Origin of the sequence: Lacrimispora algidixylanolytica, from assembly GCF_003609635.1 — a bacterium.
GTDB classification, from domain to species: Bacteria; Bacillota; Clostridia; order Lachnospirales; family Lachnospiraceae; genus Lacrimispora; species Lacrimispora algidixylanolytica.
Genome location: NZ_MCIA01000001.1, coordinates 519044 through 576714, shown reverse-complemented (window position 1 = coordinate 576714; position 57671 = coordinate 519044). Strand labels below are relative to the sequence as shown.

At 38.7% G+C, this 57671-nt stretch carries 54 protein-coding genes and 1 riboswitch (2 of these 55 running past the window's edge); of the genes, 43 read left to right on the top strand and 11 right to left on the bottom strand.

The genetic code is table 11. The features are described from left to right. Positions 1–379, top strand: partial view of a CDP-glycerol glycerophosphotransferase family protein gene (locus BET01_RS02755; RefSeq protein ID WP_120195209.1) — the final stretch only. The gene continues 818 nt to the left of window position 1, outside the view; only the last 379 of its 1197 coding nucleotides appear in the window; its start codon lies beyond the left edge, outside the window; its stop codon occupies positions 377–379. Positions 380–608: 229 nt separating this feature from the next. On the opposite strand, the gene BET01_RS21960 is transcribed toward BET01_RS02755, so the two are convergent. Then, positions 609–986 (bottom strand): transposase, encoded by a 378-nt coding sequence (locus BET01_RS21960; RefSeq protein ID WP_243117098.1) that lies wholly within the window; start codon positions 984–986, stop codon positions 609–611. 547 nt (positions 987–1533) lie between these two features. Then, positions 1534–1782 (bottom strand): IS110 family transposase, encoded by a 249-nt coding sequence (locus BET01_RS22375; RefSeq protein ID WP_243117097.1) that lies wholly within the window; start codon positions 1780–1782, stop codon positions 1534–1536. A 229-nt stretch (positions 1783–2011) separates the two neighbouring features. Here BET01_RS22375 and BET01_RS02745 point away from each other — a divergent pair, with 229 nt between their 5' ends. The 13 genes from BET01_RS02745 to BET01_RS02685 all read left to right on the top strand — a co-directional run bounded on the left by BET01_RS02745 (position 2012) and on the right by BET01_RS02685 (position 20290). After that, complete coding sequence (locus tag BET01_RS02745) at positions 2012–3145, top strand: glycosyltransferase (RefSeq protein ID WP_120195208.1); 1134 nt, start codon at positions 2012–2014, stop codon at positions 3143–3145. A 20-nt stretch (positions 3146–3165) separates the two neighbouring features. Beyond that, positions 3166–4272: a 6-hydroxymethylpterin diphosphokinase MptE-like protein gene (locus tag BET01_RS02740; protein ID WP_120195207.1), complete on the top strand. Its 1107-nt coding sequence runs from the start codon at positions 3166–3168 to the stop codon at positions 4270–4272. Positions 4273–4288: 16 nt separating this feature from the next. Beyond that, positions 4289–5890 carry a cytidylyltransferase domain-containing protein gene (locus BET01_RS02735; RefSeq protein ID WP_120195206.1) on the top strand — a complete coding sequence of 534 codons (1602 nt, stop codon included), beginning with the start codon at positions 4289–4291 and terminating at the stop codon, positions 5888–5890. A 2-nt stretch (positions 5891–5892) separates the two neighbouring features. Next, on the top strand, positions 5893–6963 hold the full coding sequence (locus BET01_RS02730) for an N-acetylneuraminate synthase family protein (protein WP_120195205.1): 1071 nt from the start codon (positions 5893–5895) through the stop codon (positions 6961–6963). A gap of 23 nt (positions 6964–6986) precedes the next feature. Continuing rightward, positions 6987–8195 (top strand): glycosyltransferase, encoded by a 1209-nt coding sequence (locus BET01_RS02725; RefSeq protein ID WP_120195204.1) that lies wholly within the window; start codon positions 6987–6989, stop codon positions 8193–8195. Positions 8196–8371: 176 nt separating this feature from the next. Next, positions 8372–9481: a glycosyltransferase family 32 protein gene (locus tag BET01_RS02720; RefSeq protein WP_120195203.1), complete on the top strand. Its 1110-nt coding sequence runs from the start codon at positions 8372–8374 to the stop codon at positions 9479–9481. Positions 9482–9520: 39 nt separating this feature from the next. After that, on the top strand, positions 9521–10897 hold the full coding sequence (locus BET01_RS02715) for a glycosyltransferase family 2 protein (RefSeq protein WP_120195202.1): 1377 nt from the start codon (positions 9521–9523) through the stop codon (positions 10895–10897). A 1-nt stretch (position 10898) separates the two neighbouring features. Next, the gene (locus tag BET01_RS02710; protein WP_120195201.1) at positions 10899–12248 is read left to right on the top strand and encodes a glycosyltransferase family 2 protein; all 1350 of its coding nucleotides are present in this window, start codon (positions 10899–10901) and stop codon (positions 12246–12248) included. A 460-nt stretch (positions 12249–12708) separates the two neighbouring features. Continuing rightward, positions 12709–15252, top strand: a complete 2544-nt coding sequence (locus BET01_RS02705) for an NHL repeat-containing protein (protein WP_120195200.1) — start codon at positions 12709–12711, stop codon at positions 15250–15252. 31 nt (positions 15253–15283) lie between these two features. Beyond that, the gene (locus BET01_RS21950) at positions 15284–17521 is read left to right on the top strand and encodes an adenylyltransferase/cytidyltransferase family protein (RefSeq protein ID WP_243117096.1); all 2238 of its coding nucleotides are present in this window, start codon (positions 15284–15286) and stop codon (positions 17519–17521) included. Between the two features lie 29 nt (positions 17522–17550). Further along, a complete protein-coding gene (locus tag BET01_RS02695) occupies positions 17551–18813 on the top strand; it encodes a sugar phosphate isomerase/epimerase family protein (RefSeq protein WP_120195199.1) in 1263 nt (420 codons plus the stop codon). Further along, complete coding sequence (locus BET01_RS02690; RefSeq protein WP_120195198.1) at positions 18813–19751, top strand: sugar phosphate isomerase/epimerase family protein; 939 nt, start codon at positions 18813–18815, stop codon at positions 19749–19751. Before BET01_RS02695 ends, BET01_RS02690 begins: the two co-directional genes overlap by 1 nt. 158 nt (positions 19752–19909) lie before the next feature. Further along, a complete protein-coding gene (locus BET01_RS02685; RefSeq protein ID WP_120195197.1) occupies positions 19910–20290 on the top strand; it encodes a zinc ribbon domain-containing protein in 381 nt (126 codons plus the stop codon). A gap of 149 nt (positions 20291–20439) precedes the next feature. Here BET01_RS02685 and BET01_RS02680 read toward each other — a convergent pair whose 3' ends face one another. Further along, positions 20440–21009: a nitroreductase family protein gene (locus tag BET01_RS02680; protein WP_120195196.1), complete on the bottom strand. Its 570-nt coding sequence runs from the start codon at positions 21007–21009 to the stop codon at positions 20440–20442. A gap of 880 nt (positions 21010–21889) precedes the next feature. Here BET01_RS02680 and BET01_RS02675 point away from each other — a divergent pair. From BET01_RS02675 to BET01_RS02635, 9 genes are all read left to right on the top strand, one after another. Then, positions 21890–22171 carry a hypothetical protein gene (locus BET01_RS02675; RefSeq protein ID WP_120195195.1) on the top strand — a complete coding sequence of 94 codons (282 nt, stop codon included), beginning with the start codon at positions 21890–21892 and terminating at the stop codon, positions 22169–22171. 147 nt (positions 22172–22318) lie between these two features. Further along, the gene (locus BET01_RS02670; protein WP_120195194.1) at positions 22319–23065 is read left to right on the top strand and encodes an MBL fold metallo-hydrolase; all 747 of its coding nucleotides are present in this window, start codon (positions 22319–22321) and stop codon (positions 23063–23065) included. A gap of 136 nt (positions 23066–23201) precedes the next feature. Beyond that, the gene (locus BET01_RS02665) at positions 23202–23945 is read left to right on the top strand and encodes a threonine/serine exporter family protein (RefSeq protein WP_243117108.1); all 744 of its coding nucleotides are present in this window, start codon (positions 23202–23204) and stop codon (positions 23943–23945) included. Then, positions 23942–24427 carry a threonine/serine exporter family protein gene (locus tag BET01_RS02660; RefSeq protein WP_120195192.1) on the top strand — a complete coding sequence of 162 codons (486 nt, stop codon included), beginning with the start codon at positions 23942–23944 and terminating at the stop codon, positions 24425–24427. Before BET01_RS02665 ends, BET01_RS02660 begins: the two co-directional genes overlap by 4 nt. Beyond that, complete coding sequence (locus tag BET01_RS02655) at positions 24414–25694, top strand: dihydroorotase (RefSeq protein WP_120195191.1); 1281 nt, start codon at positions 24414–24416, stop codon at positions 25692–25694. The genes BET01_RS02660 and BET01_RS02655 overlap by 14 nt, the downstream gene beginning before the upstream one ends. A gap of 34 nt (positions 25695–25728) precedes the next feature. After that, on the top strand, positions 25729–27357 hold the full coding sequence (locus BET01_RS02650; protein WP_120195190.1) for a hypothetical protein: 1629 nt from the start codon (positions 25729–25731) through the stop codon (positions 27355–27357). A gap of 89 nt (positions 27358–27446) precedes the next feature. Continuing rightward, positions 27447–28319 (top strand): amino acid ABC transporter substrate-binding protein, encoded by an 873-nt coding sequence (locus BET01_RS02645; RefSeq protein WP_120195189.1) that lies wholly within the window; start codon positions 27447–27449, stop codon positions 28317–28319. A 24-nt stretch (positions 28320–28343) separates the two neighbouring features. Beyond that, entirely contained in the window at positions 28344–28994 is a 651-nt protein-coding gene (locus BET01_RS02640; protein WP_120195188.1) for an amino acid ABC transporter permease, read from the top strand. Positions 28995–29004: 10 nt separating this feature from the next. Then, on the top strand, positions 29005–29769 hold the full coding sequence (locus BET01_RS02635) for an amino acid ABC transporter ATP-binding protein (RefSeq protein WP_120195187.1): 765 nt from the start codon (positions 29005–29007) through the stop codon (positions 29767–29769). Between the two features lie 79 nt (positions 29770–29848). Here BET01_RS02635 and BET01_RS02630 read toward each other — a convergent pair whose 3' ends face one another. Beyond that, entirely contained in the window at positions 29849–30508 is a 660-nt protein-coding gene (locus BET01_RS02630) for a DUF4397 domain-containing protein (RefSeq protein WP_243117095.1), read from the bottom strand. Positions 30509–30795: 287 nt separating this feature from the next. Here BET01_RS02630 and BET01_RS02625 point away from each other — a divergent pair, with 287 nt between their 5' ends. From BET01_RS02625 to BET01_RS02590, 8 genes are all read left to right on the top strand, one after another. Then, entirely contained in the window at positions 30796–31434 is a 639-nt protein-coding gene (locus tag BET01_RS02625; RefSeq protein WP_120195186.1) for a hypothetical protein, read from the top strand. Between the two features lie 163 nt (positions 31435–31597). Next, positions 31598–33238 (top strand): ABC-F family ATP-binding cassette domain-containing protein, encoded by a 1641-nt coding sequence (locus BET01_RS02620; protein ID WP_120195339.1) that lies wholly within the window; start codon positions 31598–31600, stop codon positions 33236–33238. 167 nt (positions 33239–33405) lie between these two features. Beyond that, positions 33406–34176, top strand: coding sequence for a cobalt ECF transporter T component CbiQ (gene cbiQ / locus BET01_RS02615; protein WP_207667550.1), 771 nt, complete (start codon positions 33406–33408; stop codon positions 34174–34176). A 12-nt stretch (positions 34177–34188) separates the two neighbouring features. After that, positions 34189–35052: an energy-coupling factor ABC transporter ATP-binding protein gene (locus BET01_RS02610; protein WP_330512344.1), complete on the top strand. Its 864-nt coding sequence runs from the start codon at positions 34189–34191 to the stop codon at positions 35050–35052. Between the two features lie 19 nt (positions 35053–35071). After that, a riboswitch (cobalamin riboswitch) is annotated at positions 35072–35257 on the top strand. A gap of 129 nt (positions 35258–35386) precedes the next feature. Next, positions 35387–36136, top strand: a complete 750-nt coding sequence (locus BET01_RS02605) for an energy-coupling factor ABC transporter permease (protein ID WP_120195185.1) — start codon at positions 35387–35389, stop codon at positions 36134–36136. Position 36137: 1 nt separating this feature from the next. Continuing rightward, the gene (locus BET01_RS02600) at positions 36138–36449 is read left to right on the top strand and encodes an energy-coupling factor ABC transporter substrate-binding protein (protein WP_120195184.1); all 312 of its coding nucleotides are present in this window, start codon (positions 36138–36140) and stop codon (positions 36447–36449) included. Between the two features lie 407 nt (positions 36450–36856). Then, on the top strand, positions 36857–38278 hold the full coding sequence (gene arcD, locus BET01_RS02595) for an arginine-ornithine antiporter (RefSeq protein ID WP_120195183.1): 1422 nt from the start codon (positions 36857–36859) through the stop codon (positions 38276–38278). Positions 38279–38410: 132 nt separating this feature from the next. Continuing rightward, on the top strand, positions 38411–39382 hold the full coding sequence (locus BET01_RS02590; protein WP_120195182.1) for a helix-turn-helix transcriptional regulator: 972 nt from the start codon (positions 38411–38413) through the stop codon (positions 39380–39382). On the opposite strand, the gene BET01_RS02585 is transcribed toward BET01_RS02590, so the two are convergent. Beyond that, the gene (locus BET01_RS02585) at positions 39361–40218 is read right to left on the bottom strand and encodes a helix-turn-helix transcriptional regulator (RefSeq protein WP_158584972.1); all 858 of its coding nucleotides are present in this window, start codon (positions 40216–40218) and stop codon (positions 39361–39363) included. The genes BET01_RS02590 and BET01_RS02585 overlap by 22 nt on opposite strands. 403 nt (positions 40219–40621) lie before the next feature. On the opposite strand from BET01_RS02585, the gene arcA reads away from it, so the two are divergent. From arcA to BET01_RS02525, 12 genes are all read left to right on the top strand, one after another. Next, positions 40622–41860, top strand: coding sequence for an arginine deiminase (arcA, locus tag BET01_RS02580; protein ID WP_120195180.1), 1239 nt, complete (start codon positions 40622–40624; stop codon positions 41858–41860). Positions 41861–41879: 19 nt separating this feature from the next. After that, positions 41880–42872: an ornithine carbamoyltransferase gene (argF, locus tag BET01_RS02575; RefSeq protein ID WP_120195179.1), complete on the top strand. Its 993-nt coding sequence runs from the start codon at positions 41880–41882 to the stop codon at positions 42870–42872. Positions 42873–42886: 14 nt separating this feature from the next. Further along, on the top strand, positions 42887–43825 hold the full coding sequence (gene arcC / locus BET01_RS02570; RefSeq protein ID WP_120195178.1) for a carbamate kinase: 939 nt from the start codon (positions 42887–42889) through the stop codon (positions 43823–43825). A gap of 147 nt (positions 43826–43972) precedes the next feature. Continuing rightward, on the top strand, positions 43973–45217 hold the full coding sequence (locus BET01_RS02565) for an AraC family transcriptional regulator (protein WP_120195177.1): 1245 nt from the start codon (positions 43973–43975) through the stop codon (positions 45215–45217). Between the two features lie 22 nt (positions 45218–45239). Then, complete coding sequence (locus BET01_RS02560) at positions 45240–45584, top strand: hypothetical protein (protein WP_158584971.1); 345 nt, start codon at positions 45240–45242, stop codon at positions 45582–45584. 27 nt (positions 45585–45611) lie between these two features. Continuing rightward, the gene (locus BET01_RS02555) at positions 45612–46076 is read left to right on the top strand and encodes an arginine repressor (protein WP_120195175.1); all 465 of its coding nucleotides are present in this window, start codon (positions 45612–45614) and stop codon (positions 46074–46076) included. A 93-nt stretch (positions 46077–46169) separates the two neighbouring features. Further along, the gene (gene xth / locus BET01_RS02550; protein WP_120195174.1) at positions 46170–46925 is read left to right on the top strand and encodes an exodeoxyribonuclease III; all 756 of its coding nucleotides are present in this window, start codon (positions 46170–46172) and stop codon (positions 46923–46925) included. Positions 46926–46952: 27 nt separating this feature from the next. Further along, positions 46953–48764 (top strand): ABC-F family ATP-binding cassette domain-containing protein, encoded by a 1812-nt coding sequence (locus tag BET01_RS02545; protein WP_120195173.1) that lies wholly within the window; start codon positions 46953–46955, stop codon positions 48762–48764. Between the two features lie 30 nt (positions 48765–48794). Further along, on the top strand, positions 48795–50627 hold the full coding sequence (locus BET01_RS02540) for an alpha amylase C-terminal domain-containing protein (RefSeq protein WP_120195172.1): 1833 nt from the start codon (positions 48795–48797) through the stop codon (positions 50625–50627). A 62-nt stretch (positions 50628–50689) separates the two neighbouring features. Beyond that, a complete protein-coding gene (locus BET01_RS02535; protein ID WP_120195171.1) occupies positions 50690–51157 on the top strand; it encodes a cupin domain-containing protein in 468 nt (155 codons plus the stop codon). A gap of 64 nt (positions 51158–51221) precedes the next feature. Beyond that, on the top strand, positions 51222–51971 hold the full coding sequence (locus BET01_RS02530; protein ID WP_158584970.1) for a class I SAM-dependent methyltransferase: 750 nt from the start codon (positions 51222–51224) through the stop codon (positions 51969–51971). Between the two features lie 45 nt (positions 51972–52016). Beyond that, the gene (locus tag BET01_RS02525; protein WP_120195169.1) at positions 52017–52634 is read left to right on the top strand and encodes a GNAT family N-acetyltransferase; all 618 of its coding nucleotides are present in this window, start codon (positions 52017–52019) and stop codon (positions 52632–52634) included. A 282-nt stretch (positions 52635–52916) separates the two neighbouring features. Here BET01_RS02525 and BET01_RS02520 read toward each other — a convergent pair whose 3' ends face one another. The 6 genes in view from BET01_RS02520 to BET01_RS02495 are tightly spaced (at most 22 nt apart) and all read right to left on the bottom strand, a layout consistent with a single transcriptional unit that may run on beyond the window. Next, complete coding sequence (locus BET01_RS02520; protein ID WP_120195168.1) at positions 52917–53636, bottom strand: acylneuraminate cytidylyltransferase family protein; 720 nt, start codon at positions 53634–53636, stop codon at positions 52917–52919. Then, the gene (gene neuC, locus BET01_RS02515; RefSeq protein WP_120195167.1) at positions 53636–54799 is read right to left on the bottom strand and encodes a UDP-N-acetylglucosamine 2-epimerase; all 1164 of its coding nucleotides are present in this window, start codon (positions 54797–54799) and stop codon (positions 53636–53638) included. Before neuC ends, BET01_RS02520 begins: the two co-directional genes overlap by 1 nt. Beyond that, the gene (gene neuB / locus BET01_RS02510) at positions 54796–55791 is read right to left on the bottom strand and encodes an N-acetylneuraminate synthase (RefSeq protein WP_120195166.1); all 996 of its coding nucleotides are present in this window, start codon (positions 55789–55791) and stop codon (positions 54796–54798) included. Before neuB ends, neuC begins: the two co-directional genes overlap by 4 nt. Continuing rightward, a complete protein-coding gene (locus BET01_RS02505) occupies positions 55748–56428 on the bottom strand; it encodes an acetyltransferase (protein WP_120195165.1) in 681 nt (226 codons plus the stop codon). Before BET01_RS02505 ends, neuB begins: the two co-directional genes overlap by 44 nt. Next, entirely contained in the window at positions 56425–57471 is a 1047-nt protein-coding gene (locus BET01_RS02500) for a nucleotidyltransferase family protein (RefSeq protein ID WP_120195164.1), read from the bottom strand. Before BET01_RS02500 ends, BET01_RS02505 begins: the two co-directional genes overlap by 4 nt. Positions 57472–57493: 22 nt before the next feature. Beyond that, a protein-coding gene (locus BET01_RS02495) for a LegC family aminotransferase (RefSeq protein WP_120195163.1) crosses the window boundary here: on the bottom strand, positions 57494–57671 show its final stretch. Its footprint extends 971 nt past the window's final position; only the last 178 of its 1149 coding nucleotides appear in the window; its start codon lies beyond the right edge, outside the window; its stop codon occupies positions 57494–57496.

Genomic DNA, 57671 nt, shown 5'->3' with positions numbered 1-57671 from the left:
GAAAAATGGGATTTCAAACATGATTGATGTGAGCCAAGCTGACGACATGAATGAGTTAGCAGCGGCCTCAGATGCGCTAATAACCGATTACTCCAGTTCAGTATTTGATGTTATTAATATGTATATACCTGTTTTTATATATGCAGATGATTTGGAAGAGTATATAAAGGAACGTGGGGGGCTAATGTGGGATATATATTCTTTGCCGTTTTCTGTGGCTAGGGATAATAATGAATTGATCGAAAATGTTGAAAATTTTGATGCTAAACAGTATAAAGAGAAAATTGATGAATTTTTAAGTGAAAATGAGGTGTTAGAAGATGGTTGTGCAAGTGGTAGAGTTGTAAATTTAATTGAACATGTTATAAGGGAATTATAGTATATTAATAGTTTGATTAATGAGTAACCATTTATCTTTGTGTATTAGTGAGCAGTAGCGATACAAGATTAAGAATAAAATGATTTTACTATTTTGTATGAGACAAGCTATGAAAAGTCAATCATAAATTAGCTATAATTTTTTTCGATCAATAATAAAGAGGGGTAACATAAATAAAGCTCCCTAAGGTGCATTTTCAAAATTTTATTGATATTGGTAAACAGACCTCTTAATTGAGGTTAATTTCTAATTCGTTAGTGAGCATATTCCAGATGAATCTGACAAGTTTACCAGCATAGTGCCCTAGGGCATTAGGGTGTATCCGGCTCTCTGCCATTTTAGCATCATAATAGGCATTGAAGGTGGCACTGTTTTTTACAACATTGTGAGCTGCATTCATAAGTGCATATTGAAGGACTCTTAATCCCCGTTTAGATATTCGGGTGCGCTTGGTACAAAAGTTACCTAGTTGGTAAACATGAGAATCTAAGCCTGCAAATACAAGAGATTTACAAGGTCTAGAGAAACGGTGAATATCACCGGTTTCACCGAGGATCATTCCACTGTTTATGTATCCGATACCTGGAATGGTCATGATATCTGCCATCTCAAATTCCTCCCTATTCAATTGGCTAATAATTCAATCTGCGCAATGGAGTGGGTTATCTGAATGGATAGAGTACTGTCGTTAGCACCGACAGACTTCTGTTTAAGAGCTTTTATTTCTTTTGCTTCTTTGTTGCTGAAGTGACCATGGGGGAAAGTAAAAGCAGGTAAGAAAGATGATCGTATGCATGAAAGCAATGTCTTTTGGTGTTAGAGCCTCACCTAAAAGGGCATAGTCAGATTTTTTATGTAGTCCGGATTAAAAAAGTATTGCAGTTCTAGAATCACTTGATCCGCATAAGAAGTTAGATGGATTTTTAATAATGTCCGCTGCTTAATGGTCTTTTGATGGAAACAACCAAGTGCCTTTAAATCCATCAGATTCAAATCATAATAGGAAACAAATCTGACGGAGTCCTGCATCATTAAAGTTTTAGCGATATGTAAGTGTCGGCCTTGTCGATCTTGGTTTTGCAAATGTTGTTCTTACGCTTAGTAGACGTCTTAATGGGATTCAACACATACATTGAGGAATTGGCAACAAGGTATCAAGCAAGGTTGTCGCCATAATGTGCTGTGGGTTCAAGACCGATGATGTTATCAGACTGGAAATTATAGAATCTGGATATCAACAATTGGAATCTTTCAGCGTTATTAGTAAATTTAAACGGCTCGATGAGTATTTCACCATCAGAAGATATGGCTGAGGCAAAGTGATTGAGTTTAGCAATATCAATGCAAACGTAAATTATGAGGTCGTCCCTCCTTTTATAAAGATATGATACGGTGGTATCCACCAACGATTATCATCGTAGACTTGATTGAAATAGGTACTTGGGAGATCGCCCCTGGCACATCCAGCTAATAAAGCATTCATATAAAGGTAGTGCCAATACACTTCTGTTGAGTAGTCAAAGATACAGGTGAAAATTAAAAGTCCACAGTATCTGAATGTATTATAACTACAATACAAAAAAGAAAGGAAGTTATGGTGTTTTGCTTATGTAATCATCATACAAGGGAAAAATGGAAAGTAAGAAAATTAAAGTATTACATTTCTCTATCGCTAATAGCGGTGGAGGAATTACAAAGTATGCTTTGAGAATATGGAATGCAATAGATAAGGATCGCTTTCAATTTGATTTTGCAACAATGAGTAAGAGTCTTGATTTTGCACAAGAATTAGAAGAGCAGGGGTGTAAAATTCATTATATTTCCATTTATAGTGAACAAGATATATTGAAATTTGAGGAAGAAATTAATAAGGTTTTTGATGATGGTTATGATATAGTACATTTACATACTAGTTGGTGGAGAGGATTTGCAGTTGAAAAAATTGCAAAAAAAAGGGGAGTTTCTAAAGTGATTGTACATGCGCATAATACAGATGTCCATATTCCCATTGGAATGACGCGGGAGGAAGCCAGAATCTTGCATAATAGTTGGCAAAAAAAAGTAACGCCTTATATTGCGACGGATTTTTGGGCTTGTGCTGGAAATGCTGCAGAATGGTTATATGGAGAAAACATCCCTGAGGAACAAATTAAAATCATTCCGAATGCCATTGAATTAGAAAAATTCTACTTTAATCAAAGCGTTCGTATAAGATATCGAAATAAAATGAATTTACAAAAACAGTTTGTTGTAGGAATGATAGCCAGATTTCAGTACCAAAAAAACCATGAATTTGCGATAGAATTTTTTGAAAAGTATCATAGTAAGGTTCCTAATAGTATTCTGTTATTAATTGGAATTGGAGAACTAAAAAATGAGATTGAAATTTTAGTCCGAAAATATCATTTGGAATCAAAAGTTAGATTTTTAGGCTTAAGAGATGATGTTCAAAACTTGTTACAAGCCATGGACTTGTTTATATTACCATCAAGATTTGAAGCATTGGCTCAGACGTTTGTAGAAGCACAAGCATCAGGGTTAAAATGCATTACTAGCGAGTTTGCTCCGGAAGAATCAAAAATAACAAATAATTTAGTAAGACTTCCATTGGAGATAGATTTATGGCTAGAGGAAGCATTAAAATGGGAAGCAGGATATGTAAGAGAAAATACAAAAAAAATCATGAGAGACAAAGGTTATGATATAAAGTATCAAATCAAAGAAATTGAAAAATTGTATGCTGATAATTTGGAAGTTATAAATTGAAAATTGGAGCGGATTGACATATGACTGAAATAGAAACATGTAGCTTGTTTGAATTTGTAAATTTTATAAAAAAAAATTCAGAGAGCAAGAAAACATATATTTATGGAGCAGGAACCTATGGAAAAATTATTGGGTCTTTTTTAAAAAAACACCAAATTAATTATGAGGGATTTATAGATTCAAATAAAAAGTTAATGGGTAGTTTTTTATTAGAAAAACAGATTTTTGGATTAAGTGATATTTCTGAGTACAGTAATTGTGTTGTAATTCTATCTCTATCAAGGCAAGTGTATGGGCAAGAATTTGATGATTTATATTTAATGTTAAGTAGTAAGGGAGTCAATAAGGAAAATATTGTCTATTTTGCAGATGATTTTGATTTAATGGATAGTATAATTAGTTCAGTGAAAGATACGAGTCATATATTACAGCGAAACTTAAAGTTGAAAAATATTTTTAGTGGAAGACGCTGTTTTATAATCGGGAATGGTCCAAGCCTGCTAATAGAAGATATTAATAGATTAAAAACGGAAATATCTATGGGGTGTAATGGAATTTACCAGTTATTTGAAAAGAGTGTTTGGAGACCAACATGTTTTTTTGCAGAGGATAATGTTTTCCTGAATGAACATATACAAACTGATAAAGATTTAAATTATTTACTTTGTAACTGTGAATATCTATTTACCACATTATGGAGTGAACTATATGATCGGTATTTTGATGATTATGATAAACTGTTTTATTTGCATACTTGCAAGACAAAAATTGAAGATATTATGTTTTCTCCAGATTTAACACAAAAGATTTATTCTGCTCTAACAACACTATATACAATGCTTCAGGTTGCAGTATATATGGGAATAAATGAAATCTATTTACTAGGAATCGATTTTTCGTTCAGGAGAGAGATCGATAAAAATGGATATATGCTAGTCAGTGAAGATATAAAGAATCATGCAGAAATAATGGAAGAGACTGATGGAATATATCATACAGATATAATTTTAAAAGGTTATATGGTGGCAAAAGAATACGCAGATTTACATGGGATAAAAATTTATAATGCCACCCGTGGCGGAAAACTGGAAGTGTTTGAAAGAATAAATTTTGATAATTTGTTTTAGGAAAGAATGAAATATTATGAAAATTTTAGCTGTAATCCCGGCAAGAGCCGGATCAAAGGGGATACCAAATAAGAACATAAGAATAGTAAATGGAAAACCATTGATTTCATACTGTATAGAAAATGCGCTTAATTCTAAATATATAACGGATGTAATAATTACAACAGATTCTCCGGAAATTGAACTGCTGGCAGGATATTATGGTGTTAGATATATACATAGAAAAAAAGAACTGTGTGTAGATTCGGTGGCATTAGATGCGGTCGTATATGATGCCTGTAAAGAATTTGATGCAGATTATATAATCACGTTGCAACCGACATCTCCAACTTTGCAGTGTAGTACTCTAGATGGGGCAATTGAGTATGTAATAGCTAAGAATTTGGACACAGTCATTTCGGTAGTTAACAAACCTCATTTGGCATGGGTAGAACTAGATGGTCAAGTTATTCCTGATTACGAGAAGAGATTAAATCGCCAGTATCTGCCAAAAAGGTTTTTGGAAGCAGGTGCTTTTGTTATCTCAAAAGCGGGTGTGGTATTTGAAAACTCAAGAATTGGAAAAACTGTTGATGTTTATGAAATTTCTGAAACAGAAGCAATAGATATTGATAACTTTCAAGATCTAATTAGTGCAGAGAATATTCTTAGAGAACGAAAGACAGCTATTATTGTTAATGGCAATAATCTGATAGGTATGGGTCACATTTGCAGGATGCTTGAACTTTCAGATTTATTTTATCATAAGCCAGATATATATTACGACAGTACTATTACTGACAAAAGCTCATTCGGTAACACCATGTATAAACTTACGGGATATGATAGTCTCAATGATTTGCTCGATTATTTAAGAAAAGAAAATTATCAGACAATTATAAACGATATATTGGATACTGAGTCGGCATACATTAAAACATTAAAGCAGATTCCAACAAAACCTTACATTGTTAATTTTGAAGATTTGGGTGATGGAAGATTGTATGCAGACCTGGTTATTAATGCCTTGTATAAAGAAGAACAGTCGATACAGAATATTTATTTTGGAGAGCGATATTATCTCATTCCAAAGTTGTTTCTATTATACAAGCCGATAGAGATTAAAGAAAAAGTGTCAAATATATTTATATGCTTTGGTGGAGCAGATCCAGCCAAATATACCGAAAAAATATTATCGATTATTTGCCAGAGTGAATATTCAGGTTTGAACTTTACGGTCGTATTGGGAAGAGCAAAAACTAATCATGTAGAATTGCAGAAAAATATAAGTTATACCAATATTAGAATTTTATATGATGTAAAAAATATGCCGGAGTTGATGTCGCAAAATGATATTGGAATTACCTCAAGGGGAAGGACGTGTTATGAACTGGCGTCATTGGGAATTCCTACTATTGCAATGTCTCAAAACGAACGAGAAGAAAGACATCAATTTGCAAGTAATGAAAATGGATTCATGTACTTAGGTAGAGAAGTAACTGAGAATATTATAAAAAAAGAGTTAGACAAATTGATTTTAGCAAATGTAATTAAAAGAAAAAGCATGCAACAGCTTATGTTAAAGCACGATTTAAAAAAGGGCAGGGAAAGGATTAAGAATCTTATTGATTCGCTGTAAATATGAAGAAGATAATTGAAAATAGAATTAAGGATAATAAATTTGTTTTAATTGCAGAGATTGGTGTTAATTACTATGATATTGCAATGAAAGAGCATATCTCTCCCATAGAGGCAGCTAAATTAATGATAAGAGAGGCTGCTCTTTCAGGGGTTCATGCCGTTAAATTTCAATCTTATAAAGCTGAGACTTTGGCGGCTAAGGATTCGCCTTATTATTGGGACATTAAGGAAGAACCTACAGAATCTCAGTATAAACTTTTTAAAAAGTTTGATTCTTTTGGAAATAAGGAATATGCAGAATTAGCTGAGTATTCAAATGAAATGGGAGTTGAATTTCTTTCAACTGCATTTGATATTGAATCAGCAGATTACCTAGAACCAATGATGAATATCTATAAAGTTTCTTCGTCAGATTTGAACAACCTTCCTTTTGTTGAATATCAGGCGAAGAAGAATAAACCGATTATTTTATCTGTAGGTGCATCTTCTGAAGATGAGATCGTGCGTACAGTGGAGCTAATCAAAAAATATAATGACAAATTTTTGGTCTTGATGCACTGTGTATTAGAGTATCCCACACCATACGAACATGCAAGTTTAAATAAGATTGTCAGTTTATCAAAGAAGTTTCCTGGTTTGGTTATAGGGTATTCTGATCATACAAAACCTGATGAAGGGTTTGAGGTTATAAAAACAGCATATAATCTTGGAGCAGTGGTTATCGAGAAACATTTCACATTAGATAAAACCTTAAAGGGTAACGATCATTACCATGCTATGGATCCTAATGATGTGAGAGGTATTATTAAAGCAATCGACTATGCGGACTATATCAGGGGGGATGGAACCTTATGTTGCTTGGTATCAGAAAAAACAGCTAGAGAAAATGCGAGAAGATCACTTGTAGCATCAAAAGACATTCCTGCTGGAACAGTTATTTTAGAAGATATGCTGACATGGAAGAGGCCGGGAACGGGGATACCGGTGAATTGTTTTAACAAAACATTAGGAAAAAAAGCTTCCGTATTTATAGCGCAAGGTATGATTATTACTTATGAAATGCTTCAATGATGTATTAAAATGAGGATGAAAAAATGGAAAAACAAAATATTTTAGTGTCGATAATAATTCCAATATACAATGTTAAAGATTACCTTGAAAAATGTATTTCTTCCTGTCTAAATCAATCATTGAAAGATATAGAAATTATTTTAGTAGATGATGGATCGACGGATGGCAGTGAAAGAATTTGCGACTGTTATAAAAAATCTAATCCAACAAAGATAGAGGTAATACATCAAGCAAATCAGGGATTAACAGTATCCAGAAAAGCAGGGATACACGCTTCAAAAGGTAAATTTGTTGGTTTTGTAGATGGTGATGATTGGATTGATTCAAAAATGTATGAAACATTGTATGAATTAGCACTAAAAAATGAGGCTCAAATTGTTACGTCAGGTGGGAGTAGAGAATATCCAGATGGCAGAGGAAGAATAAACCTGATTGATGGTGTTCCGGAAGGACTATATGAAATGAAAGATAAGAGTAATTTAGTTATTAATAATATTTTTTCATCTTCCATTTCAAACCAGTATTATGTTAATGGTTCTGCCTGTTTTAAAATATTTGATAGAGAATTAATTACTGAAATTATAGACCAATTGGATGAATCAATCCACGGATATGCAGATGATAATGCAATTGTGGTACCTTGTATATTAAATGCCTCAAAAGTATATATATCGAAGGAAGTGTTATATCATCATGTTGAAAGGAGTGATTCTGCGACATATTCCAGACTTCCAAATGTATATGAGCAATTTAGCAAGGTGTATAGTAACATAAAGAAATTTGTTGATGTTCATAGATGCAGTGATATACTGAAAAGACAATTAGATGAGTATGCCGTTTGCAGAATAATTGATGGATTGCCGTATTTACTTGGAAATAATTATAAGCAACCTACTTTTTTCTTTGATTTCTCAATGTTTCCAAGTAATAGTAGAATTGTTATTTATGGTGCAGGCAATGTAGGAAAGTCATATTGTGCATGGCTTAAAAGGTTGAGAAATATTGAGTTAGTTGGTTGGGTAGATAGTGATCCAATAAAGTGTGATGGTAAACTAGTGCAATCAATAGATAACTTAACGAAAATGAAATATGACTATATTCTTATAGCAATCAATAATGACATAGCTGCAAAAAAAATAGTTGAAAATCTCGCTTGTACTTTAGATAGAGAAAAGATTGTTTGGGAAAAACCACAACGAGTTTTGTTTATGGAAGAAGAAAAGTTTTACTAAAAAAAGAGTGATAGAGACATGTAATATAAAGGTCTAGGTTTTCTGTTTACTTTACTTTTTCTGCATCCACTCCATGAAATATAACCAGTGAATGTTTATATCAATTATTAACATGGTTATTTATCTCAAAAGTTATAATACGTTGCTAAAAATGATCAGAAAGGATTTTTGCAAAAATGAAGATAAAATACAATTTGGATGCGTTTATAAATAATCTAGACAAAAATCGTAGAATTATCTGTATCGGCATAGGAAAATATTTTGATAATTTTCTATTTGAAATGAAAGAACTTGGTATAGAAAATAGAATTAAGATGATTGTTGATAATGACAGTGCTAAATGGGGGATGGTAAAAAAGTGTAACTTACTGAATTTAGAGATCATGGCTCCCCAAAAGATGCTGCAAGAAATAAGTTCAGAGGATGTAATATTGATTACCACCGCCTATTATAGTGATATTATAAATCAGTTAGATACCTTACCTGAGTTAATGAAACAAGAATGCTATGTTTCATATTTTTTAATCGCGGAAAAGAAAGATCGTTATAGATCTGGAATCTCTGTTCCAGAGAAATTTAAAATTACAAAATCGAAGCTAATTTCTTCAAAAATTCATTACTGCTGGTTCGGTGGCAAAGAAATACCTGATAGAAACAAAGCGTGGATGGAAAGCTGGAAAAGGCATTGTCCGGAGTTTGATATTATACAGTGGAATGAAAATAATTATGATATAGCAAAGTCAATCTATATGAAGCAGGCATATATAAAAAAAGAATGGGCGTTTGTGTCGGATTATGCGAGATTGGATATTATTTATAATGAAGGTGGAATATATCTGGATACGGATGTGGAATTATTAAAACCTTTGGACTCTTTTCTATACCAAGATGCCTTTTGTGGATTTGAAAATCAAAACTTTGTTAATTTTGGACTTGGTTATGGCGCTATCAGAAAGAATAAAATTATTGGAGAGATTCTTGCTCTATATGACCAAATAGAATTTGTGCAATCTGATGGAACTTACAACAAGACAACATGTCCGGTTTATCAAACGAAAATTTTGCAAAAATTTGGGTTGCAATGTAATGGAGAATATCAGATAGCAGGAGGTATGGTAGTCTATCCAGAAAAGGTCTTTTGCGGATTAAGCCCACATAGTTTTAGACTTATTAAAGATATTAGCCAGACATACTCCATTCACCATTTTGCAGCTTCTTGGCTGGAAGAAGATGCACTAAAAAGAAAAGAGAATGTCATTGATTTCTTACAAAAAGGTATTAATTAGAGATTAAGGAATCAAGATGATGAATGGGGAGAAAGCTGGATGCAGAAGTTCAAAGTCAGCATTATTATTCCGGTATATAACACAGAGATATACTTAAGAAGATGTTTGAATTCTTGTATTAATCAAACGCTGGATGAGATTGAAATTATAGTAATTAATGATGCTTCGCCTGATAAAAGCTATATAATAATGCAGGAATATGAAATAAAATATCCTGAAAAAGTAAAGTGTATATATTTACAAGATAGTGTATGCCCGGGTGGGGCTAGAAATTTTGGATTACAGACTATGCAAGGAGAATATTTTTACTTTTTGGATAGTGATGATTACATGGAAGCTAATTTATGTGAATGTATGTATAAAAAAGCTGTTGAATTGAATTCAGATATGGTATTTTGTGATCATTATGCAGAAATGGCGGACAAGACTGTAAGCAAAATTATAAACTTTTCTCAAGAGAAAATGAGAAAGGAGTATTTGCAACTACTAATCTTAGATGCTTCGCCGTGTGGAAAGCTATTCCACCATGAATTATTAAAACGTCATAATATATATTATCCAGAAAATATGTTTTATGAAGATACGGCAACAACTCCAGTCTGGACAATTATGGCTCAATCATATGCAAAAGTAAACAATGCCTTGTGGACATATTCCTGGTGTGGCAGTTCGATTACCAGATCAAAAGCTTCCCAATCAAATGATTTACAAAGAATAAAGGCAGTAGAGATTTTTTATAATAACTGTAGTAAAGTTAAGATAAATGATAAATTTAAATGTGAAATAGAAATATATGCACTAAGTAGAATAATTGATTCTATTATCTCAATCGCACGCAAATTTGATTACTTAGAATGTGCTTCTATTTTTAAAATAAAGAATGCTATAATAAAACTTGCTCCTGAATATAAAACAAATCCTTTATTAACATACGTGTTTTTTCCTTACGAACGGAGAATCCTTAATGATATTATGGAAGAAAAGCTGAAAGAAACAATATTGTCCGACGAATTCAACCATAAATATGTTCATAACAAAACTGATGAAATAGAATTATATTTTGAAGAACATAAAGATTATATCAAAAATATGATGGTTGCATTTAAGGAAAAGGGGTATGATGAAATTACATTATGGGGCATGGGAGTTATTGGAAAAGCTCTTTATTATTCAATAACTAGTCTTGGGTTTAAACTTGTTGCAGTAGATAATTCCAGTAAAGTATACAATATTAAGTTAATGGATGGTAATATAATACAATATGCTCAGAATCAAAAAGGAAAAAATAAAGTGATTTTAATTACAAATCAAAGGTACTATGACCATGTGAATACGCATTCAGCAGGAGCGAAGATTATCGACGTGATGTCTTGCTTAAAGTTAAAACAGAATATTAAGAGTATATTGGAGGAATAAGATGAAAAAAGTCACCGTTATTTTACCATTGCATAACTCTGAGAAATACATAAGAGAATGTATAGACAGTATTATTAATCAAACTTTGCAGGAAATCGAAATCATATGTATTGATAGTGGATCAGATGGAACTTCAAACATTATTAACTCGTATGCTGAAAGTGATAAACGAATTCAATATCTCTATGACAGTAATTCAAGTTATGGTTATAAAATTAATAAAGGAATTGCATTATCACAAGGGACTTATGTTGCAATTGTGGAATCTGACGATTATATCAGAAGTGATATGTTACAAATCTTATTTGACGTAGCAGAAAAAAGTCAGGTGGATTTTATAAAAGCTGATTATAAAAAGTTTATTGATATCAATGGAAGAAGAATAGAGACTGAGGTTAAACATCTAGTGAACCAATCACTGTATAATCGTGTTATAAACATACAGGAAGTACCAGAAATTAATAACCATACTGGATACAGTATATGGGCAGGACTTTATCGAAAGGAATTTTTGATTTCCAACAATTTGTATTTGAACGAGACTCCAGGAGCGTCTTATCAAGACACCGGATTTTCCTTATTTGTAAATTTGTTAGCTAATAAAGTATATTATATAGATTGTCAACTATATCGTTATCGGATTGATAATAGCGATTCTTCGGTAAAGTCACAGAATAAATATAGATGTATAATAGATGAATTTTCCTGGATAAAAGAACAAATGCAGCTAAGAAATATCAATAAAGAGAAGCATATCTATTTATATAATAATAAAAAACTCATGTCCTACTTTTGGAATTACCAAAGACTTTTACCGGAATATCAAAAGAAATTCTTAGAGGAAATCCATAAAGAGGTAGAAGGATTTTTTAATAATGCTATTTTTATGAAAAGTTTATCCCCGCAGCAAATAGATGAGGTGAAAATTTTACATGGTGATGAGAGGGCAATTAATAAATTTAAACGAAATAGTCTCGACATACAAAATAATATTCAACAGACAGCAGCAATTTTTAAAACGAAAGAAGAAATAGTTATATTTGGGGCAGGTAAATATGGAGAAGTATTAATAGAGTTAAATCATATATTGAACCAAAACAACATAGTTTCTATATGTGATAATGATACAAGTAAACATAATTTTAGATTAAGTAATCTAGCGGTAAAAAACCCGTTTGAAACTGTTTTAGAGCATAAAAATGCTTTTTACGTAATTGCAAATAAAAGGAACGGTAAAGAAATTTTATCGCAGCTAGTGGAATACGGCATATCTCATAATTCTATTTATATTTCTGAAAAACTATCAGGAAAGACAGCATTATTAGAAGCGGTGTTAGAACTACCTGAATAAAATGTTAATCAACAGTTAGATAACTATGATCTATATAGAGACTTTCCAAATGTAAATATGTATAATTACATTGGACATGATAAGGCATAGTAATAAGTACATTAAGTTGTCATATGATGGAAACGAATTCTATGAAAAAGTACATAGGAGTGACCAAACGAATAATATAGTGGTCAGGTTTGGGTGCTGCTAGGTACACTGGCAATCCTTTATAACATAAACGAGAGTATATAAGTGATTTTTATTATGAATTCTAGATTTAAGCTTTACTTGCGTCGTTATTCTACTTTGATAGCTTAAACAGTACAGTATACAAAAGAACAAATTAAATCTTGTTATTTATAATATATTTAACTTTTATAACTCATTGTATATTAAATTACACTGCGTTATAAAATGATAGATGAAAAATAAAAGAACAAGAAGATACATATTGAAACATTAAAGGGGAATAAAAAGTATGCGTACATTTATCAGGAAACAGCTTATAGAATTGTTGGATTCCATGAAACAATTACAAAATGAATTACCTACAATTACTGGAAAAGGAAAGATAATTCAGCTGCTTGCCGATTGTCAGGAGGCAGCAATTGCTATAGGAGAAACACTGGAGCGTGAGACGTCGGATTATGAACAAATAGTCTCTATTCTTGAAAGTTACAGTGAAGAAGCATTCCACCTCTCAGAAACGCAGGAAGAAATGATTAGTAAACAAATGCTTTTCGTATTAGATGAACTTACTGATAAGGTAAACCTCCTCCTCACTGAGATTATTCCTGTCTATCATGTTGTGTTCCTACCATATAAGGCTTCTATGTGGGACAGTCTGGAAAGCATTTGGCTTGCTGCCAAAGAAGATAAGAGATGTGAATGTTATGTAGTTCCTATCCCATATTATGAGTTTGATTCTATGAGCAATCGATGGATAGAACATTATGACGGAGATGAATTTCCTGAATATGTTCCGGTGGTTCATTACCGGGATTATTCCTTAGAGCAGAATCTTCCTAATATAGCTTATGTTCACAATCCCTATGATGCATGCAATATGATTACCAGAGTGGATATGAGGTTTTTTTCTGAAGAGTTGAAACGATACGTAAGCAAATTAGTTTATGTACCATATTATGTCACTGGAGGATTCATTGCTAAGGAACATTTAGGATTACCCGTTTATCAGCACATGGATTATATGATAGTACAGTCAGAATACGCAAAAAGCTTTTGTATGGGCATGCCTTACTATGATAAAATCCTTCCGTTAGGTTCCCCTAAATTGGATAGGGTTATCAACCTTTGCCGAAATGGAAGTAAAATGCCTGGTGAGTGGCAACCAATGTTAAATGGAAAAAAGGTATTAATGCTTAATACCAGTATTGGATGCTTTTTACAGGAAGGAGACAAATATTTTCAGAAAATTAAAAAAATTTGTCAAGTAATAAAAAATCAAGATCAAGTGGCTATTATATGGAGGCCCCATCCTCTTTTGGAAGCAACCATTAAATCCATGCGCCCTAATCTACTGGAAGATTACAATAAATTAAAAGCCTATTTTACAGAGAATAAAATCGGTATATTAGATGAAACATCAGATATCTCAAGGGCAGTTGCAATATCTGATGGCTATATTGGTGAAGAAAGTACCTCTGTAGTCAACTTGTTTGGAGCTACTGGGAAACCGATTTTCATACTTAATAATTATATAGCAGATAGTTTTACAAAAGAGGAAAGAAGCAGAGTACGTATTACGGATGCCTTAAAACAAGAGGATAAGTTATGGTTGGGAACCAATCACATTAATGCTCTCTTTTATATGGACGTTGATACAAAACAGGTTCATTATGCAGGTCGTGTAGAAAATCAGCCAAAATGGTATGGTACATATCCCTTTTTTACAGAAGTGGAAGATAAGCTGTATCTTTCTCCCTCCTTTGCCGGCTGCCCTGCTATATTTGACTTGAATTCCTTTGAGCAGAAACTAATCAGATGGAAGGATACTGAAAAATTAGCAGGTTTTAGCCAAATAGTATCATGGAAAGACCGGATATTTTATTTTCCGTCTATAGGTGATTCAATTGCAGAATATCATATAAAAACAGGAGAGTGGAAGTACCATACAGAATGTTTGGAAATGCTTTGGAAAGAAGTGGGGAAGGAAGATGCTGAGAAGCAAGGTCTCACATTTCGCTGTTCAGTTTGTGGCAATGATATATGGGTCAGTGCTGCTTATACCAATTACGTATTACGACTAAACATGGAAGATGGTACCTATGCCCTTTGTCCGGTAGGAGAAAAAGAAAATGGTTATTCAGGAATTATCGCAGAGGAACGCTACATCTGGTTGGCTGAAGTAAATAGCGGAAATATTATTAGATGGGATAGGCGTTCAGGTAAAACCAAAATATATTCTGTTCCGGAAGGGTTTCGAACCTGGCCTGGTACGATATTAGGTAGACGATTACCTCATGTATCTTTAATTGACATGGGAAAATGGATCGTTACGATACCGGGATTTTCTAATTGTATGATAAAATTAGATAAGATTACTGGAAAGACCTCCCTTCTTCTTAAAAGCTTCTGGAATAAGGCGGAAAAAGAAGTGAATGGTTACAGCCCAAATCAGTTTCTGACCAGCGAATTTGGAGCCAGATGGGATGAGAATAAATTAATTGTCCAGAGGAATTGTGATGAAGCTGTTGCAATTATAAATGTGGATGATGGAACCTGGGATATGTTTTATCCGACTCTTAATAAAGCAGACTATAGTAAAATGATAGATGGAGAAGACGGTTTTGAGAAGAGGGAAAAAAAGTCCGGCTTCTTCCGAAGAGAAAGTAAAATATTTTCGTTGGAAGGTTTTATAGACGATTTAGTACATGATAGATTAACGGGTGTACGTGAACGACAGCTTAAAGAACTATCTACATTAGCTGCCAATTTAGATGGAACCTGCGGAATCAAGGTGCATGAACATATGATGAATGTATTGGATAATTGTGAATAACCAATAATCAGTAATTTACATGGAGGCAGCTATGGAAGCGGATAAGATAATTTGGGATATGCCCAAAGGACTTTTGAATTGGTATAATTTTTCTTCGGAAGGAAAGGTTCTTTACATTGATGATAAAGAAAGCAGTATCAAGGAACTTTTACAGGAAAAATGCAAAACAGTTATCTGTATCAAAGGAGCCGCTTCTTTAGACGAGGCATTTATCAATCAAAACAAAAGAACCTTTGATTATATCATTGCAATAGGTACGGTAGAGCGCCTTCCCGACCCGGTGAAGGCTTTTTCTCTATGGAGGGACTTACTGAAAGGCAGCGGAAGACTGATTCTTGGCATGGATAACCGGTTGGGGTTACGGTACTTTTGTGGAGACAGAGACCCTTTCACCAATAGAAGTTTTGATGGAATCGAGAATTATCGAAGAGTTCCCAAAGAAGATAGAAAAAAACTTCAGGGACGTAATTATTCCAAAGATGAAATAGTTGATTTTCTAGATTCCTCCGGCTGGAGTAAGAGGAAGCTTTATTCGGTTTTACCAAATCTTGCGTTTCCACAGTTAATTTATTCCGAAGATTACCTTCCAGTGGAATCAATGGATATCAGGTATTTTCCTATGTACAACCACCCAGATACCGTATTTATGGAGGAAGAGTTTTTATATAATGATATCATTAACAATGGAATGTTTCATACAATGGCAAATTCTTTTTTAATAGAACTATCTAATGATAATTCGTATGAAAATGTTAAGCATGTGACTGTTTCTATGGATAGGGGCAGAGAAAAGGCAATGGCAACAATTATCAGAGATGATAAAATTGTTGAAAAATGTGCGTTGTATGAAGAAGGTAGGCATAGACTAACAGAATTGAAGAATAATGAGGAAGATTTAAGAACTCATAGAATTATGGTGCTGGAAGGGAAGTACGAAAATAATTCTTACAATATGCCATATGTTGATAGTGAAGTTTCAATTTCTTATTTTAGAAGATTAGCTAAAGAAAATTTAGATAAGTTTATAAAGGAAGTGGATAGATTCCGTGATATTATTTTACAATCATCAGAGCATATAGGAACAGGAGAGGAACAGAGTAATTTTGGGGTGGTTTTAAAAAAAGGATATATTGATTTGGTTCCTCTCAATTGTTTTTATGTTAATGGATCGTTCGTATTTTATGACCAGGAATTTTATGAAGAGAATTACCCTGCGAATGTAATAATTCTTAGGTCAATTGAACTTATTTATTCTGGAAATCCTGAAATGGAGGCTATACTTCCAAGACAATACTTTTATGCAAAGTATGGCATGATGGATAATATGGACATGTGGCATCGCATGGCCTGGGAGTTTATAGATAAGCTGAGAAATCAGAGAAAATTAAGAAGCTTTCATGAAAAGTATCAGAGTAATTTAGCTAATATTCATACCAACAGGCAAAGAATTAATTACTCAGCTTCGGAGTATCAGAGAATTTTTGTGGACTTATTCCAAAATGCAGAAACAAAGAAAATCATTCTCTTTGGATCAGGTAATTTTACCAAGCGCTTCCTTGCACAGTTTAAAAGTCAGTATGAAATTTACGCTATTATTGACAACAATGAATCAAAGTGGGGAGGCATGCTGGAAGGAATTAAGATCATGCCACCTCAGATTATTGATGAATTACCAAAGGAAGAGATTAGAGTTATCATATGTATAAAAAATTACATTGTAATTGTTCAACAGCTAAAGCAAATGGGAGTAGTAGATTATTGCGTTTATGATATTAATGCGAACTATCCAAGAAAGCAGCATGCAATACCACAATCAGCCAAAGATGGTAACTTAACACCTAAAAAATATCGTACTGGCTATATTGCGGGTGTATTTGATTTGTATCATATGGGACATCTAAATATGTTTAAAAGAGCAAAAGAACAATGTGAATACTTAATTGTTGGTGTAGTTACGGATGAGGGCGTAAGAAAATATAAAAAAACTGTTCCATTTATTCCGTTTGAAGAGAGAATAGAGTTAGTACGTTCTTGCAAATATGTGGATGAGGCCGTTGAAATACCTCTAAACTACGGTGGAACCAGAGATGCTTACAGAATGTACCATTTTGACTGCCAGTTTTCAGGAAGCGATTACACGGATAATCCAGATTGGCTTGCAGAAAAAGAATTTTTAGAAAAGCATGGTGCAGAAATGGTATTCTTTCCCTATACAGAAGGTACAAGCTCTACAAAAATAAAGTCACTAATCGAACATAAGTTAGTTTAAAGCTTCTTAGAAAAGGAGTGAGAAATAAAATGAATATAATATGCGCTCCAAATGGAATAGTTGATATAGAACGGTCGGGACAAGGGATCACTGATATTGTAAAATCCGGATTTCGTGACGTTTTACTTGATGTGTCATTGGTCTGTTCTCCAAATGAATTAAAAAACTTGGGTAAGACTGATATAAAAAAAAATATTAGAAAAGTACGCGTATCTAATAATCCATCAGAACTTCATAATAGTTTGATTCCTATGTTGGATCGTTGCAGCCAGGCGCAACTAAATACAACCATAGCTTACGCACCCTATCTGGAAAGAAGCTCAAAAGATGAATGCTACAATCAACTTCTGATGCAACTGGCAGAGGAGAGTATAAAAGCTTGCAAGAGCGCTGAGAGCCAGGCTATTATTATAAGACCATTATTTTCCGGTGTGAAGCAAGAAGATGTATGGTTAGAGAACAAGAACTATTATCTCCATCTTGCTAGGATTGCCAGTGATCATAATGTAATGATTCTTTTAGAGAATCAGTGCCGGGATCTAAATGGTCATTTAGTCAGGGGGATCTGTTCAGATGGAAAAACAGCAGCCCAGTGGATTGATAGATTAAATGAAGAAGTTGAAGAAGAACGATTTGGATTTTGTATGGATGTAGGCGTTTGCAACTTATGTGGGCAGAATATGTATGATTTTGTTTTAAGCCTAGGAAACCGTTTAAAAGCTGTTATCCTAAGGGACTGTGATGGTCATTCTGAAAATGCATTACTACCATTTACCTGCGTAAATAAAGCACAGCCTATAACTGATTGGCTTAGCTTGATCCGTGGACTTAGGGATACAGGGTTTGACGGTAGTCTTATTTTGAATTTTTCTGATACAGCTAGTTCGTTTTCTCCGATCCTACGTCCAGAGCTAATGAAGCTTGCCATGTCCGTGGCAAATTATTTTAAGTGGCAGATTGAAATTGAAAATCTATTAAAGAAGTATCAATCTATTGTGCTTTTTGGAGCAGGAAATATGTGCCGGAATTTCATGAAATGCTATGGGGAGGAATATCCCCCATTATTTACTTGTGATAATAATAGGGGTATATGGGGAACAGAATTCTGTGGTTTAGAAGTTAAATCCCCAGACAGCCTGCTGGAGCTTCCAGATAATTGCGGAGTATTCATTTGTAATATATATTACCGGGAGATAGAAAAACAGCTTCTTGATATGGGCATTCAGAATATTGAATTTTTTAATGACGAATATATGCCTTCCTATTTTTTTGACAGACTGGGGGACAAATAATGATGCAGATTGGAGTACAGACCAAAAATGTGGTATATGACATCCACCCAGAAGAAGGATTTTCCGTATTACAGCGTGCAGGATTCACATGTGCGGATTTCAGTTTAAATTCTTATCTGTTGAACACCTCTTTGTATCAGTTGGAGAGAAACGGTTTTTTTGATAAGTCTATTCATGAGCTAGAGAAATATTTCAAGCCGCATAAAAATGGAGCAGATGCAGCAGGAATCAAAATAAATCAGATGCATATGCCATACCCAGTATATGTGCCGATGGCCAATAAAGAGCTAAATGATTACCTATGGAAGGAAGTAGCTCCAAAAAGTATGATGATATGCGCTTTCTTTGGCTGTTCTTATATTGTCATTCATGGTTGTAAGCTAGCCCATTTTTTAGGTTCTGAGGAAGAAGAATGGAAACGTACAGAGCAGTTTATAGAATCTATAGCTCCCCTGGCAAAGGATCTTGGAATCACTATATGTATTGAAAATTTATATGATAGCATAGCTGGACACTTGGTAGAAGGTCCATGCTGTGATGTTATAAAGGCAGTGGAACGGATTGACCGAATAAATGAAAAATATCAGGCGGAGGTCTTGGGCTTTTGTTTTGATACAGGTCATGCGAATCTTGTTGGTATTGATTTTGAGAGTTTTATTACAGGACTTGGAGATAGACTGAAAGTATTGCATATTCACGATAATGATGGAGCTGCTGATTTGCATCAAATTCCATTTACTTTTACAAAAAACAGAGAGAATCTTGCCTCCACTGATTGGGCTGGTTTTATCAGGGGTTTAAGAAACATAAAGTTTAATAAGGTTTTAAGCTTTGAGACTGCACCTGTAATTTCTACGTTTCCGGATTTAATGAAGTTGGATACCTTAAGTTTTATTGCTAAAATTGGTCAATATTTTTCTGGAGAAATAAAATTGTAAATAATTGTATAAGCATAGAATAACATAATTTAGTAATTTATTAAAACCCCTTTTGTTTTTTATATATAATATTGATATTAACCGGCAATACTCTCAACTGTATTAAAGCTCTTCTAATAAAACTAGTTCTTTTTTAATTAAGGTCAGGAGGCAAAAACATGTTTTTCATCTGTGGCATAAGCCAAGGCAGGAAACTATTCGATTATTCAAAGTCTGTAATCTGCAGCTTGTGCGGAGGTTATGGCAAATATCAAGTCTTTATGACTTATAGCTATTTCAGCATATTCTTCATTCCCATCATTAAATGGGACCGACGATATTACGTTCAAATGTCTTGTTGTAATACTATCTACGAACTAAATGCAGACAAGGGTAAGCAACTAAGCCGGAGAGAGTCGATAGAGATTACAGAGCAAGATTTAACAATCATAGAGACAGGAAGAAGGACTTCACAATGGAACCAAAAATCTTGTGTTAATTGTGGCTATGAAACATCAGAAGATTTCGAATACTGCCCTAAATGTGGACAGAAGTTTTAACTCCAAAAGATAAACTAATTGAATATAATCTAAAAATCAGCCAGTCAAGATTTCTTTTGACTGGCTGATTCTGCATGTCTCTTCATTATTAAAAATATATACATATTCAAATTAATCATAATAAGTTATAGAATTATCATGCAAATATCCTAAACAATCAATTCATCAACCCCCCTCTTAGGAACGTAATGAACCTGATTTTCATCCCGATAATACCGAATATCCCCATCCTCTTTCACTGATACAATAACCACTTCTTCTTTTGGTTTTCCAAGAGCCAGAACCAGATCAATAGAATATAGAGTAGGATCGATACCAAGTGCCTCTGCTAGGCGGCTTCGCTGTACGTTGCCAAGGATACAACCACCATAACCATTTTCAACGGCTCCTAACATCATCGTCTGGGCAACTATGCCGTCGTCATAAAGCTTGTTTTTTCCAAGAGACAAGTCGCATAATATAACAATATAGGCCGAGGGACGTTCCCCTTTTTCTGGTCCATCCCATTCTGGTAGAGCTCCTGCCCAGCCAAGCGTTTCATATACTTTATCCGTTTCTTCTGGTGTATTGCAAAGCCTAAATTTAAGAGCTTGGGAATTGGACGTAGAAGGTGTGAGTCTGGCAAGGTTCACCAACTCTTTTAAATCCGCTGTAGGTATCTTGATTTCCTCATAAAATCTACGGTATGTGCGACATTTTGTAACTAGATCTTTAAACATAAAATTACCCCCTGTTTCTTTATTATTGTAATCGTTCTTTCTATATTAATTATCAAAAGTGTATCAGAAATTTATTGGCCCGTTATGCGGAGGATAAAAGGCATATAAGGTTAAATAAGATTATATAGGATTAAGTGAAATATTTACATTAATTTTATGTTAAAGTTGGATGGTAATGCAAGGGATAATTAGTAAATTTCCTTAAAGTTCTGCAAGCAGGAGAATTTGAAGCATCCTAAAAATTTAAACCTTATAGATTCTAATGTAGCAGAGATAAAATGTATTAAGCATATTATTAGGACCAAGAGGAACACCAACAAAACCTAAAATTAATTGTTTAAATCAACCTTGAGATCGTACAAGTCCCTGCTGCTCAAAAAAATAGAACACTTCAGAATTAAAACTGAATATTCACACCGATATAATAAACATCTATGAAATTCTCTCAAACTCGATTAAAACCCATTAAAACTAACTAAAGTCCATTAAAACCTCCTTAAGAACCCAATAGAATCACGTATAAAACCCCATTACCATTATTTGAAGGATTCAAAACCATATACAAATTTTACAAAAATATTACGAAACCAATCCATTAATTACTGCAAAATTCTAATGGACAGATGAAATACACTTAATTAAATTAGCTTAAAGTGTACATTTTAATAATTTTCTAAAGTCTTCAACCGCATTCCTTTGTAATAATTTTCAAGAATTACCCCGATTTTAATTAAGGGAATAATCATAAAAAGGTCATTGACTTTGTAATCCTTAGGTGTTAAACTTGGATTTGGCTTCAGGGTCGTAAGACAACATGAGGCCGCGACCGCATATTACATAAAAAAATAAAACCTATGTAGTCGCAAGGAGGAGAATTATTATGAAATTAACAACAAAGAAACTCGTACTTACAGGATTAGCAGTATTAGCAATGGCAACAATCTCTGCTTGTGGAAGCAAGACAACTGAGACAACTGCAGCAGCTACAACAGAAGCAGTAACAACAGAAGCAGCAACAACAGAAGCAACAACAGTTGAAGAGTCTACAACAGAAGAAGCAACTACTTTAGAGTCTTCTAAAGAAGCTACAACAGAAGAGACAACAACAGAAGCAGCTGAGTCTACTTCCGTAGAAGCTGAAACAACTAAGGCAGCTAACTAATCTAGTATTTATACCAGATCTAGTAAGAATATGTATTTTATAAGGCGAGGACATTTGTCCCCGCCTTTTTTACATACATATGCTTTGCAGAGGGGCATGTCCTGTGATATAATTTTTCCAATCAGCTATAAAAGGAGGTCCATTCTCATGAAGATCACATATATCCATCATAGCTCATTTTTCGTGGAGCTGGAGACCATGGCTTTGTTGTTTGATTATACCGAAGGCATTTTGCCTGAGATTAATAAGGACAAGCCGCTTTTTGTATTTGCAAGCCACCGGCATGGGGATCATTACTCCCCAAAGATCCTAGATCTGCCTCTGAAATACGATACAATACACCTTGTATTATCCGATGATATCTCAATCAAACATTTGCCTGAACGAATAGCAAATCATATAACATATATGAAACCTGGAGCGGAATGTAGGTTCTGGTTAAGAGAGGGAATTATATCAGAGCTTGCAGATGAAGGTAAAGGGGCTAATATAGAAGTCTCAACCTTTCGATCAACCGATGAAGGTGTTGCATTTATTATAAGGGCAGAAGGAAAGGTCCTCTACCATGCCGGAGATTTAAATAACTGGCGATGGGAGGGAGAACCGGACGATTGGAACCAGAACATGGCAAAGCAGTATTCAGAAGAAGTAGATAAGATGGAAGGCATAAAGTTTGACGTTGCATTCCTGCCTCTGGATCCTAGACAAGAAAATGCATTTTATCTAGGCTTTCATGAGTTTATGAATAAGAACCAGGTGAACTGGGTTTTCCCGATGCACTGTTGGGGAGATTTTTCTGTGATACAAAAATTAAAAAACATGGAAGTATCAAATCCTTATGAGGATCGGATTATCGATATAAAAGAGGACGGCGAAAGTTTTATTCTTGGGTAGGAGACCGGTATAGATGGAACACGATAAAGATTGTAAAACAGATCATCAATCAGAGAACGAATCAAGACTCGGTTCAGATGATGATGACAATGAGGAAGATCACAACCCCCACCAAAGAGAAATCCTCAATGCAGCCATGCAAGCAGGGCACATTCTCTTGGAAAATGGAGCAGAAATCTTTCGAGTAGAAGAAACCATGGACAGAATCTGTCGTTACTACGGAATCGAGTCCGGGAATTCCTTTGTCTTAAGCAACGGAATCTTCACCACCTCAGGAAATGAAAGAGAGGAAATATTTGCAAAGGTTCAGCATATTCCAGTAAGCGGAACCCATTTAGACCGGGTTGCGGCTGTAAACCAGTTATCCAGAGAAATAGAGGCTGGACTAGTAAGCCTGAAAGAAGTCAGGCTGCGCTTAGATGAGATTAAGATCATGCCAGGAAAATCCAAGTCCATGCAAATATTTGCCTCCGGAGTCGGAAGCGCCTGCTTTTGTTATCTATTCGGCGGCAATATAAGAGACAGTGTATGTGCCTTTGTAGTGGGTGTTCTACTATATCTGTACGTATTATTTATAAGCGCCCCCAAACTTTCCAAAATCGTAGGAAATATAGGCGGTGGTGCTCTGGTCACATTTATCTGTACGTCCCTGTATCTGCTTCGGATGGGGGAACATCTCAACTATATGATCATCGGATCCATTATGCCCCTCATTCCCGGGGTGCCATTTACCAATGCCATCCGGGATATTGCAGACGAAGATTATATTTCGGGATCTGTCCGTATGATGGACGCTCTGTTGGTGTTTTTTAGCATTGCCATGGGAGTTGGTCTGGTGTTTGGTGTGTTCCACCGCCTGACAGGAGGTGCACTTTTATGAGCCTTTTGTTTGAAACGCTGGCTGCCATAGTAGGAACCATAGCATTTTCCCTCCTATTTGGAGTCCCCAGAAAGTTTTACCCTTACTGCGGATTTATCGGTGGGGCAGGTTGGATTGTTTACGCTGGTCTGCTGACCTATGTATCCACTCCTGCGTCTGCGATGATTGCCACCATTGTTGTCATTCTGTTTTCCAGGACATTTGCAGTCAGAGAACGTTGCCCAGTTACCATATTTTTAATATCCGGTATCTTTCCACTAGTTCCAGGGGCAGGTGTGTACTGGACGGCTTACTATATCGTGACCGACGAGCTGACGTTAGCAGCCCGTACGGGATTTTTAGCGTTAAAGGTAGCGGTCGCTATCGTACTTGGAATCGTATTTGTTTTTGAACTGCCTCAAGGTCTTTTTAAGTTTGCGGCAAAAAAGCCGATAAAAACAGAGGAGAGAAAAGAAAGGGAGAATAAAGATGATTTGGATTAGAAATGCTCATGTCATAGATCCGTCAGACAAGACAGAAAAAAACGTGGATATCTGTATCCATGACGGGAAAATAACTGCCATGGAGGAACACCTTGATTTTACCTTTTCCAAGGAGGATATTGTGATCGATGCTTCTGGTTATGTGGTAGCGCCAGGTCTTATCGATGTCCATGTCCATTTTCGTGATCCCGGACTTACCTATAAAGAAGATATACAGACAGGGGCTAGAGCCGCCGCAAAAGGAGGCTTTACCACCGTTGTCTGCATGGCGAACACAAAACCTCCTATCGATAATGTAGAGACCTTACGATACGTACTGAAAGAGGGAGAAAAAACTGGAATCAGAGTTCTCTCTGCAGCAGCAGTGTCAAAAGGACTATTGGGAGCAGAACTTACGGATATGGAGGAATTAAAGGCAAATGGAGCGGCCGGATTCACGGATGACGGAATTCCTCTTCTAGATGCCTCCCTGGTTAAAAATGCCATGGATATGGCGGCAAAACTAAATCTGCCTTTAAGCTTTCATGAAGAGGACCCTGCATTTATTGTAAATAACGGAATCAACCATGGAATGGTATCGGAGCAGCTTGGCATCTATGGCTCCCCGGCTCTTGCCGAGGACAGTTTGGTAGCAAGGGATTTAATGATCGCCCTTCATACGAAAGCCCCTGTTAACATTCAGCATATCAGCTCAAAGAATTCTGTTAAAATGGTAAAGCTGGCTAAGGAACTGGGAGCAGAGGTGTATGCGGAAGTAACGCCTCATCATTTTGCTTTAACAGAGGAAGCAGTGTTAAAACACGGAACGCTGGCAAAGATGAATCCTCCTCTTCGAACAGAGGAAGACAGACAGGCGCTCATTATGGGGTTAAAGGACGGAAGTATTGATATCATTGCCACCGATCATGCCCCTCACAGCACAGAGGAGAAGGCTAAGGGCCTGAAAGAAGCGCCAAGCGGTATCATAGGCCTTGAGACAGCTCTTTCCCTTGCAGTGACAAACCTGGTGCGTACTGGACACTTAACCATGACGGAGCTGATGGAAAAGATGAGTCTGAATCCAGCAAAGCTTTACCGGCTCCCTTTTCAGGGAATTCAAAAAGATAGCCCTGCAGATCTGGTGATTTTTAATCCCGATGAGGAATGGATTGCAGGAGAATACGTTTCAAAGTCTTCCAACTCCCCATTTACCGGAGAATCCTTATATGGAAGAGTAAAATATACCATCTGTAAGGGAAAGATCGTATACCAAGATGAAAAGGACTGATCCATAAGCAGTAGGAATTAATTGGAGGAATCCAGTGAGAATAAATGAGTTGGAAATCAAGGGACAGGATCAACCTTTGACTGCAAAGGCAAATGAGGACACCGCCAGTGAAGTTCGTCAGGCAGTTAAACAGGCAATGATAAAAGAGACCATTGCAGCCGGGGCGAGTTTTATTGAGGAGGTCGGAGAGAGCATAAGGACTTTAGAGGAAGCGAAAAAAAATTCCTCTTCGGAAGGAACCAGAGAACCAGAAAATACAAAAGATCAGGCCGCCATTTCAGAGGCAGGGGATCATTATAGGGATCGGAAGTATGGCAATGAAGACCTGGATCGTATTAAAAAAGAAGAGGATATGAAATCAGCCTTTGAAGCCATGGAGGACTGGGAACCTTCTTTTGACAAGACAGTCGAAAAGGAACTGGATGATTTGGCTTCTATTTACAAGGAACTTCTTCGTTCTATCCTGGGACAAGGTTTAGGAGAAGGCATGGAAGGTCAGATCTCATTCTTAGATGAAAGGCTATCTGGTCTATTGTTAAAACTCTTAAATGGTCGTTTGGGTGAGTTGGAGGCCCTACTTGATACGTTTGGCTCCCCAGAAGCAAGAGAGGCCATGAGAAAGGCGCTATATTATAATGTCACTGGTAAATCCATTGACAAAAAAGAACTCCATATGATATTTAAGGACCTTTTAAGCCCGGATACGGTTACTAGGGAAGGTCAGGAGGATATAAGCGCTTCTTCTGATAAACTCCATGGACAGAGAAAACAAGGGATGATTTATCAGCCTGACGGGACTGGAAGAATTAAAAATGAACCAGGGTATGCCGGGCGGCTGGCTAAGGAGTCGTATCTCCCTCTGTCTCAACAGAAATTAAAAATGGGACAGGAATATAATAATGCCTCCGGCGCCCAGGTATCCATATCACCTATGGCAGAAAAAAACATCTATTCCTCACAAGATCTTATGCTCGCAGAGCTGTATGCGAAATATATCAACCACTCAGGAAATTTATTTACCAGTCCAGTCCTATCAGGGCGCAACGAAGAACTTTATGGCTTTCTCTCCGCACTGATGACAATAAAAACCAATGCATTTTGTATAAATTCAGGAATTGATAAGGGGCTTGCCACAGAGCTGAGAGAGGCCGTTGACCGGCTGATCGACTTCTATATACAAGAAGAGTATAACCGGTCAACAGAAGGCGGAAGACGCAGGGAAGGACAAAAGGCCTTCTTTCAACCAAAGAATGTATATAAAATCTTTTATTACGTCATGGGGCTTTATCATACCAACGGAGACCTTTTAGAGAGTGCCAATAAGGGAATTCGTCAAGCTTACCGCCAGTTTCTAAAAAAACAAGAAGGAATAAAAGTCTCTGAGGAAGCAACCTCATTTTTTTCAAAGGAGAAAAAGGATGCCAAAGAAGATTTTAAGGCTGGAAAGCGGTATTTGGAACAGGATTTTAAAGAGTTCACAGATCTTCTTGGTAGTTTGAATGAAAACGGGGTTCCTCTTGGAGTATTGGAATTAAGTCCATGGGGAATGTTTATAGAGCCAGAGTCATCTTTCGACAGGCAGAAAACACCCAGCTCATCCATGTTTCTTGTTGGTGGAGGCGTAATCCTTCTTATATTTATATTCGTATTAGTTTTCCTGTAAGATAGTCTGATCCAGTCATTTTCCTCTTTACAGAAACACTTTACTGTGCTACCATGGTAACACATGAAATCAAAGAGGAGGAAATAAGTATGAAAAAATTAATGATAAAGGCAGTGCTGGTATTAGGAACACTAGCGATGCTTAGCGGATGCTCAACTAAAAAAGAGGCAGCCCCTTCTGATACAACAAAGGATGCCAAAACAACAGAGGCAGGTAAAACAGCAGAGACAGATAAAACAACAGAGGTTGCGAAAGCAACAAAGGGAGAAGATACATTTACCGTAGGATTTGATCAGGACTTTCCTCCCATGGGCTTTAAAGCAGATAATGGAGAATACACTGGCTTTGACTTAGATCTGGCAAAGGAAGTTGCTAGTCGTTTAGGGAAAAAGTTTGTAGCTCAGCCAATTGCCTGGGATGCCAAAGACATGGAGTTGTCCTCTGGTAACATTGATTGCATCTGGAATGGATTTACCATGACCGGACGGGAAGACAGCTATACCTGGACCAAGCCTTATATGAAGAACAGTCAAGTCTTTGTAGTAGGAAAGGATTCAGGCATAAAATCTCTTACTGATCTTACAGGAAAGGTCGTTGAGGTTCAGGCAGATTCCTCCGCGGAAAAGGCTCTAAAAGAGGATGACGCACTGTTAAAAACCTTAAAGACCCTACAGACCACACCAGATTATAATACAGCATTTATGGATCTTGAAATGGGAGCCGTGGATGCAGTTGCCATGGATGTTATCGTGGCAGCATACCAGATTGAACAGAGAAAATCAGATTTTGTTATTTTAGAAGAGTCCTTATCCGCCGAAGAGTACGGCGTTGGTTTTAAGAAAGGCAATGATGCCTTAAGAGATCAGGTACAGGAACAGTTAGAAGCCATGGCAGCCGATGGCACATGTAAGAAGATTTCAGAGCAGTGGTTTGGCAAGGATGTAACCACTGTCGGAAAATAAGAGATTGTAATTGGAGGAGTGATCATGACTTTTATACAGATACTTTCACAGCTGGCAGGCGGGATGTGGGTCAGCATCCAGATCTTTGTGGTGACGCTGATCTTTTCCCTGCCCCTGGGGCTTTTGATTTCCTTTGGGAGGATGTCTAAAAACCGGATCATACAGGCAATTGTAAAATTCTATATCTCAGTCATGAGAGGGACTCCTTTAATGCTTCAGTTGATGGTTGTCTACTTCGGGCCTTATTATCTCCTTGGAATAAAGGTGGGTAATGATTATCGTCTCATAGCCGCTTTCATCGGTTTCACCATCAATTATGCAGCATACTTTGCAGAAATCTATAGAAGCGGAATACAGTCTATGCCGGCGGGCCAATATGAGGCCTCCCGGCTTCTTGGCTATTCAAAGAGCCAGACTTTTGTTCGAATTGTTTTCCCACAGGTGATAAAACGGATTTTACCTTCTATCACCAATGAGGTAATTACTCTGGTTAAGGATACGTCCCTTGCATTTACCATCAGTGTACTTGAGATGTTTGCAGTGGCAAAAGCCATGGCTTCTTCCCAGACAAGCTTAATCCCCTTTGTGGCAGCAGGACTTTTTTACTATGTGTTCAACCTGGTGGTAGCTGTTGGGATGGAATACATAGAAAAAAGAATGAATTACTACGAATAGGAGGAATAAGATGTATTTACTGGAAATGAACCACGTGAGAAAATCATTTAACAGCCAGGAGGTTTTAAAGGATATCTCCCTTTCTGTTAAGGAAGGCGAAATCGTCTCCATCATCGGCCCCTCCGGTTCGGGAAAATCAACCCTTTTGCGGTGTGCCACCATGCTGGAACAGATGGATGGGGGAGAACTGATTTATCTGAAAGAAAAGGCAGCCTGGAATGAAGCTGATGGAGTGTCTACTTATGCAGATAAAGAAACTCTAAAGAAGATTCAAAAACACTATGGACTGGTGTTTCAAAACTTTCATCTATTCCCTCATATGTCAGTTCTTCAAAATATCATGGACGCGCCTCTTCATGTTCAGAAAAGGAACAAGGAAGAAGTTCATGAGGAAGCTATGAAGCTATTGAAGAAAATGGGACTAGAGGATAAGGCAAAGGCGTACCCCTGTCAGCTTTCCGGCGGACAGAGCCAGAGAGTTGCCATTGCAAGGGCTTTGGCCTTAAATCCTAAGATTCTCTTTTTTGATGAGCCAACCTCAGCTCTTGATCCAGAGCTTACGGGAGAGGTGTTAAAGGTCATTCGTTCCCTGGCAGATTTGCAGATTACCATGGTCATTGTTACCCATGAAATGGCATTTGCCAGAGATATCTCTGACCGTGTGATCTTTATGGCTGACGGAATCATCGTAGAAGAGGGCACTCCTGAGGAAGTGTTCTCCTCTTCCAATGTTCGGACTCAGAGTTTTCTAGGGAGATATGGTGATAATTTTTAGGAACTGGAAATAAAAAAATATTTATGCCCACATAGACTTCGTTTATCATAACGAATTCATGTGGGCTTTTATATGTTGTTTATTGGTATTCGCCATCTACTGCAATAATTGCTTCTAATGGTGGTTGATCTCCAACAAGACCAACAGCGTAAATACTATAAATCACGCCCGGCATTAAATTTACATTTGGAATGGTTAATACTACTTGATCACTCCCGGTAGGTCTTACTTGAAGCGTATAGTTTCCTGAATTTACTGCAATATAGTCACTAAATTGCTGATACGACACATTTTCAAAAAGTTTTGTCCCGTTTGGCAGCGTGATATCCACAGCCGGTGCATTAGGGGACAAATGTACAAATCGCACATAAGAATTATCTGACATCCCAATTAGCATATGAGGCATATAAGCTTCCGGAATGGGTAATAGGCTAATATCTGACAATCTTCCTACAGCAGCAATCGTAAATGCACTGTTCTGGGGTATCATCACTGTTGTATCAATGACTGGGTCTGTGTTTGTACCTGTGGGATATACCTGTATCTGATAATTGCCAGGTATGATTGGCAGGTAATTTGTCAGTTGTTTATAGGTAAGTCCTTCTGCAATTATATTACCGTTTGCATATACGTCTACAGCGGGAGCATCAGGAGAGGCGTGGAGAATTCGTATGAAAGACATCTGATTCATAGGCCGTACAGCATAATAAGAGTTACCTTGATGAGTATACATATACATATTTTTAGACCTTCTGTTTTTACTTTATCATATGAAAGTCAGTTTGTATTGCTACCGTCAAATAGCGATAACTTTGATAAAACTTTTAAAAATACTTCATGTGATATGGTTGTGTAATGAAGGAATGTTGAAGCTGAAGGTCTTTATAACCTGATTATTAAGGAAGAAAATACCTTTTTTAGTAATTAAAAAATTAATTAAGAAAAAAGAAAAGGTTTTTTCACAAACGGATGGTATACTGAAGGTGACATCATAGGTTATTTTATAAAAGAAAGAAGAGGAAGCTTATGAAGAAAACTTTGGTTGCAGCATTGGTATTATGTGCCGCCCTGGTATTTACAGCTTGTGGAAAATCAGCAAGCAATACAGAAACGACCGCAACGACTGCTGAGACAAAAAACTCAGAAAGTACGGCCCAGGCAAGCACGGAAGCTCCGGGGAATGCCGGAGAATTTAAGATATTGAACGGCAAGGTGGAAAGTGTCACCGATAACATGAAGGGGATTACCGTATCTAACGGCAAGGATCAGATCCCACTTGATTTAAACGAAGCAGCGGTTGAAACCTCCTATGCGTTAGAAAAAGGAGTAGAGGTTTCTGTGGTTTATAAAGGAGAGATCTCAGGGGCAGATGCAAAGAATGCCAAAATTCTGCTTGTATTAGATGCCCAGGAGGATATGAAGCCTTTGGAGGCAACAGGAACCGTAACTGATCAGGCGATGAGTACCTTTACCATTAAAACGGAGGACGGCAAGGATTTAAGCTTTATGAAAGATAATGCAGAAGGCCTTGATTCCGATGTTCTTGGAAAGGCTGATGATGACAGCAATGGAAGTAAGGCGAAAGTGAAGGTTATCTATGTAACAGTCACTTATGATGCAGGAAGCGCATCTAATTTTCCATTAAAGGTAGAAGCTGCCAAGTAAAAAAGAAGAATACCGTAAAATCCCGGATGAACAAGGCTTTTTTGATAAAAGGCTTGCAAATTCGGGATTTTCATGTAAAATAAGAGAGATGACAGAGCAAGGGGTCCAAGGGACCTTTTTTTATGGTTATTTTCATAAGCAGATCACAGAAAGGAAATTAAAGATGATTAGTGCACATAACGTAACATTAAGAATCGGGAAGAAGGCTTTGTTTGAGGATGTAAACATTAAGTTTACAGAAGGAAACTGCTACGGCTTAATCGGTGCTAACGGGGCCGGTAAATCCACATTCCTTAAGATTCTTTCCGGTGAACTGGAGACTTCATCTGGAGATATCGTAATAACACCAGGAGAGAGACTTTCCTTCTTAAGGCAGGATCATTATAGATATGATGAGTTCCAGGTACTTGATACCGTTATTATGGGTAACACAAGACTTTACGAGATCATGAAGGAAAAAGACGCTATCTACATGAAGGAAGATTTTACCGATGCAGATGGTATTAAAGCAGCAGATTTAGAAGGTGAATTCGCTGCCATGAATGGATGGGAGGCAGAGTCAGATGCTGCTAACCTTTTAAATGGACTTGGAATTGATACTGATTTACACTATAAATATGTAAAAGACCTAAATGGTGCGGAAAAGGTTAAAGTACTTCTTTCTCAGGCACTGTTTGGTAATCCTGATATTCTTCTTTTGGATGAGCCTACCAACCATTTGGATTTAGATGCGATTGCATGGCTGGAGGAGTTCCTTATTAACTTTGATAATACGGTTATCGTTGTATCCCATGACCGTTATTTCTTAAATAAAGTCTGTACCCATATCGCAGATATTGATTACAGCAAAATTCAGCTTTACGCTGGAAACTATGATTTCTGGTATGAGTCCAGTCAGCTTATGGTTAAGCAGATGAAGGAATCAAACCGCAAAAAGGAAGAGAAAATCAAAGAACTTCAGGAATTCGTTCAGCGATTCTCCGCCAATGCTTCTAAATCAAAGCAGGCTACTTCCAGAAAGCGCGCCCTTGAAAAGATCGAGTTAGATGACATTAAGCCATCTAGCCGTAAATATCCATACATTGATTTCCGTCCAGCACGTGAGATTGGAAATGAGGTATTATCTGTAACCAATCTTTCTAAAACCATTAATGGAGTTAAGATACTTGATAATATTTCCTTTACTATAAACCGTGAGGATAAAGTAGCTCTTGTAGGACCCAATGAACTTGCAAAATCTGTTTTATTTAAGATTCTTGCAGGAGAGATGGAGCCTGACGAGGGAGAGTATAAGTGGGGTATTACCACAAGCCATAGCTACTTCCCTAAAGACAACTCAGCAGAATTTGATAACGATGATACCATTGCTGACTGGTTGACCCAGTATTCTCCAGAAAAGGATGCTACCTATGTTCGTGGCTTCCTTGGACGTATGCTTTTTGCAGGAGAAGATGGCGTTAAGAAGGTTAAGATATTATCAGGAGGTGAGAAAGTTCGTTGTATGCTTTCAAAGCTTATGATCTCTGCTTCCAACGTACTTCTATTGGACGAGCCTACAGATCACTTGGACATGGAATCCATTACAGCATTAAACAATAGCATTGTAAAATTCCAGGGAGTTATTCTTTTCTCCTCCCGTGACCACCAGATCGTACAGACAACAGCAAACCGTATTATGGAAATTGTAAACGGTCAGTTGATTGATAAAATCACAACCTATGACGAATATCTTGAAAGTGATGAGATGGCTCGTAAGAGACAGGTATTTACTTTGACAGAAGAGCAGTCAGAAGAGAATCAATAATATAGAGACAAACGGAAAAAGGTCGTTTAGGTTTTGGTTGGTAAAACAGCCAGAACTTAATCGGTCTTTTCCTTTGTCTCTATTTTTTTACCAGAAAGAGAAAAATCAAAGTAGTTTCTTGCAGTATGGACAATCCTAGCTTATAATCAGCTTGGAAAGGAGGTGAAATGATGGAGACAATTGATTCTTATGCCTATGAATCCTGTATGAGGGGGATCAGTCCTGGTTTTAAGGCGGCAGTGGCAGCAGGAGCTTTACTTTTTTGTATTGGGGCAAACCATTTGTGGATTTCCATAACGGTGCTTTTGACCATGTCGGCTGTTACGGTATGGTTTGGCGGCTTACCCCTTATTAAATACTTAAAGCTTCTTAAAATACCACTTGGTTTTCTGATTCTTGGAACGGTTGCCATTGTAATTGAATTCTCTGCAAGGCCATTTGGTTACGTGCTGTTTCATTGGTTAGGGTATTATGTTTGCGTGTCAAAAATAGGAGGAGTGATCGCCCTTAAACTGGTTTTAAAGGCAATTGCGGCATTAAGCGCTATGTATATGCTGGTTCTTTCCACTCCGGCGAGTGAAGTGATCGGTGTTTTAAAACACCTTCGTGTGCCAAAACTGTTTATAGAGCTGATGCATATGATTTACCGGTTTATCTTTGTTATGACAGGTACCCAGCGTCTTATGAAGCAGGCAGCCGTATCAAGACTTGGATACAATGATTTTAGGACCTCCTGCCGCTCCTTTGGAAGCAGTGCAGGAAATCTGTTTGTGGTATCCTTAAAAAAGGCAAGTACTTATTACGATGCGATGGTAGCCAGGTGTTATGATGGAGAGCTTTTGTTTCTAACAGAGGAAAAAAAGGTAGCCAGGTGGCAGATCATTGCCGCCCTCTGTTATTTTACAGTTCTCTTACTGATTTTCTTACTGGTTCCATAAGAGAAAGAAGGTGTGGCTGTGGAAGAAGTTCTTTTAAAGGCAGAGGGATTGCGATATTCCTACGGTCAGGAAAAAGAGGCGTTAAAGGGGATTGATCTAACGGTTAAAAAGGGAGAAAAGATTGTGGTACTTGGTTCCAATGGAGCTGGGAAATCCACCTTATTTTTGACTCTTAACGGGGTTCTTACTCCAGATTTGGGAAGGATTTTCTACCGGGAAAAAGAAATCGGAAAAAAGGAGATCAATGAACTGAGAAGGAATGTTGGAATCGTATTCCAGGATGCGGATAACCAGATCATTGCCTCTACGGTTTTTTCAGAGGTTTCCTTTGGGCCTATGAATCTAAGGCTTCCCAAGGAGGAAGTGATAGGACGGGTCAATTCTGCATTGGCTTCCATGAATTTAACCGAAATGAAGGACAGGCCTCCCCACTATTTAAGCGGTGGAGAGAAAAAGAGGGTCAGCATAGCGGATATCATTGCTATGGAACCGGAAGTGATTCTGTTTGATGAACCGACTGCGTCTCTTGATCCAGTCAATGTTAAGATGTTAAAGGATGTTCTGGATGAGATGACAAATTTGGGGAAAACTCTTCTGATATCTACCCATGATGTGGATTTTGCTTTCCAATGGGCGGAGCGTGCTCTTGTTTTTTCCGGGGGCTGTATGATTGCAGATGGTCCGGTCAGAGAGGTGTTTGATTCTCCTGATGTGTTGGAGGAAGCAAATTTAAGAAAACCTGTTATTATGGATGTATTTGAAAGTCTGGTAAGGCATGGAGTCTTACAAGAGGAAGTTGTCTGCCCCAAAGATGCAAGGGAGCTTGAGAGCCTCTTACAGGCAAATTCGTGCAGAGCGAAAGAAATTGACAGATAATGGTATTAGGATTAAAATAAGAGAGTATTTTGTGAAAGGTGCCTGTGAAAATTCTCCGCAGGATAATAGGGAAAAGGGTGAAAGTCCCTTACGGTCCCGCCGCTGTAAGTGTGAAGCGCAGTTTAATAAATCACTGGGAAACTGGGAAGAGAAACTGTTGCGTTGATGCATGAGTCAGAAGACCTGCCTTTCATTTCGCTGCGCATTGGTTACGAGTGATGACCCATGTGGGGAGATCTTTTTGTGATACAGAGATTTCCCTTAAAAAGCGCCTGTCTGATGAGTGGGAATCGTCGGATGTAAGGTGCTTATTTTATTGGAAGGAGAATAACAAATGAGTAAGAAAGAGAAAAGTATCATGAAGCTTGCAACCGCATTTGCAATGGCTTTTGGAATTATTCCAAGCGCCTATGCCATGCATATTATGGAGGGATATTTACCATCAGGGTACTGCATTGCCTGGGGAGCAATCTGCGTACCGTTTTTGGCGGCCGGGTTTTTCTCCATTAAAAAGTCCCTTCGGGAGAACAGGAAATCAATCACAATTTTGGCCATGTCAGGTGCCTTTATCTTTGTGATTTCCTCCTTAAAGATTCCTTCTGTGACAGGAAGCTGTTCCCATATGACGGGAACCGGTCTTGGTGCTATCTTGTTCGGGCCGTCAGCCGTCAGCATTCTGGGAATTATCGTACTGATTTTTCAGGCGATTTTGCTGGCACACGGAGGACTTACTACCCTTGGGGCCAATACCTTTTCCATGGCGATTGCAGGACCATTCGTGTCTTTTGGAATTTATAAATTATGCAGAAGCTTAAAGGTCAATAAACTGGTCAGTGTATTTTTAGCCGCCATGCTTGGAGATTTATTTACATATTGTGTGACTAGCATACAGCTTGCCTTTGCCTATCCTTCTGAGGTTGGTGGCGTAGGTGCTTCTGCGATCAAGTTCTTAAGCGTATTTGCCCCGACTCAGCTTCCATTAGCGATCATCGAGGGAATCCTAACTGCGGTTATTATTATGGCCCTTGAAACTTATGCTCTTCCGGAGCTGAAATCCATGGGATTTTCCAAGGAGGTGGGATAAGATGACAAAGAAAAATAAAAAAATTATGGCGGTGCTCTTGTTATTGGTTTGCCTCATTGCAGTCATTCCCCTCTTTGCTATAAAGGGAGCGGAATTTGGTGGTTCTGATGATGCAGGGAGCCAGATGATTTCTGAAATTCGTGGGGCTGAATATGAACCATGGTTTACTCCGGTGTTTGAAACCATGATCGGTGGAGAGCTTCCAGGGGAAGTGGAAAGCCTTCTTTTCTGCCTCCAGACAGGAATCGGAGTGGGAGTTCTAGCCTTTTTCATGGGACGGTTTGTGGAACGGAAAAAATGGCAGGATAAATAATCAAATGGGAATACCGTTTATGGTAACTGAGGGTCATTAAGTAAAAGAGCGCTTGTTTTTGTGGGAAAGAACACAAATACAAGCGCTCTTTTTCGTTGGGGATGTGAGATGTTCTTACGCTCTTATAAAGCTGAAAGGGAGAATAAAGGAAAAAAAGCGGGATATCTGTTGTTAATTTGTATCAAACAGAGAAGCTGAAAAATTTAGTTATATTCAAATATTCATGCATAAACAAACTCCTTTTAGCCGGATCCAAGGTTTTTGCGCATATTATATGGTTTTATCATAATAGGCATTTGGACGGGCAAAAAAACTAAGTGCCAAATTACAAGAAAACAGTCCGTTGGAGTCAGACATCTTTTTCCAAATTTCTATACGATGAAAGAATCAATACGTAGGAGGTTTTTATGGAAAAGGATACGAAAAAATTGGGACTGATTGCTTTGACTGCACTGGTGATCAGCTCTTCCATTGGTAGTGGGATATTTGGCATTGCATCGGATATGGCAAAAGGGACAAGCCCGGGAGCGGCCATCGTTGCTTGGATTATTAGTGGAACAGGAGTTTTAATGCTGTGTCTGGCACTTACCAACATTATTCATAAACGTCCGGAATTAAGCGGAATCTTTAGCTACGCAACGGAAACCTTTGGGCCTTTTGGCGGCTTTATCAGTGGTTGGGGATACTGGTTATCGGCGTGGCTTGGAAACATTGCCTTTGCAACTATTATGATGAGTGCATTGAGCTATTTTTTTCCCGCATTGGGAAATGGAAGCAATCTGCTTTCTATCATTGTGGCAAGTGTGGTTTTGTGGCTGATGTGTTTTGTGGTAAATAAGGGAATTGAAAGTGCGGCTGTTTTAAATACAATCATTACCGTCTGCAAGTTGGTTCCGCTTCTTCTCTTCATGATAGCGGCAATCATTGCTTTTAAGGCAGATGTGTTCACGGCGGATTTCTGGGGAACTGTTTCAGGAAACTTTTCATTAAAAGATGTCCTGTCCCAGGTAAACTCCAGTATCATGGTGCTCATGTGGGTGTTTGTAGGAATTGAAGGAGCAGCCATGATGTCGGACCGGGCAAAGACCAAATCAACGGCGGGAAAAGCTACCGTATTGGGGTTAATAGGACTTTTGGGTATCTATTTACTCCTTTCTCTGCTTCCCTACGGTCTGATGGGCCGCGCTGAGATCTGTCAATTAAAACAGCCAACTATGGCATATCTTCTTTCCTCGATTGTAGGACCCTGGGGGGCAGCTTTTATCAATATCGCAATGATTATCTCTGTTGCAGGCTGCTGGTTATCCTGGACCATGCTTCCAGTTGAAACAACACTGCTGATGGCAAATCAGAATCTACTTCCTAAAAAATTTGGGGAAGTAAATGATAAGAATGTGCCCACATTCTCCCTGGTGTTTATGTCTGCTCTCTCTCAGGTTTTTATTTTCACTCTGTTGTTTACGGATAAAGCATACAATTTTGCTTATTCCTTATGTACGGCTGCCATATTTATTACCTGGATTCTGGTTTGTGTGTACCAGATCAAACTTTCCTATGAGCATCGCCAGGAAAAGGGAGAACTCTTGCAGCTGGCTGTGGGGGTTTTGGGTACGGCTTTTTATGCATGGGCCATCTGGGCATCCGGCATTGGATATTTTCTGATGTGCATGCTTGTTTATATCATTGGAATCTTTCTCTACATAAAGGCAAGAAAAGAACATAGAGAAGAAACTGTATTTACAAAAAAAGAGGTCATTGTGATCTTGTTTATCATAGCAGGTGCCCTATCATCTATTGTTATGCTGGTGACCGGCAGGATCGCTATTTAATCATTTGTTTGGAAGTAAATTGACAGGTATTATTTTGAAATGGTATGATCAGTTTTTGGGCAATAAAAAATACCGGTTACCGTAACATGGGATCTTAGGGGTGATAAGCTGTTCGGATAATGTGAGGTTTCAATGAGAACGATTATATTTATTTTTGATATCGTACTGATTATGGTATTTGTCTGTGCATGTACGATAAATGTAACGGTATACTGTAAAACAAAGCATGTTCGCCAGTTGGGGCTGGGCATACTGATGTATTTTTACTGCGTGAACGCCATAATTATTTTCATGTCGGAATTTCTGGTTAGAATCCCTTTTTTCCAGGGGACTTATAATGTTCTAACCTATCTGGGAGTTAAGATGATTTGCGGAGTCATAATAAGTACGTTGTATTTATTCTTAACTGTGGATGTACTGGAGAAGAAGTTAGGAGTGTTTCACGCAGTGGTGCTTTTACCGCTCATCTGTGTTACGGTTTATGTGGGAGATTTGAATGCGTCGGTAAGACAGCATTGGATATTTTATACCATCCGGCAGATTTACCTGGCAGGTTTTTCGGCATACTTCTTTTTCACCTGCGCTATCAACAGGGAACCGGAATATCGGATGCGTATGAAGCGATACCTGCCGACTTTTATCCTTGCCGGTGTTTTTGCAGGAATGATTCTGATTGAGGATAGCCTGGTAATTTTTCATTTTCAGTATGTGGTCAATATCCTTCATCTGAAGGTGTTTATGGAGCACAACGTAAGCGAAGATCTTTTCTTTGTGATATTGGCAGTGAAAGTAATTAAGGGTGGATTTGTCCAGCTGATTCGTATGAAAGAAGAGCAGCCTTTGAATGAAACGGTACAGGAGGCAACAGCGGTTGAAGTTTTGGAGGATTTGTTTGTCACCAAATATGCGTTGAGCAATCGCCAGCGGGATGTGCTTTATTTACTATTAAAAGACAAGACTTATCAGGAAATGGGAAATGAATTAGGATTGTCTGTGGGAACGGTGAAATTCCATGCTCACGGTATTTATGATAAGACGGATTCAAAGAACCGGTCCCAGCTGATTTTAAAATATCGCAAATTTTATGAAGACGGAAGGGAATGAATGTCATCATCCGGAAGGGAATTTTTGTAGCGTTCATAAAACTCGCATATGTTTTGTTTGGATATCACTCCTGTTTTTTTGCAGATATGATGTACATGTGACTTTACGGTAAAGGAAGAAATGAGCAGCTTATCACTAATCTGCTGATAAGTTGCGTGATGCAGTAGCTCTGCAAGGATAGTCTGTTCTCTCAGAGTAAGAGAATAGGCGTTGCAAAAGGTATGAAAGATACCGATCTCTGTGCCCCGGGAAATGCTGGGCACAGATTCTGTTATGATAGATGATAAGGATGGAATTTGAGCCTCGCATGTTTGCGGGGCTGTTTCTTTTTGTGCATAAGCACGGATACAAAATACAGAACTCAGGCCGAACAGGAAATCAAATGAAAAAATCCGGTAGGAGTAAATGCCTCCATGGGAACATAGATCAAATATGTTAACATAGTTTTCCGCCAGTCCCAGCAGAAGAAGCAAAGGGGCAATAAAGGAAAGTATATGGATCATGCCAGCATTATGAGCATGGAGAGATTTGGGAATCTTTTGATGAATCAGGAAACAGAACCAGATTCCTCTGTAAAGCAGGTAGAAAAGAAGGGCAGAGCTGTATAAAAACAGGTGGAAGGGAGTGTTCGTTAAGGTGGGTACTAAGAGTAAGAGCAGGCCGAATCCAACCAGGATGAAGTATTCGTATAATGGGATGGGTCTATCCGGTACGCACTCATAGGAGAGGCTCAGCAGGCAGACGGCGATAGAGATGGCATTGATGGTATTGAATATGGGCATGGTCTCATAAAGAGCATCATAAATACGGGCGAATTCAGGCAGGAATTCGACCATGGATGTAGCCAGCTGGTTGAGTAACAGGCAGAAAAACAGCCCTGCGATATAGGCAGAGGTTCTACTCCGTTTGCGTAAGCAGCTGCAGAATGCCAGAAGGCAGACGCCGGAAAATAAAATTACAAGTATATTATCATAGAAGTAGAGCAATTTTTTATGCCACCTTTTCATCATTGGAATTAATTTTTAGCATAACAAATTATAAATTTACTGTCAAGAAGTTTTGGGCAAATTGTATAAAGTTTGGGAAAGGTTTTGTCTAAATTGTAAACTATGCATAAAAATAGTTCGTAAAGTTTATTCCAAACTCTCTTTTTTGGTGGTAATCTTTGTGAGTCGTGAGCGCTTAGATGTGTAACCTCAGACATATGCCAATGAAAAACACACAAGGAGGATTTTGATTATGCAGGGTATTAATGTAAAAAGTGAAATTGGCCAATTAAAAAGAGTCTTGCTTCACAGACCCGGAAAGGAATTGTTAAATCTGACTCCAGACACGTTAGAGAGGCTTCTCTTTGATGACATTCCTTATTTAGAGGCAGCCCAGCAGGAACATGATGCATTTGCTGAAATATTAAGAAATCATGGCGTTGAAGTATTGTATCTGGAAGATGTTATGGCAGAGGTGCTGGACTTAAGCCATGAGATTAAGGAGGAATTCGTAAAGCAGTGGATCAATGAGGCTGGGATCAGTACTGGATTATATAGAAAGAAAATTTATGATTATATGATGCAGTATCAAGATGACAGCAAAGCACTTGTACTGAAATCCATGGAAGGAATTGTATTAAAAGAACTGAATTATAATAAGAACGATTCCCTGGTTGATATTATGAGTGATCCTTCCAAACTGGTTATTGATCCTATGCCGAACCTTTATTTTACCCGTGATCCTTTTGCTTGTATCGGAGAAGGAGTCAGCTTAAACCGCATGTATTCTGTAACAAGAAACAGGGAAACCATTTACGGGGAGTATATCTTTAAATATCATCCGGATTTTAAGGATAGGGTTGAGAAGTATTACGATCGTTACAATGCGTTCCACATTGAGGGCGGAGATATCTTAAATATCAATGATAAGGTGCTGGCAGTGGGAATTTCCCAGAGAACGGAAGCGGATGCTCTTGAGATGCTGGCAAAGAATATTTTTGATAATGAAAACAGTACCATTGAGACCATTCTTGGATTTGATATCCCAAACAGACGTGCATTTATGCATCTGGATACGGTATTTACCCAGATTGATTATGATAAATTCACCGTTCATCCCGGAATTCTTGGACCGCTTCGTGTATATCGGATCGTAAAAGGAATCAAGAAAGGTGAAATTAATGTGGAGGTATTAAGTTCGGATCTTGAGACCATTCTAGAACACAGTCTTGGAATTGAAAAGGTAGAGCTTATTAAGTGCGGCGGTGAAGATATGATTGCGGCCGAAAGAGAGCAGTGGAACGACGGTTCCAATACACTGTGCATTTCACCGGGAACCATTGTTACATATGAGCGTAATAGAAAGACCAATGAGCTATTAAAACAACGGGGTTTAAACGTACTTGAAATTCCAAGTGCGGAACTTTCCAGAGGCAGAGGGGGTCCTCGCTGTATGAGCATGCCTTTGGACCGGGAACCTGTAAATTACTAAAAAGAAGGAGATAAATAAGATGCCAGTTAATTTGAGAGGTCGCAGTTTTTTAAAATTATTAGATTTTACATCGGAGGAGATTCGTTACTTCATTGATCTTTCCAAAAACTTCAAGAACCTAAAGAGAACCAATACACCTCATAAATATCTTGAGGGAAAAAATATCGTTTTATTATTTGAAAAGACTTCTACTAGAACCAGATGTTCTTTTGAAGCAGCGGGCAATGATTTGGGGATGGGAGTCACCTACCTTGATCCAGGAAGCTCTCAGATGGGAAAAAAGGAAAGCATTGAGGATACAGCAAGAGTTCTTGGAAGAATGTATGATGGAATTGAATACAGGGGTTTTAGTCAGGAGCTGGTCACGAAACTATCTGATTATGCAGGAGTGCCGGTGTGGAACGGGTTAACAGATCAGTTCCATCCCACGCAAATGCTTGCAGATCTTCTGACCATAGAAGAACATTTTGGTTACCTAAAGACAATCAACTTCACCTTTATGGGAGATGCCAGAAACAATATGGGAAATTCTTTAATGGTGGCGTGTGCCAAGATGGGGCTTAACTTTACGGCCTGTGCCCCAAAGGATTTATGGCCGGCAGAAGATTTAGTTGCTGTATGCAGGGAAATCGCAGCAGAAAACCAGTGTACCATTACATTAACCGAAGATGTGGAAGAAGGAACCAAAGGGGCAGATGTGGTTTATACGGATATCTGGGTATCCATGGGAGAGCCGGATGAGGTATGGGAGACTCGTATTAAATTACTAAGCCCTTATCAGGTCAATGAAAAAGTAATGGCGAATGCAGGAGATCAGGCAATCTTCATGCATTGTCTTCCTTCCTTTCATGACAGAAGCACAGCCATCGGGGAAGATATCTACCAGAAATTTGGACTCTCAGAGTTGGAAGTGACGGATGAAGTCTTTGAAGCCAAATATTCCAAGGTTTTTGATGAAGCAGAAAACCGTATGCATACGATTAAAGCAGTGATGTATGCAACACTTTGTTAGAAAGGTGGGTCAGGGTGAAACGAATCGTAATTGCACTTGGCGGAAATGCGCTGGGAAATACATCAGATGAGCAGCTTGAACGTGTGAGGATCACAGCGGAAGCAGTTGTTGATATTGTAAAAGAAGGATATGAAGTGATTGTCTGTCATGGGAACGGTCCTCAGGTGGGGATGATCAATCTGGCCTTTGAGAAAGGGCATGAAGCAGGGCTGGTGCCTGAGATGCACCTTCCGGAATGTACCGCTATGAGTCAGGGATACATAGGATACCATTTGCAGCAGGCGATTGATCAGGCACTGGTAAAGAACAGCATTAACGATACGGTGGTCATTACCATGTTGACACAGGTAATCGTTGATCCCCAGGACCCGGCATTCCAAAATCCAACCAAGCCTATTGGCGGATATTATAGTGAAGAGGAAGCAAATCGTCTCATGGCAGAGACGGGCCAGAAATATGTGGAGGATTCCGGTCGGGGCTACCGAAGGGTAGTTCCGTCACCCCAGCCGGTGAGTATTTATGAACGAATTTCTTTAAACACTTTAATTAATGCCAATCATGTGGTCATCGCCGGAGGAGGCGGTGGGATTCCTGTGGTGAAGGAAGCAGACGGGTCTTACCATGGAGTAGCAGCGGTGGTTGATAAAGATCTGGCAGCAGAAAAAATAGCAGAACTGGTAGATGCAGATGCATTTGTGATTCTGACCGCCGTGGACCGGGTATCTCTTCATTTTGGAAAGCCTGATCAGAAAGATCTAGACCAGATCACGTTAAAGGAAGCAGAGCAATATGTAAAGGAAGGTCATTTTGCCGCCGGCAGCATGCTTCCAAAGGTAAAAGCAGCCATGAAGTTTATTGAAAATAAAGAAGAGGGAATCTCTGTCATCTGCTCGCTGGAAAAGGTTTCAGAAGCGCTCAGTGGAAACACAGGAACTAGAATCATTCGTAAATAATAAAAAAATCCCATTTTATTTGCTCTAAAGTAAAATGGGATAGCTTTTAACAAAGCGTGAATAAAATGATTTATATAACAGCATAACCGATGAATATACGAAAAATTATAAGGCTGTGCTGCGAAAAATCTGGAAGGATTTGATAAGATGAAGGAGTATATTGAACTGCAAACCCAGTTCTGCTCAAAGATTGATATTAAAAAAATATGCACCTTTGATTACGAAACAATCATAGAAGGAACATTTCCCATATATCACAAAAGTCCCAGATTTATTTTTGTAAAGGAAGGAAAGGGCAGCATTGTGGTAGATATGGTTCCCTATGAATTAAAGGCTGGGGTACTGCTCTCTGTATTACCCTGGAAATGCACCCAGATTACTGATGTTAAGGAACCTTTAAGCTTTGAGATTGTGAAATATAATTATGATGTGGTGGCGGATACGTTGAAATCTTCTTCCAGTATTCGTGATAATCTTTCGGTATTAAAGAAACTCGAAGAAACGCCTTATGCTTTTCCTCAGGGAGACATGGAAAAAGAGGTAGAATATCTGTTCCTCAGAATCAGGGAGGAGGTGGGCATCGAATCTGTCATGGATTTTCGAGAACGTAAATCCTATGAGGAAATGAATGTGATTATGCAGATTTCTTCCCTGATCATAGCATTCTGCCGAGCCATTGATTCCAGGAAGGAGGCGTCCTGTAAAAAGGTGGAAGCCTGTGATAACAGAATCCTGATTCTGCGCTATATCTATATGCATTTAAGTGAAAAAATGACATTGGAAAAAATTTCAAAGCAGTTCTATTTAAGCAGGTCTTCGATTCGGATGTATATCTACGAAAAGACTGGGCTGACGTTTCATGAACTGGTGAATGAAATGCGAATTATGAAAACGCTCAATTATCTTTTGTATACAGATTTAACTCTGGAGGATATGGCGCCTATTCTAGGATATGTTGATGCGGCTCATATTTCAAAAGTATTTTCCTACCGAATGGAAAATAAGATCACCAATTACCGGAAGACCTATCAAAAAGTCTTAAACATTATGAACATAGAAGAAAGAAAACTGGCTTACCAGCTAGTGGAATATATTTCCCGAAATTTTCAGGAGGAAATCCAGGCTTCTTTCGTAGCTGACCGATTTGGTATATCCATTGAGGATATGAACCGGCATTTAATGATCCAGGTTGAAACTAATTTTTATGACTTTTTAAACAGACTTCGAATCAACAAAGCCTGTGAGCTGATGCTTTGTTCGGATATGCCCATTACAGACATTGCAATTGAGGTAGGGTACAGCACGGTAAAGACATTCCGCAGGAATTTTATTGAGCTTCGGCATGTATTACCAAATCAATTCCGAATGGTCCAGGCAGAGCTTGTCAATTAACGTAAGAAAAGGAGGCAGTATCATGGAATATCAAGAAAATGAATATGTTACCTACGATAATTTAATCAGAATGAAATTCAAGGTGGGGAAAATCGTTGCGTGTACGGAAGTGAATCATTCTCACCGGCTTTTGTGCTTTCAGGTAGAAGTGGGAGATAAAAGGCGTCAGATTCTTTCCGGCATCAAGGAGTATTATAAGGCGGACGAGGTGATTGGAAAAAAAGTATTAATCCTTGATAATCTAAAGACCATGAAAATGGCTGGCCTTAAGTCTGAAGGAATCTTTATGTTAGCAGAGGACTTAAATGGGGACTTGTCTCTTATGATACCGGATCGTGATGTAGAACCTGGGGTTGAAGTCGTTTAGGAAGGTACATGCCAAAAGGTGGATATCATGAATGAATTTGAATATGAAACTATGAAAAAAAGGCGGCAGAAGCTGATTCTTCGAATAATAGAGAGCGATTCCATCACAACGCAGGCCATGCTGAAAGAGCGTTTGGAATTGGAAGGAATTGAAGTAACCCAGGCGACTTTATCCAGAGACATCCGTGAAATGAATTTAATAAAGGGAGCAAACGGAGATGGCTACCTTAAGAGCCGGAGGGTTCCAAAGCATCAGATCTCCCACAGGCTGTTCGTCCTTTTTTCTATGGCAGTAAAAAGGGTAGAGTATTCCGGGAATATTATCGTGATAACCTGCGAGCCTGGGATGGCGGCTTCGGTCTGTGCCATCATTGATGAGCTGCATTGGAGTGAGATTGTTGGAACCATTGCCGGAAATGATACTATTTTTGTAATTACAAGGGAAGGGACGACCCAACAACTGGCAGTACAGTTTCGTGAAAATAATTGTTAAGAAAGGGGGCTGTGGCAATTCGTGCACAGCCCCCTTTTCGAATCCAACGGAAAATGGTATACTAGTCCTATCTTTGATTTGAGGTGAAAAATGATGAAAAAAATGATTTCCTGGAATGTAAACGGCCTTCGAGCTTGTGTGGAGAAGGGATTTTTGGATTATTTTAATGAAATGGATGCAGATGTATTTTGTATCCAGGAAAGTAAGCTACAGGAAGGACAAATTGATCTTCCAACACCTGGCTATCATCAGTACTGGAATTATGCCGAGAAAAAGGGATACTCAGGCACTGCTATCTTTACAAAAGAAGAGCCCATTTCTGTGGCTTATGGAATCGGGGAAGAGGAACACGACAAAGAAGGCAGAGTGATTGCGGTAGAATTTGAAGAGTATTATGTGGTCACCTGCTATACGCCCAATTCCCAGAATGAGCTTGCCCGTCTTCCATACCGGATGACTTGGGAGGAAGCGTTTCTATCTTATTTAAAGAAGCTGGAAGAAAATAAGCCCGTGATTTTCTGTGGTGATTTAAATGTGGCACACAAAGAAATTGATTTAAAGAACCCAAAGGCCAACCGTAAAAATGCAGGATTTTCTGATGAAGAGAGGGAGAAGTTCTCAAGTCTCATAGGCGCAGGTTTTATTGATACGTACCGCTATTTTAACCCTGATTTAGAGGGCGTATATTCCTGGTGGTCCTATCGTTTCAGCGCGAGACAAAAGAATGCAGGCTGGCGTATTGATTATTTCTGCGTTTCAGAAAGTTTAAAGGACAGGCTTGAACGTGCAGCCATCCATACAGAGGTTTTAGGTTCGGACCACTGCCCAGTGGAGTTAGTGATCCGCTAAAGGACAGACAGGAGAAAAGGATAAGCAATGAATTTACTGACTATAGAACATTTAACAAAATCGTATACAGAACGGCTGTTGTTTGATGATACCAGCTTCAGCATTAATGAAGGAGATAAAATAGGTTTAATCGGCATTAATGGCACGGGTAAATCTACGCTGCTTCGAATTGTTGCCGGGCTTGAGGAGCCAGATGAAGGGAATGTGGTAAAGGGAAGGAACTTAGATATCAGGTTCCTTTCTCAGAACCCCAAGTTTCAGGATGGAGATACCATCATTGAGAGCATTGTCCGGGATAATGAAGGGCATGAACACGTTTGGGATCTGGAAAGCCAGGCAAAGATCATGCTTACTAAGTTAGGATTTACTGACTTTGATTCTAAGGTTGAGACCCTCTCCGGAGGACAGAGAAAGCGAGTTGCTTTAGTAAGTGTCTTGTTATCTACCACGAATATTTTAGTTCTTGACGAGCCTACCAACCACTTAGACAGCAGTATGGCAGACTGGTTGGAAGATTATCTTCGCCGTTTTAAGGGCGCACTTTTAATGGTAACGCATGATCGGTATTTCCTAGACAGTGTGACCAACCGGATTGTGGAGCTTGATAAGGGAACACTTTATAACTATCAGGCTAATTACGGGGGGTATATCAATCTAAAGGCGGAACGTATGGACATGGCAATTGCTTCTGAGAGAAAGCGCCAGTCCATCTTAAAAGTGGAACTTGAATGGATGCAGCGGGGAGCCAGAGCCCGTTCCACCAAGCAAAAGGCTCATATCGAACGGTTTGAGACCCTTCGGGATCAGAAAGGTCTGGACTTTGATCAGACCGTTGAACTAGATTCTATATCCAGCCGCCTTGGTCGAACCACCGTGGAGCTGGAACATATCTGTAAAGCCTATGGGGATAAGGTGTTAATGAAGGACTTTACCTATATCTTCTTAAAGAATGACCGAATCGGTATCATCGGACCAAACGGAAGTGGAAAATCTACCTTAATGAAAATCATCGTTGGTTGGCAGGAGGCGGATGCGGGTACCGTTACAGTTGGACAGACGGTAAAGATGGGGTATTTCTCTCAGGAGAGTGAAGACATGGATGGCAGCTTAAAAGTCATCGATTATATCAGAAATGTGGCAGAGTACGTACAAACAAAGGACGGAAGTGTCAGTGCATCTCAGATGTTAGAGCGGTTCTTATTCCCTTCCAGCGTTCAGTACACCACCGTTGAAAAGCTCTCTGGTGGAGAAAAACGAAGACTTTATCTGTTGAGGATTCTTATGGAGGCTCCCAATGTGTTACTTTTGGACGAGCCGACCAATGACCTGGATATTCAGACCCTTACTATCTTAGAAGATTATTTGGACAGCTTTTCAGGAATTGTCATAGCGGTTTCCCATGACCGTTATTTCCTGGACCGTGTGATGAGACGCATCTTAGCCTTTGAAGGGGATGGGAAAGTGGTTCAGTATGAGGGAGGATATACAGACTATCAGATTGCCTATGAGAAGAAAAGTCCTCAGGGAACGGAGCAAAAGGATACCACTTCGAAAAAGGATGATAGCGGCGAGAAAAAGAAACAGGAAAAGCCTAAATCAGAACGAAAGCTTAAGTTCTCCTTTAAGGAACAAAAGGAATGGGATACCATTGAAGACGAAATTGGAGCACTGGAAGAATCTTTGGAAGGGCTGGAAGTTCAAATGGCGGATGCAGCCAGAGATTTTACCCGATTAAATACTTTAATGAATGAAAAGTCAGAGAAAGAACAGCTTCTGGAAGAAAAGATGGAACGCTGGATGTACTTAAATGAACTGGCAGATCAGATTAAAAACCAGTAAAAGGGACGAAGTGGCAGAGGAGAAAATGGTATGGAACAGTACAGGATTAAGGCCGGAGATAGAACTTATCCTATGGGACTTCATATAGTTCCTGAGGGGATTCATGTTTGCACAGCCGCAGAAGGAGAGCACTGCCGCCTTTTGCTATTTAAAGATGAGGAGATGGAACCGTCACAAATTATTACCTTTCCCCCGGAGTTTCGAAGAGGAAATGTCTTCTCCATGACGGTTCTTTTAAACGATCTTACCGGTCTTTCCTACTGTTTTGATATTGATGGAACGCGTTTTTCCGATCCTTATGGAAACGGATTTCTGGGCCGGGAGGCCTGGGGCGACTTAGAACGTGCACAAGATATCTTCCTCTCTCCCGTAAAAGGAACCGATTTTGACTGGGAGGGAGATTCGCTGTCATATATTCCTTATGAAGATTCGATCATTTACCGCGTTCATTGTCGAGGGTTTACAAAGCATAGTTCCTCTGGCGTGAAGTGGAAGGGAACATTTCAGGGAATCCTTGAAAAGATTCCATACTTAAAGGATCTGGGAATCACCACGGTGGAGCTTTTGCCGGTCAATGAATTTCAGGAAGTGATTCTTCCAGAACTTGTGCAAGGAAATCCCTTTGGTGTGGATAAACCTACCGGAAAAATAAATTATTGGGGATATGGTCCCGGGTTTTACTTTTCTCCCAAGGCCGCCTATGCATCTTTAGAGACTGATCCAGGCCGGGAATTAAAGAATCTTGTAAAGGTTCTTCATAAGGAAGGGCTGGAACTCATGACGGAACTTTATTTTACCGGAAAGGAACCGGCTTCTTTTGTTCTTGATGTGGTACGTTTCTGGGCAGAGGAATTTCATTTGGATGGAATTCACCTGACCGGTTATTTTCCTCTGGAATTACTAAGAAATGACCCTTATTTAAGTAAAATCAAGCTTTTGGCTCATTCCTGGGAGGAAAAGATTGGGGAGAAAGATAAGCATCTGGCAGATTGCAATGACGATTTTCTTGTGGATATGCGACGGGTGCTTAAAGGGGATGAGGACCAGATGAAACATCTGGCTTTTCGTATGAGGAATAATCCTTCTGACCGGGCAGTTATCAACTATATGGCTTCCACCAATGGGTTCACTATGATGGATATGGTTTCTTATGATACCAAGCATAATGAAGGGAACGGGGAAAAGAATCTGGACGGAAATCCCTATAATCATTCCTGGAACTGTGGTATTGAGGGACCTACCAGAAAAAAGGCAATTTTGGAGCGAAGGAAGAAACAGCTTCGCAATGCATTTTTGCTTCTGTTTCTAAGTCAGGGAACTCCTTCGATTATGGCGGGGGATGAGTTTGGCCATTCCCAATCAGGCAATAATAATGCCTATTGCCAAGACAATGAAGTGACATGGCTCAATTGGAATCTGGTGAAGAAAAACCAGGACCTTCTAGACTTTGTAAAAGCGCTTATTGCCTTTCGAAAGTCTCACCCTGTCTTTCATATGAGTAAGGAACCAAGGCTTATGGACTATTTGGCTTGTGGTCTGCCTGATATGTCTTATCATGGAGTTAGGACCTGGTGCCCGGAATTTGAGAATTTCAGACGACAGCTTGGCGTTTTCTATTGTGGAGCATATGGGATAAAAGCAGATGGGACAATGGATGAGAACTTCTATGTGATCTTTAACATGCATTGGGAACCTCATAAGTTCGATCTTCCTAGTCTAAAGGAAGGGAAGTCCTGGCATATTGTGTTTCATACCGATGAGATAGAGCGAAACGGTATGTATGGTTCTGGTGAGGAATTCAAAGTTGAGGGAAGAAATTTCTTGGTTCCACCAAGGACGATTGTAGTATATATGGGGAAATAATGGTTTGGTAAAAGCGTTTTGTTGATCTAAGTGTTGTTTTTCTTATTCAGGAGGGGAATTGAATGGACATTAAGAATATAAATAAGTTGTCTGATCCATACATCTGGAAGGATGCGGTGGGATTAATGACGAAATCATTAGGGGAAGCTTCTGGAAATCAAAAGATCTATGTGAACATAGATTATGTACCGCCAGGTGCTTACAGTACCAGATATCACAGCCATTCCCAACAGGAGGAGTTTTTTCTTATACTTTCCGGGACGGGAACTCTTAAGCTAAATGGAGAGGAGAAGGAGGTTAGTAAGGGAGATTTTATCGGCAAGCCAGCCGGGAAGAATATCGCCCATACTTTCTATAATTCTGGGAATGACACACTGGAGATCTTGGATGTTGGAACCAATGAGCCGGAAGATACCTGTTATTATCCAGAGGAAGATATGTATATGCATAAGTCCAATGGGGAAAAACAGATCTTTCGTGGGGCGGATTTAAGTAACACCTGGTATCCAGATCCCAATCCTGAGAAGTAAGCGTATGAAACAAGTATTATAGGTGATAAATTTTTGATTGCATATGTGTGGGGGTAAGGGGAAGTTGGAAAATCCAGTGGTGGAGTATTATAACAGTTATGATGAAGATGGAAGGCTTAAACGTCACAAATTAGAATATCTGACAACAGTGGAATACTTTAACCGATTGTTTAAACCGGGCAGTGAGATTCTAGATGCCTGTGCTGGTACCGGGGTATACTCCTTTTATTTGGCGGAACAGGGCCATAGTGTAATTTCCGGTGATCTGGTACCTAATAATGTTGATCTTATGAAACAGCATGAAAGAGCGGACCTACTTCAAGATATTCAAGTTATGAATGTACTTGATTTGTCTGCTCTGGCAGAGGAAAGCTTTGATGTAGTTCTTTGTATGGGTGCTTTGTATCATCTATCTGAAGAAATAGATCAAAGGAGAGCCATACAGGAGTGCTTGCGTATCTTAAAACCAGGTGGAATATTGGTACTTACCTATATCAATCGATTCGCTCAGTTTATGGTTAATGTTGAAGATGGATTGAAAAATATTGAGGATGCGGTTTGTATCTTTCACAATAGGACGGACTCTATCTTTACATATACAACTCCAGAGGAAATAGAGCGTTTGGCCAATCAATCAGGTATCAGGAAAATTAAAAATATTGGGACCGATGGTATGATATATGCTCTAAGTGAAAAGATGAAAGGGGCCTCTGAGGACAGTTTGGAGCAATTGTATGGGTATCATATTGCGACCTGCGAAGAACCAGCAATCTTAGGGGCTAGTATCCACGGTCTTTATTTTGGTCAGAAATAATAGGCTAGACAGTTTAACATATTGGGGAGAGGAAATAGTGACATTATGGAAGATATCATTCGACTTGAAGAAGAAAAGGATTATTTAGAGGTAGAACATGTGGTACGGGATGCTTTTTGGAATGTTTACAGGCCCGGCTGCAATGAACATCTGGTAGCACATAATCTTAGAAAGAGTCCAGGATTTATAAAGGAACTTGATTTCGTCATAGAAAGAAATGGAGAAATCGTTGCTTCCATCATGTATTCTAATGTAGAATTACAAATGGACAACGGGGAAAGAATTGATTTGGTCGGCTTTGGACCTTTGGCAGTTAGACCAGATTGTCAGAGCGAAGGGCTTGGTAGGACCTTAATTTTTCATAGTATGAAGAAAGCGGAACAGCTTGGATTTGAGACTGTCTTTATAACAGGAAACTCTCGTTATTATCATAGATTTGGCTTTGAATCAGCCAGTAGATATGGGATATATCTAGATGAAAACAGAGAGGGAGAATTCACCTCTTTTATGGTGAAACCTCTCGTTCAAGGTGCACTGACAGGGATAGGAGGAATTCTTAAGTTTGATCAATCCTTTGATCCAACAAAAGAAGAAACCGAGGAATTTGATAAGAAATTCCCAGAGAAGGTGAAAGAAAAATTACCAAGGCAGATATGGGATTAGCTTTCTAAATAAAAAAAGTTAGGGGAAAAGTATACATCTTGGATCTATTTACCTCGTTGTCAACGATTATGATTGTTCCATTATAGATTCTTTTTCACATCCATTAATTACATAGGAACTAAAACTAATAACATTAGATTCAACGTGAAACGACTGACTATCTGCAATCTAATGTCAGTCGTTTTTTATTAACTATATAGGTGTGATTGATAATAAGAAAATAAGTTCTAAAAATCTCCGGGACGTTGTTCTCATAAATAGTCTCTTTAATACACATACCCCCTATACCTCATCAGATGTATCTCCAAACCCATCATTTAAAAGCAGTTGTGCGATATAAAATTGATATTCCTCATCAATATCAATGGAATGCAGAGGATCCATAAAATAAGGATAGGTCACTCCAGCATAAAAATTCCTATATTTCAAGAAAAAGGGTACAGAAGTGAGATAAATAGCACCGTTAAGCCGATAGCCAGAAGAAACATCTTGCCTTCTAATTTGTTTTTCATGTTGAGAAGGAATCAGGATTTCACCGGAATCCATAAGCTGTACAGACAAATAGCAGTTGCAGTCAAAGGGGCAGACACTAACAACGGAATCGGCCTGGGATTCAAACAGGAGGTCTGCACTTTCCTTTAAGTGTTTTGCATTTCTAAGTGGAGAGGTAGGCTGGAGCAGCATAATATAATCATATGCTTTACCATGCTTGGTCATTTCCTCCAGTGTGTGGCTAATGACATCCATTGTAGCTGTGTTATCTTTAGAAAGCTCTGCTGGTCTTAAAAATGGCACCGAAGCGCCCCAATGAAGAGCTATTTCCTGATACAGTTCAGAATCCGTAGTAACAATGATATCATCAAAGAAACCAGCCATTTTGCAGGCTTCTATGGTATATGCCAGTAATGGCTTATGGTTAATCTCTTTAATATTCTTATGAGGCAGCCCTTTGGATCCACTTCTGGCTGGTATAAGTGCAAGAAATCGTTTGTCCTGATACATTATAAACTCCAATCAAGATCATAAAAATCTTTTTCCAAACAAATCCCATTCTGAACCGACTGTTTTATGAAACCTAAAATTTTTTTACTAGTGTCAGGACTATCATAGGGATTTTGGATAGAGCAGTCCTTACAGTTAAAATCCCTTGCCTTAAGAATGGCTGAGAGAATGCTATCATAAGAAGTATCACAGTTTATAACAGAATCAGCCATGACTCGGCCCTTTTGTCTGGTTCCGATATTTACCGTTGGTACCTTTAGGCTGGGAGCTTCTATTATGCCACTGGAGGAATTCCCAATGACCATACAGCACTGGCTCATCAGACTTAGATAGCGAAGGGAACCAAGAGAATTGAAAAATGCCGCTCGATTCGGGTGTCTACCTGCATAATCAGACGCCATTTCATTGACCTTGCTCCCTCCAGTATCTGAATTGCTTCCTGTAAATACAGCAAACAATTCAGGAAGAGAATCCAGAGCTTTAAAAAGCGGTTCCATCTGTTCCTCAATATCTGTTGATTCCAATGTGGCAGGATGATACGTGATCAAGACCGTTGTAGAGCCAAGAGATAAGTTTAAGGATTCTTCCAGCTCTTTTTGAGACAGCAAAGATAATTCTTTTAACCTCTCCACACCCAGGGCGCCTACGTGAAACACTCGGTCAGGTGCTTCCCCAAGTTGTATCACTCTTTTTTTATATTCCATGGTGCTGGTAAAGTGAAGATAGCTCATCTTTGTAATTCCATGCCTCATGCAGTCATCATAGGCACCCCTAGTCAGCTCCCCACCGTGGATATGAGCAATGGGGATGTTACAAATGACAGCAGCACTAGCCGCTATAAAAATCTCATAACGGTCTCCTAAAAGGAGCATCATATCTGGTTTTAACCGTTCATAAGCTTTGGATATGCCAATCAGCTCTAGTCCCATGGATTTACAAATTCCGTAGGAAGAGTCGCTTGCCAGATTCATCTCCACGGTTTCATCAATAATCACTCCATCTTGTTCCATTTCCCGGTAATCCGCTCCGAATCTGGAATCCATATGAGCACCAGTCACCACCATTAAAAGCTTGAAATCAGGATCAGCCATAACCCTGCGAATCACTGGAAGCAGCAGGCCATATTCCGCCCGGCTACCTGTTACCACACATAAACGTATCATATTTCAATCCTCTCATCGGTCTTATAATCCCTGTCAGATGGTGTTCCAACAATGACTGCAAGACTCATAGGAGAGATTCCAGGAGAACAGCGTTTGGCACATAAGTTATCCATGGTAAATAAATCCCCTTTTTTAATATCCTTAGCGGCTACCAAAAACTTTCTTACATAGTCCCGGTTTTTTAATTCTTGAGGGGACGGTGCCTTTTTTCCGTCTCCCATGGCTGTTTCAATGTTTCGAATGCTGTCTGTCATAAGCTTAAATTCCTTTGGTTCCAGACTCAACTTGTGGTCAGGGCCAGTCATGGTCTTATCAAGGGTGATGTGTTTTTCAATGACACATGCGCCCAGGGCAGTTGCGGCCACAGCAACTTCAACACCCATGGTATGGTCAGAGTAGCCTACTTTTCTATGAAAGGCTTTTTTTAAGTGGAACATAGCATTTAAATTGACGTCTTCCATGGGAGTAGGGTAGGCGCTGGAACAGTGGAGAAGTGTGATTTCCTGTCCTCCTTCGTCAAGGAGGTCAAGTGCTTCCTGGATTTCTTCGATGGTGGACATACCGGTAGAGAGAATGATTGGCTTTTTTATGGAGGCGGCTGTTTTAAGATATCTATAGTTTGTGATCTCACCAGAGGGAATCTTTATGATCTCCACGCCGAGATGGTCTAAATATTCCATGCTTATTTCATCAAAGGGGGAAGATAAAAACTTAATGTTTTGGTCATTGCAATACGTAAAAAGCTCCTTGAAGTTGTCATAAGATAATTCCAGCTCTTTTAACATCTCATATTGAGAACGATTCTTTCCGGTATTCTCATATTGGTAGTCTGCCTTCTTAGCGCTGGGGGCAGCCAGTAGTTCAGCACGATAAGTCTGAAATTTTACCGCATCGGCTCCGGCCTCTTTTGCCGCATGAATCAGCCTTTTGGCTGTATTCAAATCTCCGTTATGATTTACCCCTGCTTCGGCTATAATCATGACTTTGCTCATAAATTCCAACCTCCCTTGCCGGGCTTCCATAAGCCAGCTTGTTTGAAGAAATATCCCTTAATACCAGACTGCCTGCTCCAATTAAGGAGTTACTTTTGATGGTGACATTTTGAATGACTGTGCTTCCTGGTCCGATGTGGACATGTTCCCCCACCCGGACGTTCCCACAAAGGACGCTGCCCGGGGCAACGTGAGTGAAATCCCCAATGATTGTGCCATGCTCTATAATAGAACCGGTGTTAAGGATGCATCCAGTTCCAAGAATTACACCGGCACCTAAAATAACACCTTTTCCAATAAAGTTACCTTCACCCATCTGCACATCGTGGGATAAAACTGCGCTTTTATCAATTATGTTAGGAATCACGAACCCGACGCCTTTTAGTGTTTCATAAATTTGAATCCTTGGCTGTGGGTTTCCCATACTTCCTACGGCAATGACACCGTAGTGAATGCCTTGTTTAAAAAGCTCTGGCAAAAGCACATCTCCTCCAAGAACCCGAATTCCTGAGACGATGGTACCAACACTTTTTCCCGCATCCAGGATTCCAATGATATCAAATTCCTTTGCTGAACGGATGGAATCAATGACGCTTTCCCCATGCCCCCCACCTCCGATCACAACCAGCTTCTTCATACCCTCATTCTCTCCGCCATCTTTTTCATCTCACTAAATTCACCCATATCAAGCCAAGTGCTGTCCATGACCGGGTAGGCTCCTACCTGATTCCCATTCTTAAGACAAAGGCGTATCAAATCCGGCATATTAAACGGGATACCCTCCGGAATATGGTCTAACACATTTCGTTCCAAAACGTATAAACCGGTACTTACCAGTAATTCATAATTAGGCTTCTCACTCAAAGTTTGAATGCGCCCTCTATCATCGAGTGTAACCACTCCATAAGGAATTTCATAATTCTTCATAGCGGTGATAACAGTAATCTGATTCTGATTCTTTATATGGTGGTAAAGCAACTTTTCATAATTAACATCAACTAAAATATCGCAGTTGCTCACAAAGAAACTGCCAGTTATTTTATCCTTTAAAAGAGTCAAAGCCCCTGCCGTACCAAGTGGTTCCTTTTCTTCCACAAAGTTTAGATGATACCGATTATCATCATTGAAATATGCTTTGATCAGTTCCTTTCGATAATTTACCGTTAGATAAAAATCCGTAAAACCATAGGAGATCATCTGATTCATGATCCGTTCCACTATGGGGGTATCGCCAATGGGGATGAGAGGTTTTGGTATGATTTTCGTATATGGATAGAGCCTGGAACCTTTTCCCCCGGCCATAATCACCACAGGAATTTCCTTCTTCGGTGACTTCTCCCCATCACCAGAATCTAACTCATTCCAGAAAAGAATATCCAACACCTGCTTGTTTTCATCCACAAGAGGAAGACCTTCGATTCCCTTCTCCTTCATGATGGTTAATGCCTGACCAACTTCCGCTTTTGTGATGGAAATGGGAGAGGAGTTCATAATACAGTTTATGGCCACGGATAAATCCTGGTTTTTTAAGATCCATCTGCGGATATCACCGTCGGTAATCACACCTGCAAGTTTGTCACCCTCAACCACCAGTAGAAGTTTCTTCGCCGTCTCATCCAACTGTCTTATGGCTTCCCTGATGGAAACGTCTGGTGAAATAAAGAATTTCTGCACATCCATGTAAGCCATCCTCCTTCCGACGTCATACCGGTTTCAGGGCATTCGCAACAAAATCCATGTCAGCTTCACAAAGATTTACGCTGCATGGAAGATTTATAATATGACTCTGGTAAAAAGGAGCTTTCTCTATTCTGTAGGTCTGACAGTTTTGATACATAACCTGAGTATGATTCAGCTTCCAGACGGGCCTTACTTCAATT

Coding starts and splice junctions, on each gene's coding strand:
- BET01_RS21950 (WP_243117096.1), top strand. CDS start 15,284: ATGGAAGCGGATAAGATAATTTGGGATATGCCCAAAGGACTTTTGAAT.
- BET01_RS02740 (WP_120195207.1), top strand. CDS start 3,166: ATGACTGAAATAGAAACATGTAGCTTGTTTGAATTTGTAAATTTTATA.
- argF (WP_120195179.1), top strand. CDS start 41,880: ATGCCAGTTAATTTGAGAGGTCGCAGTTTTTTAAAATTATTAGATTTT.
- xth (WP_120195174.1), top strand. CDS start 46,170: ATGAAAAAAATGATTTCCTGGAATGTAAACGGCCTTCGAGCTTGTGTG.
- cbiQ (WP_207667550.1), top strand. CDS start 33,406: ATGATGGAGACAATTGATTCTTATGCCTATGAATCCTGTATGAGGGGG.
- neuC (WP_120195167.1), bottom strand. CDS start 54,799: ATGATACGTTTATGTGTGGTAACAGGTAGCCGGGCGGAATATGGCCTG.
- BET01_RS02685 (WP_120195197.1), top strand. CDS start 19,910: ATGTTTTTCATCTGTGGCATAAGCCAAGGCAGGAAACTATTCGATTAT.
- BET01_RS02540 (WP_120195172.1), top strand. CDS start 48,795: ATGGAACAGTACAGGATTAAGGCCGGAGATAGAACTTATCCTATGGGA.
- BET01_RS02560 (WP_158584971.1), top strand. CDS start 45,240: ATGGAATATCAAGAAAATGAATATGTTACCTACGATAATTTAATCAGA.
- BET01_RS02635 (WP_120195187.1), top strand. CDS start 29,005: ATGTATTTACTGGAAATGAACCACGTGAGAAAATCATTTAACAGCCAG.
- BET01_RS02590 (WP_120195182.1), top strand. CDS start 38,411: ATGAGAACGATTATATTTATTTTTGATATCGTACTGATTATGGTATTT.
- BET01_RS02565 (WP_120195177.1), top strand. CDS start 43,973: ATGAAGGAGTATATTGAACTGCAAACCCAGTTCTGCTCAAAGATTGAT.
- BET01_RS02505 (WP_120195165.1), bottom strand. CDS start 56,428: ATGAAGAAGCTGGTTGTGATCGGAGGTGGGGGGCATGGGGAAAGCGTC.
- BET01_RS02655 (WP_120195191.1), top strand. CDS start 24,414: ATGATTTGGATTAGAAATGCTCATGTCATAGATCCGTCAGACAAGACA.
- BET01_RS02625 (WP_120195186.1), top strand. CDS start 30,796: ATGAAGAAAACTTTGGTTGCAGCATTGGTATTATGTGCCGCCCTGGTA.
- BET01_RS02645 (WP_120195189.1), top strand. CDS start 27,447: ATGAAAAAATTAATGATAAAGGCAGTGCTGGTATTAGGAACACTAGCG.
- BET01_RS02640 (WP_120195188.1), top strand. CDS start 28,344: ATGACTTTTATACAGATACTTTCACAGCTGGCAGGCGGGATGTGGGTC.
- BET01_RS02660 (WP_120195192.1), top strand. CDS start 23,942: ATGAGCCTTTTGTTTGAAACGCTGGCTGCCATAGTAGGAACCATAGCA.
- BET01_RS02725 (WP_120195204.1), top strand. CDS start 6,987: ATGGAAAAACAAAATATTTTAGTGTCGATAATAATTCCAATATACAAT.
- BET01_RS02585 (WP_158584972.1), bottom strand. CDS start 40,218: ATGGTCGAATTCCTGCCTGAATTCGCCCGTATTTATGATGCTCTTTAT.
- BET01_RS02680 (WP_120195196.1), bottom strand. CDS start 21,009: ATGTTTAAAGATCTAGTTACAAAATGTCGCACATACCGTAGATTTTAT.
- BET01_RS02620 (WP_120195339.1), top strand. CDS start 31,598: ATGATTAGTGCACATAACGTAACATTAAGAATCGGGAAGAAGGCTTTG.
- BET01_RS02715 (WP_120195202.1), top strand. CDS start 9,521: ATGCAGAAGTTCAAAGTCAGCATTATTATTCCGGTATATAACACAGAG.
- BET01_RS02720 (WP_120195203.1), top strand. CDS start 8,372: ATGAAGATAAAATACAATTTGGATGCGTTTATAAATAATCTAGACAAA.
- BET01_RS02670 (WP_120195194.1), top strand. CDS start 22,319: ATGAAGATCACATATATCCATCATAGCTCATTTTTCGTGGAGCTGGAG.
- BET01_RS02545 (WP_120195173.1), top strand. CDS start 46,953: ATGAATTTACTGACTATAGAACATTTAACAAAATCGTATACAGAACGG.
- BET01_RS02675 (WP_120195195.1), top strand. CDS start 21,890: ATGAAATTAACAACAAAGAAACTCGTACTTACAGGATTAGCAGTATTA.
- BET01_RS02555 (WP_120195175.1), top strand. CDS start 45,612: ATGAATGAATTTGAATATGAAACTATGAAAAAAAGGCGGCAGAAGCTG.
- BET01_RS02710 (WP_120195201.1), top strand. CDS start 10,899: ATGAAAAAAGTCACCGTTATTTTACCATTGCATAACTCTGAGAAATAC.
- BET01_RS02605 (WP_120195185.1), top strand. CDS start 35,387: ATGAGTAAGAAAGAGAAAAGTATCATGAAGCTTGCAACCGCATTTGCA.
- BET01_RS02730 (WP_120195205.1), top strand. CDS start 5,893: ATGAAGAAGATAATTGAAAATAGAATTAAGGATAATAAATTTGTTTTA.
- BET01_RS21960 (WP_243117098.1), bottom strand. CDS start 986: ATGGCAGATATCATGACCATTCCAGGTATCGGATACATAAACAGTGGA.
- arcA (WP_120195180.1), top strand. CDS start 40,622: ATGCAGGGTATTAATGTAAAAAGTGAAATTGGCCAATTAAAAAGAGTC.
- neuB (WP_120195166.1), bottom strand. CDS start 55,791: ATGAGCAAAGTCATGATTATAGCCGAAGCAGGGGTAAATCATAACGGA.
- arcD (WP_120195183.1), top strand. CDS start 36,857: ATGGAAAAGGATACGAAAAAATTGGGACTGATTGCTTTGACTGCACTG.
- BET01_RS02500 (WP_120195164.1), bottom strand. CDS start 57,471: ATGGATGTGCAGAAATTCTTTATTTCACCAGACGTTTCCATCAGGGAA.
- BET01_RS02735 (WP_120195206.1), top strand. CDS start 4,289: ATGAAAATTTTAGCTGTAATCCCGGCAAGAGCCGGATCAAAGGGGATA.
- BET01_RS02525 (WP_120195169.1), top strand. CDS start 52,017: ATGGAAGATATCATTCGACTTGAAGAAGAAAAGGATTATTTAGAGGTA.
- BET01_RS02665 (WP_243117108.1), top strand. CDS start 23,202: ATGCAAGCAGGGCACATTCTCTTGGAAAATGGAGCAGAAATCTTTCGA.
- BET01_RS02535 (WP_120195171.1), top strand. CDS start 50,690: ATGGACATTAAGAATATAAATAAGTTGTCTGATCCATACATCTGGAAG.
- BET01_RS02520 (WP_120195168.1), bottom strand. CDS start 53,636: ATGTATCAGGACAAACGATTTCTTGCACTTATACCAGCCAGAAGTGGA.
- BET01_RS02690 (WP_120195198.1), top strand. CDS start 18,813: ATGATGCAGATTGGAGTACAGACCAAAAATGTGGTATATGACATCCAC.
- BET01_RS02745 (WP_120195208.1), top strand. CDS start 2,012: ATGGAAAGTAAGAAAATTAAAGTATTACATTTCTCTATCGCTAATAGC.
- BET01_RS02695 (WP_120195199.1), top strand. CDS start 17,551: ATGAATATAATATGCGCTCCAAATGGAATAGTTGATATAGAACGGTCG.
- BET01_RS02705 (WP_120195200.1), top strand. CDS start 12,709: ATGCGTACATTTATCAGGAAACAGCTTATAGAATTGTTGGATTCCATG.
- BET01_RS02630 (WP_243117095.1), bottom strand. CDS start 30,508: ATGTATATGTATACTCATCAAGGTAACTCTTATTATGCTGTACGGCCT.
- BET01_RS02600 (WP_120195184.1), top strand. CDS start 36,138: ATGACAAAGAAAAATAAAAAAATTATGGCGGTGCTCTTGTTATTGGTT.